Source organism: Bradyrhizobium canariense (genome assembly GCF_900105125.1).
GTDB lineage: Bacteria > Pseudomonadota > Alphaproteobacteria > Rhizobiales > Xanthobacteraceae > Bradyrhizobium > Bradyrhizobium canariense_A.
This window is the reverse complement of the sequence record NZ_LT629750.1, coordinates 4,649,766-4,705,148: the sequence shown is the minus strand read 5'-3', so window position 1 is coordinate 4,705,148 and position 55,383 is coordinate 4,649,766. Positions and strand designations below refer to the sequence as shown.

At 60.0% G+C, this 55,383-nt stretch carries 59 protein-coding genes and 1 pseudogene (2 of these 60 running past the window's edge); 35 read left to right on the top strand and 25 right to left on the bottom strand.

Annotated elements, in window-relative coordinates:
- Nucleotides 1–1,129: the 3' portion of an FAD-dependent oxidoreductase gene (locus tag BLV09_RS22415; protein ID WP_146688934.1), read on the top strand. 1,088 nt of this gene lie to the left of the window's left edge; 1,129 of the gene's 2,217 nt are visible here — the last part of the coding sequence; its start codon lies off the left edge, out of view; the stop codon is at nt 1,127–1,129.
- A gap of 151 nt (nt 1,130–1,280) precedes the next feature.
- Here the strand turns inward: BLV09_RS22415 and gstA are convergent, their stop codons facing one another.
- Complete coding sequence (gene gstA, locus BLV09_RS22410; protein ID WP_146688933.1) at nt 1,281–1,895, bottom strand: glutathione transferase GstA; 615 nt, start codon at nt 1,893–1,895, stop codon at nt 1,281–1,283.
- A 146-nt stretch (nt 1,896–2,041) separates the two neighbouring features.
- Here gstA and BLV09_RS22405 point away from each other — a divergent pair, with 146 nt between their 5' ends.
- The 3 genes from BLV09_RS22405 to BLV09_RS22395 all read left to right on the top strand — a co-directional run bounded on the left by BLV09_RS22405 (nt 2,042) and on the right by BLV09_RS22395 (nt 4,753).
- On the top strand, nt 2,042–2,530 hold the full coding sequence (locus tag BLV09_RS22405; protein WP_146688932.1) for a MarR family winged helix-turn-helix transcriptional regulator: 489 nt from the start codon (nt 2,042–2,044) through the stop codon (nt 2,528–2,530).
- A gap of 96 nt (nt 2,531–2,626) precedes the next feature.
- Complete coding sequence (locus BLV09_RS22400) at nt 2,627–3,997, top strand: glutamate--cysteine ligase (RefSeq protein WP_146688931.1); 1,371 nt, start codon at nt 2,627–2,629, stop codon at nt 3,995–3,997.
- A 201-nt stretch (nt 3,998–4,198) separates the two neighbouring features.
- A complete protein-coding gene (locus tag BLV09_RS22395) occupies nt 4,199–4,753 on the top strand; it encodes a PAN domain-containing protein (protein WP_146688930.1) in 555 nt (184 codons plus the stop codon).
- A gap of 13 nt (nt 4,754–4,766) precedes the next feature.
- On the opposite strand, the pseudogene BLV09_RS22390 reads toward BLV09_RS22395, so the two are convergent.
- From BLV09_RS22390 to BLV09_RS22365, 6 genes and pseudogenes are all read right to left on the bottom strand, one after another.
- Nucleotides 4,767–5,482 (bottom strand): annotated as a pseudogene (locus BLV09_RS22390) (IS5 family transposase).
- 235 nt (nt 5,483–5,717) lie between these two features.
- Nucleotides 5,718–6,290, bottom strand: coding sequence for a nucleotidyltransferase family protein (locus BLV09_RS22385; RefSeq protein ID WP_146691241.1), 573 nt, complete (start codon nt 6,288–6,290; stop codon nt 5,718–5,720).
- A 15-nt stretch (nt 6,291–6,305) separates the two neighbouring features.
- Nucleotides 6,306–6,653, bottom strand: a complete 348-nt coding sequence (locus BLV09_RS22380) for an MmcQ/YjbR family DNA-binding protein (protein WP_146688929.1) — start codon at nt 6,651–6,653, stop codon at nt 6,306–6,308.
- Between the two features lie 13 nt (nt 6,654–6,666).
- Nucleotides 6,667–7,437 carry a signal peptidase I gene (gene lepB / locus BLV09_RS22375; RefSeq protein ID WP_146688928.1) on the bottom strand — a complete coding sequence of 257 codons (771 nt, stop codon included), beginning with the start codon at nt 7,435–7,437 and terminating at the stop codon, nt 6,667–6,669.
- Nucleotides 7,434–8,861, bottom strand: coding sequence for a metalloprotease TldD (gene tldD, locus BLV09_RS22370; RefSeq protein ID WP_100384500.1), 1,428 nt, complete (start codon nt 8,859–8,861; stop codon nt 7,434–7,436). The genes lepB and tldD overlap by 4 nt, the downstream gene beginning before the upstream one ends.
- Before the next feature lie 203 nt (nt 8,862–9,064).
- A complete protein-coding gene (locus BLV09_RS22365) occupies nt 9,065–9,637 on the bottom strand; it encodes an invasion associated locus B family protein (protein WP_433994437.1) in 573 nt (190 codons plus the stop codon).
- A gap of 478 nt (nt 9,638–10,115) precedes the next feature.
- On the opposite strand from BLV09_RS22365, the gene coxB reads away from it, so the two are divergent.
- The 8 genes from coxB (at nt 10,116) to BLV09_RS22325 (ending at nt 16,713) form a co-directional block, all read left to right on the top strand.
- Nucleotides 10,116–10,955: a cytochrome c oxidase subunit II gene (gene coxB, locus BLV09_RS22360; protein WP_100384499.1), complete on the top strand. Its 840-nt coding sequence runs from the start codon at nt 10,116–10,118 to the stop codon at nt 10,953–10,955.
- Between the two features lie 82 nt (nt 10,956–11,037).
- Nucleotides 11,038–12,663: a cytochrome c oxidase subunit I gene (ctaD, locus tag BLV09_RS22355; RefSeq protein ID WP_146688927.1), complete on the top strand. Its 1,626-nt coding sequence runs from the start codon at nt 11,038–11,040 to the stop codon at nt 12,661–12,663.
- Nucleotides 12,664–12,719: 56 nt separating this feature from the next.
- Nucleotides 12,720–13,658, top strand: coding sequence for a heme o synthase (locus BLV09_RS22350; protein WP_146688926.1), 939 nt, complete (start codon nt 12,720–12,722; stop codon nt 13,656–13,658).
- A gap of 19 nt (nt 13,659–13,677) precedes the next feature.
- Nucleotides 13,678–13,842, top strand: coding sequence for a CoxF protein (locus tag BLV09_RS22345; protein ID WP_100384496.1), 165 nt, complete (start codon nt 13,678–13,680; stop codon nt 13,840–13,842).
- A gap of 31 nt (nt 13,843–13,873) precedes the next feature.
- On the top strand, nt 13,874–14,518 hold the full coding sequence (locus tag BLV09_RS22340; protein WP_146688925.1) for a cytochrome c oxidase assembly protein: 645 nt from the start codon (nt 13,874–13,876) through the stop codon (nt 14,516–14,518).
- A gap of 91 nt (nt 14,519–14,609) precedes the next feature.
- The gene (locus BLV09_RS22335) at nt 14,610–15,467 is read left to right on the top strand and encodes a cytochrome c oxidase subunit 3 (protein WP_146688924.1); all 858 of its coding nucleotides are present in this window, start codon (nt 14,610–14,612) and stop codon (nt 15,465–15,467) included.
- Between the two features lie 77 nt (nt 15,468–15,544).
- Nucleotides 15,545–15,934, top strand: coding sequence for a DUF983 domain-containing protein (locus BLV09_RS22330; protein ID WP_146688923.1), 390 nt, complete (start codon nt 15,545–15,547; stop codon nt 15,932–15,934).
- Nucleotides 15,931–16,713 (top strand): SURF1 family protein, encoded by a 783-nt coding sequence (locus BLV09_RS22325; protein ID WP_146688922.1) that lies wholly within the window; start codon nt 15,931–15,933, stop codon nt 16,711–16,713. Before BLV09_RS22330 ends, BLV09_RS22325 begins: the two co-directional genes overlap by 4 nt.
- A 61-nt stretch (nt 16,714–16,774) precedes the next feature.
- On the opposite strand, the gene BLV09_RS22320 is transcribed toward BLV09_RS22325, so the two are convergent.
- Nucleotides 16,775–17,050, bottom strand: a complete 276-nt coding sequence (locus BLV09_RS22320; protein WP_349536591.1) for a hypothetical protein — start codon at nt 17,048–17,050, stop codon at nt 16,775–16,777.
- Between the two features lie 1,466 nt (nt 17,051–18,516).
- Here BLV09_RS22320 and BLV09_RS22310 point away from each other — a divergent pair.
- A complete protein-coding gene (locus tag BLV09_RS22310; protein WP_146688921.1) occupies nt 18,517–20,118 on the top strand; it encodes an OprO/OprP family phosphate-selective porin in 1,602 nt (533 codons plus the stop codon).
- Nucleotides 20,119–20,301: 183 nt separating this feature from the next.
- Here BLV09_RS22310 and BLV09_RS22305 read toward each other — a convergent pair whose 3' ends face one another.
- The 5 genes from BLV09_RS22305 to BLV09_RS37425 all read right to left on the bottom strand — a co-directional run bounded on the left by BLV09_RS22305 (nt 20,302) and on the right by BLV09_RS37425 (nt 24,172).
- Complete coding sequence (locus tag BLV09_RS22305; RefSeq protein WP_146688920.1) at nt 20,302–21,075, bottom strand: methyltransferase family protein; 774 nt, start codon at nt 21,073–21,075, stop codon at nt 20,302–20,304.
- 164 nt (nt 21,076–21,239) lie between these two features.
- Complete coding sequence (locus BLV09_RS22300) at nt 21,240–21,947, bottom strand: hypothetical protein (protein ID WP_146688919.1); 708 nt, start codon at nt 21,945–21,947, stop codon at nt 21,240–21,242.
- Nucleotides 21,948–22,006: 59 nt separating this feature from the next.
- Nucleotides 22,007–22,189: a hypothetical protein gene (locus tag BLV09_RS22295; protein WP_100384486.1), complete on the bottom strand. Its 183-nt coding sequence runs from the start codon at nt 22,187–22,189 to the stop codon at nt 22,007–22,009.
- 856 nt (nt 22,190–23,045) lie between these two features.
- Nucleotides 23,046–23,726 (bottom strand): hypothetical protein, encoded by a 681-nt coding sequence (locus tag BLV09_RS22290; protein WP_244548788.1) that lies wholly within the window; start codon nt 23,724–23,726, stop codon nt 23,046–23,048.
- Between the two features lie 287 nt (nt 23,727–24,013).
- Nucleotides 24,014–24,172 carry a hypothetical protein gene (locus BLV09_RS37425; RefSeq protein ID WP_157810128.1) on the bottom strand — a complete coding sequence of 53 codons (159 nt, stop codon included), beginning with the start codon at nt 24,170–24,172 and terminating at the stop codon, nt 24,014–24,016.
- Between the two features lie 62 nt (nt 24,173–24,234).
- Here BLV09_RS37425 and BLV09_RS22285 point away from each other — a divergent pair, with 62 nt between their 5' ends.
- The 5 genes from BLV09_RS22285 to BLV09_RS22265 all read left to right on the top strand — a co-directional run bounded on the left by BLV09_RS22285 (nt 24,235) and on the right by BLV09_RS22265 (nt 31,481).
- Nucleotides 24,235–24,987, top strand: coding sequence for an AraC family transcriptional regulator (locus tag BLV09_RS22285; RefSeq protein ID WP_349536590.1), 753 nt, complete (start codon nt 24,235–24,237; stop codon nt 24,985–24,987).
- Between the two features lie 542 nt (nt 24,988–25,529).
- Entirely contained in the window at nt 25,530–27,653 is a 2,124-nt protein-coding gene (locus BLV09_RS22280) for a TonB-dependent siderophore receptor (protein WP_146688917.1), read from the top strand.
- A gap of 92 nt (nt 27,654–27,745) precedes the next feature.
- Complete coding sequence (locus BLV09_RS22275) at nt 27,746–28,918, top strand: PepSY-associated TM helix domain-containing protein (protein WP_146688916.1); 1,173 nt, start codon at nt 27,746–27,748, stop codon at nt 28,916–28,918.
- Nucleotides 28,919–29,456: 538 nt separating this feature from the next.
- Entirely contained in the window at nt 29,457–29,708 is a 252-nt protein-coding gene (locus BLV09_RS22270; RefSeq protein ID WP_146688915.1) for a hypothetical protein, read from the top strand.
- A gap of 639 nt (nt 29,709–30,347) precedes the next feature.
- A complete protein-coding gene (locus BLV09_RS22265) occupies nt 30,348–31,481 on the top strand; it encodes a BA14K family protein (RefSeq protein ID WP_146688914.1) in 1,134 nt (377 codons plus the stop codon).
- Between the two features lie 44 nt (nt 31,482–31,525).
- Here the strand turns inward: BLV09_RS22265 and BLV09_RS22260 are convergent, their stop codons facing one another.
- Nucleotides 31,526–31,879, bottom strand: a complete 354-nt coding sequence (locus tag BLV09_RS22260) for a hypothetical protein (RefSeq protein ID WP_146688913.1) — start codon at nt 31,877–31,879, stop codon at nt 31,526–31,528.
- Nucleotides 31,880–32,090: 211 nt separating this feature from the next.
- Here BLV09_RS22260 and BLV09_RS38245 point away from each other — a divergent pair, with 211 nt between their 5' ends.
- On the top strand, nt 32,091–32,930 hold the full coding sequence (locus BLV09_RS38245; protein ID WP_244548786.1) for a hypothetical protein: 840 nt from the start codon (nt 32,091–32,093) through the stop codon (nt 32,928–32,930).
- A gap of 304 nt (nt 32,931–33,234) precedes the next feature.
- On the opposite strand, the gene BLV09_RS22250 is transcribed toward BLV09_RS38245, so the two are convergent.
- Nucleotides 33,235–33,756 carry a GNAT family N-acetyltransferase gene (locus BLV09_RS22250; protein WP_146688912.1) on the bottom strand — a complete coding sequence of 174 codons (522 nt, stop codon included), beginning with the start codon at nt 33,754–33,756 and terminating at the stop codon, nt 33,235–33,237.
- A 540-nt stretch (nt 33,757–34,296) separates the two neighbouring features.
- Here BLV09_RS22250 and BLV09_RS22245 point away from each other — a divergent pair.
- Nucleotides 34,297–34,767, top strand: a complete 471-nt coding sequence (locus BLV09_RS22245; protein ID WP_244548785.1) for a hypothetical protein — start codon at nt 34,297–34,299, stop codon at nt 34,765–34,767.
- A 363-nt stretch (nt 34,768–35,130) separates the two neighbouring features.
- Here BLV09_RS22245 and BLV09_RS22240 read toward each other — a convergent pair whose 3' ends face one another.
- Nucleotides 35,131–35,562, bottom strand: a complete 432-nt coding sequence (locus BLV09_RS22240; RefSeq protein ID WP_100384479.1) for a CBS domain-containing protein — start codon at nt 35,560–35,562, stop codon at nt 35,131–35,133.
- Between the two features lie 492 nt (nt 35,563–36,054).
- Between BLV09_RS22240 and BLV09_RS22235 the strand changes: the two genes are divergently transcribed.
- From BLV09_RS22235 to ppk2, 3 genes are all read left to right on the top strand, one after another.
- Nucleotides 36,055–37,752, top strand: a complete 1,698-nt coding sequence (locus tag BLV09_RS22235) for a SulP family inorganic anion transporter (protein ID WP_146688911.1) — start codon at nt 36,055–36,057, stop codon at nt 37,750–37,752.
- 69 nt (nt 37,753–37,821) lie between these two features.
- The gene (locus BLV09_RS22230; RefSeq protein WP_146688910.1) at nt 37,822–38,334 is read left to right on the top strand and encodes a hypothetical protein; all 513 of its coding nucleotides are present in this window, start codon (nt 37,822–37,824) and stop codon (nt 38,332–38,334) included.
- A 23-nt stretch (nt 38,335–38,357) separates the two neighbouring features.
- Entirely contained in the window at nt 38,358–39,179 is an 822-nt protein-coding gene (gene ppk2 / locus BLV09_RS22225) for a polyphosphate kinase 2 (protein WP_146688909.1), read from the top strand.
- Between the two features lie 238 nt (nt 39,180–39,417).
- Here ppk2 and BLV09_RS22220 read toward each other — a convergent pair whose 3' ends face one another.
- Nucleotides 39,418–39,867: a hypothetical protein gene (locus tag BLV09_RS22220; RefSeq protein WP_146688908.1), complete on the bottom strand. Its 450-nt coding sequence runs from the start codon at nt 39,865–39,867 to the stop codon at nt 39,418–39,420.
- Between the two features lie 552 nt (nt 39,868–40,419).
- On the bottom strand, nt 40,420–40,878 hold the full coding sequence (locus tag BLV09_RS22215) for a hypothetical protein (RefSeq protein ID WP_146688907.1): 459 nt from the start codon (nt 40,876–40,878) through the stop codon (nt 40,420–40,422).
- On the opposite strand from BLV09_RS22215, the gene BLV09_RS22210 reads away from it, so the two are divergent.
- From BLV09_RS22210 to BLV09_RS22190, 5 genes are all read left to right on the top strand, one after another.
- Nucleotides 40,877–41,455 (top strand): cysteine hydrolase family protein, encoded by a 579-nt coding sequence (locus tag BLV09_RS22210; protein WP_146688906.1) that lies wholly within the window; start codon nt 40,877–40,879, stop codon nt 41,453–41,455. The two genes, BLV09_RS22215 and BLV09_RS22210, sit on opposite strands and share 2 nt — an antisense overlap.
- Before the next feature lie 170 nt (nt 41,456–41,625).
- Nucleotides 41,626–43,044 (top strand): threonine synthase, encoded by a 1,419-nt coding sequence (gene thrC, locus BLV09_RS22205; protein WP_167558853.1) that lies wholly within the window; start codon nt 41,626–41,628, stop codon nt 43,042–43,044.
- Entirely contained in the window at nt 43,041–44,330 is a 1,290-nt protein-coding gene (locus tag BLV09_RS22200; protein WP_146688905.1) for a M16 family metallopeptidase, read from the top strand. The genes thrC and BLV09_RS22200 overlap by 4 nt, the downstream gene beginning before the upstream one ends.
- A 46-nt stretch (nt 44,331–44,376) precedes the next feature.
- Nucleotides 44,377–44,964, top strand: coding sequence for a GNAT family N-acetyltransferase (locus tag BLV09_RS22195; protein WP_100384473.1), 588 nt, complete (start codon nt 44,377–44,379; stop codon nt 44,962–44,964).
- A 197-nt stretch (nt 44,965–45,161) separates the two neighbouring features.
- Nucleotides 45,162–45,776: a hypothetical protein gene (locus BLV09_RS22190; RefSeq protein WP_146691237.1), complete on the top strand. Its 615-nt coding sequence runs from the start codon at nt 45,162–45,164 to the stop codon at nt 45,774–45,776.
- 202 nt (nt 45,777–45,978) lie between these two features.
- On the opposite strand, the gene BLV09_RS22185 is transcribed toward BLV09_RS22190, so the two are convergent.
- From BLV09_RS22185 to BLV09_RS22165, 5 genes are all read right to left on the bottom strand, one after another.
- Entirely contained in the window at nt 45,979–46,464 is a 486-nt protein-coding gene (locus tag BLV09_RS22185; RefSeq protein WP_146688904.1) for an ATP F0F1 synthase subunit B, read from the bottom strand.
- Between the two features lie 5 nt (nt 46,465–46,469).
- Nucleotides 46,470–47,018, bottom strand: a complete 549-nt coding sequence (locus BLV09_RS22180; RefSeq protein WP_146688903.1) for a F0F1 ATP synthase subunit B' — start codon at nt 47,016–47,018, stop codon at nt 46,470–46,472.
- 57 nt (nt 47,019–47,075) lie between these two features.
- Nucleotides 47,076–47,303, bottom strand: a complete 228-nt coding sequence (locus BLV09_RS22175) for a F0F1 ATP synthase subunit C (protein ID WP_009796340.1) — start codon at nt 47,301–47,303, stop codon at nt 47,076–47,078.
- A gap of 40 nt (nt 47,304–47,343) precedes the next feature.
- Nucleotides 47,344–48,093, bottom strand: coding sequence for a F0F1 ATP synthase subunit A (locus tag BLV09_RS22170; RefSeq protein WP_100384470.1), 750 nt, complete (start codon nt 48,091–48,093; stop codon nt 47,344–47,346).
- A 69-nt stretch (nt 48,094–48,162) separates the two neighbouring features.
- Nucleotides 48,163–48,540, bottom strand: a complete 378-nt coding sequence (locus BLV09_RS22165; protein WP_100384469.1) for an AtpZ/AtpI family protein — start codon at nt 48,538–48,540, stop codon at nt 48,163–48,165.
- A gap of 270 nt (nt 48,541–48,810) precedes the next feature.
- Between BLV09_RS22165 and BLV09_RS22160 the strand changes: the two genes are divergently transcribed.
- The 6 genes from BLV09_RS22160 (at nt 48,811) to BLV09_RS22135 (ending at nt 52,059) form a co-directional block, all read left to right on the top strand.
- Complete coding sequence (locus BLV09_RS22160; RefSeq protein WP_100384468.1) at nt 48,811–49,134, top strand: ArsR/SmtB family transcription factor; 324 nt, start codon at nt 48,811–48,813, stop codon at nt 49,132–49,134.
- Nucleotides 49,131–49,568 (top strand): SRPBCC family protein, encoded by a 438-nt coding sequence (locus BLV09_RS22155; RefSeq protein ID WP_100384467.1) that lies wholly within the window; start codon nt 49,131–49,133, stop codon nt 49,566–49,568. Before BLV09_RS22160 ends, BLV09_RS22155 begins: the two co-directional genes overlap by 4 nt.
- Nucleotides 49,565–50,134: a cytochrome b gene (locus BLV09_RS22150; RefSeq protein ID WP_197684975.1), complete on the top strand. Its 570-nt coding sequence runs from the start codon at nt 49,565–49,567 to the stop codon at nt 50,132–50,134. The genes BLV09_RS22155 and BLV09_RS22150 overlap by 4 nt, the downstream gene beginning before the upstream one ends.
- A 98-nt stretch (nt 50,135–50,232) precedes the next feature.
- Nucleotides 50,233–50,856: a 2-hydroxychromene-2-carboxylate isomerase gene (locus BLV09_RS22145; RefSeq protein WP_100384466.1), complete on the top strand. Its 624-nt coding sequence runs from the start codon at nt 50,233–50,235 to the stop codon at nt 50,854–50,856.
- 93 nt (nt 50,857–50,949) lie between these two features.
- Complete coding sequence (locus BLV09_RS22140) at nt 50,950–51,471, top strand: hypothetical protein (RefSeq protein ID WP_167558852.1); 522 nt, start codon at nt 50,950–50,952, stop codon at nt 51,469–51,471.
- Nucleotides 51,472–51,594: 123 nt separating this feature from the next.
- Complete coding sequence (locus BLV09_RS22135) at nt 51,595–52,059, top strand: secondary thiamine-phosphate synthase enzyme YjbQ (protein ID WP_146688902.1); 465 nt, start codon at nt 51,595–51,597, stop codon at nt 52,057–52,059.
- Between the two features lie 69 nt (nt 52,060–52,128).
- On the opposite strand, the gene BLV09_RS22130 is transcribed toward BLV09_RS22135, so the two are convergent.
- Nucleotides 52,129–53,757 (bottom strand): MFS transporter, encoded by a 1,629-nt coding sequence (locus tag BLV09_RS22130; protein WP_349537051.1) that lies wholly within the window; start codon nt 53,755–53,757, stop codon nt 52,129–52,131.
- 358 nt (nt 53,758–54,115) lie between these two features.
- Here BLV09_RS22130 and BLV09_RS22125 point away from each other — a divergent pair, with 358 nt between their 5' ends.
- Complete coding sequence (locus tag BLV09_RS22125; protein WP_100384464.1) at nt 54,116–54,787, top strand: response regulator; 672 nt, start codon at nt 54,116–54,118, stop codon at nt 54,785–54,787.
- 63 nt (nt 54,788–54,850) lie between these two features.
- Here the strand turns inward: BLV09_RS22125 and BLV09_RS22120 are convergent, their stop codons facing one another.
- A protein-coding gene (locus tag BLV09_RS22120; RefSeq protein ID WP_146688901.1) for a PAS domain-containing hybrid sensor histidine kinase/response regulator crosses the window boundary here: on the bottom strand, nt 54,851–55,383 show its 3' end. The gene runs 2,971 nt beyond the window's last position; only the last 533 of its 3,504 coding nucleotides appear in the window; the start codon falls outside the window, past its right edge; its stop codon occupies nt 54,851–54,853.

The following is a 55,383-nucleotide window of genomic DNA, read 5'->3' as shown; positions in this document are numbered from 1 at the left end:
CGACAAGGGCAAGGGCCACGCCAGCGCCGTGATCGACGATCTGATCAAGAAGGGCCGCGCCAAGGAGGGCGATCGCGAGAAGATCCTGTCGCGCATCAGTGCGACCGCCGATTACAACGTGCTCAAGGATTGCGACCTCATCATCGAGGCGGTGTTCGAGGATCGCAAGGTCAAGGCGGAAACCTACGCCAAGGCGCAGCCGCTGTTGAAATCAGATGCAATCTTTGCCTCCAACACCTCGACGCTGCCGATCAATTCGCTGGCGGAGGAATTCAAGGACCAGGGCAAGTTCATCGGCATTCATTTCTTCTCGCCGGTCGAGAAGATGATGCTGGTGGAGATCATCGTCGGCAAGAACACCGGCGACGTCGCGCTCGCCACCGCGCTGGATTATGTGCGCACCATCGGCAAGACGCCGATCGTGGTCAATGATAGCAGAGGCTTCTTCGCCAATCGCTGCGTGCTGCGTTTCACCGCCGAAGGCCTGGAAATGCTGATGGAAGGCGTTCCGCCGGCGATGATCGAGAACACCGCGAAGATGGCGGGTATGCCGGTCGGACCGCTGTCGCTGTCGGACGAGGTCGCGCTCGATCTCGTGCTCAAGATCATGAAGGCAACCGAGGCCGATCTCGGCGCCAATGCCATCGATCAGGCCCAGAAGAAGCTGCTGGTCGAGATGGTCGAGAAACAAGGCCGCTTCGGCCGCAAGAACAGCAAGGGCTTTTACGACTATCCGGAGAAGGGCAAGGGCCAGAAGAGCCTGTGGTCGGCGCTCGGCGGCTTGCAGCCGAAACACCTCGACCCGGATACGCTCGACATCGAAGAGATGAAGCAGCGCTTTCTCGTTGTCCAAGCGGTGGAAGCCGCGCGCACCGTCGAGGATCACGTCATCACCGATATGCGCGAGGCTGATGTCGGCTCGATCCTGGGCTTCGGCTTCGCCCCGTTCACCGGCGGCACGCTGTCCTATATCGACTTCTTGGGCACCAAGAAGTTTGTCGAGCTTTGCCACAAGCTCGAGGCCAAATACGGCTCGCGCTTCTCGCCGCCCAAACTGCTGGTCGACATGGCGGCGAAGGGCGAGACCTTCTACGGACGCTTTCCGCCGAAGAAGCAGGCGGCGGCCTAAGTCGTCAACGCCGGAGCCTCGAATAAACTCTCGACGTCATGGCCGGGCTCGTCCCGGCCATCCACGCCTTGTTTTACGGCGCGAATCAAAGACGTGGATGCCCGGCACAAGGCCGGGCATGACGAAACTTTGATGCGCGATTGCTAAAGGATCACGCCGCCTTCAACAGGCCTTCCATCTTCAGCGCCGCCTGCACGTTGGGCCGTGCCGCGACGCGATCCTTGAAGGCCATCAGGTTCTTCATCCCGGAGAGGTCGATCTTCATGCGGTCCGCCCAGGCCAGCATCACGAACAGATAGCCGTCGGCGACCGTGAACTGCTTGCCCATCAGATAATCGCGGCCGGCAAGCTGGGAGTCGGCATATTTGAACTTGCCGACGATGCGATCGACGAAAAACTTCTTCACTTCATCCGGGATTGCCGGATTGAACAACGGACTGAAATTCTTGTGCAGCTCGCTGGTGGTAAAGTTCAGCCATTCCTGCATCTTGTAGCGTTCGTCGGTGCCGTTGGCCGGCGCGAGATGCTTGCCGGGGGCCTTGTCGGCGATGACCTGGACGATCACCGGGCCTTCGGTCACCAGTTCGCCGCTGTCCAGCATCAGCGCCGGCACCTGGCCCTTCGGATTGATGGCGGCGAAGTCCTCGCCGGTTTCGGTCTTTTTCGCCTTGAGGTCGACCTTCACGAGTTCGTGGGCGAGACCGGCTTCATGCAGCGCGATGTGGGGCGAGAGTGAGCAGGCGCCGGGCGCGTAATAGAGCTTCATGGGATATTTCCTCCTGTGAATTATTGGCTGTCCGAGGCCGGGGGCTCGAATGCAGGTGCGTTTAAATGCATTTGCATGGAATAGTCAAGATTGATGCAGCTGCATTTAGTGCGGTACACTGCCGCGTCTCATCTATGGACCGAACCATGAAACGCAAACCATCAACCGAGGCGACCGCCGCCTGGATACGCCTGATGCGCATCCAGAGCCGGGTGCTCGACGCGGTCGAGCAGGAGCTGAAGAAGGCCGGCTTCCCGCCGCTGGCCTGGTATGACGCGTTGCTCGAATTGTCGCGCGCGCCGACAGGCGAAATGCGGCCGGTTGAGCTGGAAAAGCAGATGCTGATCCCGCAATACTCGACCTCGCGGCTGATCGACCGGCTGGTGGACGAGGGATTGGCGGCGCGCCGCGAATGCAAGGTCGACAAGCGCGGCCAGTTCGTCGAGATCACCGAGGCCGGACGCGAGTTGCAGAAGAAGATGTGGAGCGCGTATTCGGCCGCGATCGAAAAGCATGTCGGCTCGAAATTGTCCGACGCGGATGCCGTCAAGCTCTGCGGCCTGCTTGACCGCCTGGGCTGCTCGTGTGACGAGGCGCCGGTACTTGCCGTCCGAGACGGCGTGGCCGCCCGATGATATTGTTCTCCTATCCCGCATTCCCGGACCCGTTGGTTCGGGGATATCCCCGACACCGTGCGCGTTCGGTCGAAGCGCTTTTTATCCGGAATTTGTATGGCGCGTGACCAGATCGATATGACGCCGCTGCAATCGCGCGACGAATTAGTCGCGTGGCTGGAAGCCGGCGCGAAGCCGGTTTCCGAATTCCGGATCGGCACCGAGCACGAGAAGACGCCGTTCACGCTCGAGGGCCACCATCCCGTGGCTTACGAAGGCGCGCGCGGCATCGGTGCGCTGCTCGACGGCATGAAACTCCTGCTCGGCTGGGAGCCGATCATGGAGCGCGGCAACATCATCGGCTTGTACGACGTCACCGGCGGTGGTGCGATTTCGCTGGAACCGGGCGGACAGTTCGAATTGTCCGGCGCGCCGGTCGAGACCGTGCATCAGACCCAGTCCGAACTGATGGCGCATCTGGCGCAGGTGCGCGAGATCGCTGCGCCGCTGGGCATCGGATTTCTCGGGCTCGGCATGACGCCATCATGGTCGCGCGCACAGATTCCGGTGATGCCGAAGGGCCGCTACAAGATCATGACCAACTACATGCCGAAGGTCGGTCGGTACGGCCTCGACATGATGTACCGGACCTGCACGGTGCAGACCAATCTCGACTTCTCCTCGGAAGCCGACATGGTCAAGAAGCTGCGTGTGTCGGTGGCGCTGCAGCCGGTGGCCACCGCTCTGTTCGCCAATTCGCCGTTTACCGAGGGCAAGCCGAACGGCTTCCAGTCGTTCCGCTCCGAGATCTGGCGCGACACCGACAATGCCCGCTCCGGCATGATCCCGTGGGCGTTCGAGGACGGCATGGGGTTTGAACGCTGGGTCGATTATGCGCTGGATGTGCCGATGTATTTCGTCAAGCGCGGCGATGCCTATATCGATGTCGCGGGCTCGTCGTTCCGCGATTTCTTTAACGGCAAGAATCCCGCTTTCCCCGGTGAGCGTCCGACGCTGTCGGATTGGGCCAATCATCTGTCGACGATTTTCCCCGAGGTGCGTTTGAAGCGCTATCTGGAAATGCGCGGCGCCGACGGCGTGCCGTGGGGACGGCTGCCGGCGCTGCCGGCGTTCTGGGTCGGCTTGCTCTATGACGACACCAGCCTCGATGCAGCGTGGGACATCGTCAAGCACTGGAATGCACATGAGCGTCAGGCGTTGCGCGATGATGTGCCGCGCTTCGGCTTCAAGGCCAGGATCAGGGACCGCTATCTGTTCGAAATCGCCAAGGAATGCGTGACGCTGGCGCATTCAGGCCTGCGGCGGCGCGGCCGGGTCGATCAGTTGGGCCGTGACGAAAGCCGTCATCTGGAGCCGCTGGAGCGAACCATCGACTGCGGGCACTCCCCGGCCGAGGAGATGCTGGAGAAATTTCACGGCTCCTGGCAAGGTTCTGTGGAACCGGCCTATGAGGAATACGCTTTCTAAAGCGGTTTCCGAGCGAAAGCTTGGCCAAGAAAGCCTAGTAGCTCGGACGCGGCCCGGGCGGAGCGCTTTCGTCCAGAAAGGGCGTCACACTCCGGGCCTTCCCGGCGGCCTTTTGTGCCGTTCATCTGCCGTACAGGTTGATGGCGATCAAATGGCAGCCCGCAAACTGCGGTCCAGTCCAGATAATTGAAAGCATCGCGAATGTGGGGAGGCCGCCTGCTCAGGGCGTGTTTGGTGACATCAGTTTTATTGGTGGCGATCGCGGCGGCGCGCCCGGCGCTGGCGCAGGCCAATTTCGATCGTCCGGGCGGCGATTATCAGAACTCGCCGGTGGCTTCAGGCGATCCGGTGGATTGTGCGCTGTTATGCGAACGCGACCGGCGCTGCCGGGCATGGAGTTTCAACTATCCGACGGATATCGGGGGCAGCGCGGTATGCTGGCTGAAGAACAGCGTGCCCGCGCGCGTGCCGGATGATTGCTGCGTTTCCGGCGTGCGCGGCGCCGGCGTGGTCGAGCCGCGCAATGGCGCGATCGAAACCTCGATCGATCGGGCCGGTGGCGATTACCGGAGTTTCGACCTCAAGAGCGGCGAGGGCGATGAAGCCTGCAAGATGGCCTGTACCGCCGACAATAAATGCCGGGCCTGGACTTACGCGCGGCCGGCCTATGTCGGACGGGAAGCGCATTGCTTCCTGAAAAAGGAAATAAAGCCGCCACGGCGCAGGCCCGGGTTCATCTCGGGCGTGGTGCGCTAGGTGGTGTGGACACTTATCGCATCCATAAGATGATGGCTGCGAGAGTGATGACGGCAAGGTAATTTCGAGCGGTCTTTTCGAAGCGGGTGGCGACGCGGCGGAATTGCTTGAGCTTGGAGAAGCAGCATTCGACAAGATGGCGCTGGGCATAGAGATGTTTGTCGAGCGGATATTTGAGCGCGCGTGACGGGTTGTTGGGGATGACGGCGAGCGCTCCCTTGGCGGCGATGGCTTCGCGCAAATGATCGGCGTCATAGGCTGTATCGGCCATAACGATCTCGGCGGGCAATCCCTCGATCAATGCGGCGGCTTGCGGTGCATCGCCCTTCTGACCTGCGGTAAGCGTGAAGCGCACCGGACATCCCAGGCCGCGAACGGCCAGATGTATCTTGGTGCTCAGGCCGCCGCGCGAGCGGCCAAGCGCCTGATCTTCAGACCCCCTTTTTTCGCCCCGGCAGCGTGCTGATGCGCCCGGACGACGGTGGAATCGACGATCAGATATTCGAAATCCGGGTCGTCGGACATCGCCTCGAAGATCCGCCACCAAACACCCTTGATGCTCCATCGACTGAAGCGCCGGAACACGCTGTTCCAATCCCCGAACGCTTCCGGAAGATCACGCCAGGGAGAGCCCGTCCGCACGATCCACAGCACACCTTCCACGAACATCCGGTTGTCGCGCCCGGTGGAGCCTTTCTGGTCAGGCCGACCTATAATCAGAGGCGCCATCCGCTCCCAAGCCGCATCGCTCAAAACCAACCGATCCATCACACCCAAGGCCGCCTCCCAAAAAGAAGCCTTGAATCTGATTTGCTCCTAAAAGGGAATCCTTAGAGTCCACACCACCTAGAGCATGATTCAACCGAGTTGAATCGTGCTCGTCGTTCATCTTTTTGTTTGAGCATGATCTTTTCGGAAAACCGGTGTCCACTTTTCCGGATCATGCTCTAGGATTGTTCCATCGTCATTCGGCTTCGGCCGGTAAAACCGTGATCTCCGGCCACAGTGCTTTCCAGCGCGCGGCCTTCGCCTCGTAATTGGCCGTGGAGAAATTGGCAGCTCGATTGGGCCGTACGATCATGTTGGCGACATCGTCAAAGCCGTTTGGCGCATAGACTTCGTAGGCGTTAGGCGTGCGTCGGATTCCGACTTGCGTGTTTTTGGTCAGGAAGCGGTCGATGCCTTCCGTCGAGCAATATAGCGGCGGATAGGGAAGCCGATGCTTTTGCGGATACCAGAGATGGACGCGCGCCTGATTGCGCGCCTCGATCTTGACCCCGAGCTTTGCGAGGCGGCTTTGCAATCGGCGGATCTCGGCGTCTTCGGCCTCCCACGAAATGTCAGGGTCGAAATAGAAAATATCGTAATCAGCAATACCGTAATCGACGGCGCGTCCGGTCAATACATTCCACACGGTCTGCACCAGACATCCGGAGACGATCCATGCATCCGGCAGCTCCAGGTCAGACAATTCATTGGCGATGGCTTCATGGACGGGATTGCGAAGCGCGGCGGCGAGAAACCCGTCTTTATCCATGGTGGCGCGACGCAATCATGATTTCTGGCTGTGATCGAATGCCCTGACCGCCGCTTTTGATGCCAGCGCGCGCCATTGGCGGCGCAGCAGCGGTTCGACCGTTGCGCGCTTCGTCTTCGACAGCCGGATCAGCACCATCGGATAATCTTTATAGTGGTCGGTGAAGTAGAATACCTTCGGCTGGCTCGCCACCAGCATGTCGCGCTCGTCAGCAGGAATACCCGGCATGACCAGGCTGTCGCCGTCTTCCTTCAGCCGGGCCAGCATCTTCTTGCGGACCTTGAGCGCGGACGTGCCGTACGAAGTGCCGTCTTCGACCTCGGGCCAGGCCAACGTCAGTTTTCTGACGTCGTCGAAAGTCACGGCGCGGACGCCCTCAATGCACCGCGGTGAAGAACCGCGCCAGGCGGAAACCGGACAGCCATGTCCACACCGGCTGGCCGCGGATGCCGAGATCCCACGATCCGACCACGGCGTCGGCGCGGCCGACCAGATCGTCCATCGGCAATAACCCGACGCCGCCGTCCCGGACGGAAACGCGGCTATCGGCGGAGTTGTCACGGTTGTCGCCCATGACGAACAGCCGACCCTGCGGCACCATCACTTCAGGCGTGTTGTCGAGGCGGCCATTCTCGTAAAGCTTGAAAATCTGATGACTGACGCCGCCCGGCAGCGTCTCGATATAGCGATGCGCCGGCTCGGTGCTACCGTTGTCGTCCTCGGCCTCGCCGATGCCGTCCGGCTTCAGTTCAGCCGCGCGGTCGTTGATAAAGAGCTGTCCCTGACGCATCTGAATGCGGTCGCCGGGCAGGCCGACAACCCGCTTGACCCATGCCTGCGAGCGGTCGCCGGGCCAGCGGAACACCACCACGTCGCCGCGCTTCGGCTCGGCGCCGAACACGCGCCCGGTTTCGGGCAGGGTGATCTGGATCGGCAGCGAGGCGTCGCTGTAGCCGTAAGGATATTTCGACGCCAGCAGCGCGTCGCCGATCAGGAGTGTCGGCTCCATGGAGCCTGACGGCACGTAGAACGGCTCCGCAATAGCGCCCTTGGCGAGGAAAACGATCAGGACGATCGCCACCAGTTGGACCGCCTGGTCGAACCAGCTGCTGGTCTTGGTCGGGGTCGATAACTTCTCGACGCTCATCCGCCGGTTCCTCCAACGGTAATGCGTTCCATCCGCAGTGTCGGCTGGCCGACACCGACCGGCACGCCCTGACCGTGCTTGCCGCAGGTGCCGATGCCGGAATCCAGCGCGAGGTCATTGCCGATCATGGTGATGCGGTGCAGGTCGGTCGGTCCGTTGCCGATCAGCATGGCGCCTTTCAGCGGCGCGCCGAGCTTGCCGTTTTCGATTTTGTAGGCCTCGGTGCACTGGAACACATATTTGCCCGAGGTGATGTCGACTTGGCCGCCGCCAAAATTCGCGGCGTAGACACCTTTCTTGACGGAGGCGAGAATCTCGGCCGGATCGCGCTCGCCCGCCAGCATATAGGTGTTGGTCATGCGCGGCATCGGCACATGGGCATAGCCTTGCCGGCGGCCATTGCCGGTGGGCTTCATGTTCATCAGGCGGGCGTTCTGCCGGTCCTGCATGTAGCCGACCAGGATGCCGTCCTCGATCAGCACGGTGCGGTTGGTTGGCGTGCCCTCATCGTCGATCGACAATGAGCCGCGCCGTGACGCGATGGTGCCGTCGTCGATGACAGTCACGCCCTTGGCTGCCACCTGCTGACCCATCAGGCCGGCAAAGGCGGAGGTCTGCTTGCGGTTGAAGTCGCCCTCCAGGCCGTGACCGACGGCCTCGTGCAGCATCACGCCGGGCCAGCCGGCGCCGAGCACGACGTCCATTTCGCCGGCGGGGGCCGGCACCGATTCAAGATTGACCATCGCTTCGCGGATCGCGCCGTCGGCGGCCTCACGCCATGCCTTGGTTTCGATGAAGCGCGCATAGCCCTCGCGGCCGCCATAGCCCTTGCTGCCGCTTTCCTGGCGGTCGCCCTGGCCGGCGACCACGGAAATATTGACGCGCACCAGCGGGCGGATGTCCCGGTAGCTCTCGCCGTCGGGGCGGAGGATTTCCACCACCTGCCAGGTCGCGCCCAGGCTGACGGTGACCTGCCGGACCCGCGGGTCCTTGTCCCGGACATAGGCATCGATCTCGGCGAGCAGTTTTACCTTGCTCTCGAAGCCCGGCGCGTCCAGCGGATTGTCGTCGCCATAAAGCCGAACATTGGTGTGCGCGGGAGGCGCGGCGAACGTTCCCGAATAGCCGCCGCGCACCGCCGCGACGGCGTCGGCGGCGCGGATCAGTGCCGGCAGCGAGACGTCGGATGAATGGGCGTAGCCGACCGCGTCGTCCTTGACTGCCCGCAAGCCAAAACCCTGCGAGGTGTCGTAGGTCGCCTGCTTCAGCCGGCCATTGTCGAACATCAGCGCCTCGGTCTGGCTGTATTCCAGAAACAATTCGCCGTCGTCAGCGCCGGACAGGCCCCGCGCCAGTTCAGTGCGCACGGAATCGCGATCGAGGTTGGCGCGGTCGAGGAGCGAGGTTGTGGCAGGATTGGTCATGCGAGGCTCCGATGCAGTGCAGGCATTCCGGTCGTCCCCGCGAAGGCGGGGTCCTGTAACCACAAGTCCAGGTGTTCTGGGAAAGACTTGCGGAAAGGTCGTCTTACAACAAGGTAACCTGTGGCTATGGGGCCCGGTTCGTTGGCCGGGACGACAATAGGGCCAAGATAGTCATGCCTGCGCGAAAAAGGGAGGGGCTCCCTTCACGGCAGCTTGTCAAATCCCTCAGCGAGGCCGTTGAGGCTGAGCGGGAAGCCGATACCTTCTTCGGGGGTCTCGAAGATGATGAAAGTCGCGGTCTTCGCGCTGCGCAACTGACCCAGCAGCTTGTCGTCCATCACGACTTCGGCAACACAGCCATTGGGCAGGCAGCGCACGAAGCCGGCGCGGCCGACGTCGACATTGTCGAGCTTGAGGCCGAGGCCCGAGGGCAGCAGCACGCCGAGCGGCGCCACCACGCGCATCAGCCGGTTCTTCTGGTCGGCGGTTTTGAGCACGATAACGGTCAGCCCGGCGTTGGAGCGGTCCTCCGCCACCACGCTCTGGATCAGCGCGCATTGCTCGGCCTGGGCGCCGGGCGGCGTGTCGCAGCGGATCTGCCAGTCACCATGGACCGAACGGACGGCGCCCTGCGCGCGAGCGACAACCGTCAGACCAAGAAGGCTGGCGATCGTGACGCTCACGCAAAGCAATTGGCGCATGGTTGACGACAAAGCAGCGGACAATTGGTAGGCCCTGTTTGTGTTGTGCCAGTTCAGGTCTTTTGAAGGCCCCATCGGGGTCGATCCTTCCAGCATGCCCTTGGCCAGCGTTCCTTCGCCAATTTCCTTGGGCAATTCGGTGCGAGGTATTGGACTGATACGGTAATGACGGCACCTTGAAGGCAGCCCGACGCTGGACGAGCCATTCCGCAACTCGCGAATCAGGTTCCTGTGGAGCACCGCCGTTGTGCCTACATCGGGTAATCCGGCTGTCAAGCGAAGCCGGACGCCGAATCAGGCGCTTTGGCCTGATTTCTCGGGAAAATGTCACATCAGCAGACCAAGCTGTAATGCATCGGTACACGACATACTACTGCATTGCGAGAGGCTAAGAATTATGGTTTGAGAGGCGTGATTTCGACGCGTTCTAGCGATCTGGCCGATGTACTCCTGGAGTCCATCCCACGGCCGTTTGTCAGGGGGCGGATCGTGCAGGCATTTCCAGCCATCCGGCCGGGATGCTCAGGGGTACTATCAAGGGAGCGCGAACGGCATGAAGATGTCGAAGGGCCAAGTGGGCCGGCGGATGCTGGGATTAGCGGTGGCTGGCGTTGCGCTGGCGGCCGGCGGAACGGCTTTCGCTGAATTGGGGCAGCCAGCGCCATGGGAATACAAGCTTCAGGGGGCGGCTTCTCCGGTGATGGAAAACATCACCTGGTTTCACAACTTCTTGTTTGTGCTGATCACCCTGATCACGCTGTTCGTTCTGGCGCTGCTGATCATCGTCGTTGTGAAATTCAACGCCAAAGCCAATCCGGTCCCCTCCAGGACCACCCATAATACCTTGGTCGAAGTGGCCTGGACGCTGATTCCGGTGCTGATTCTGGTCGGCATCGCGGTGCCGTCGTTCCGCCTGCTGTTCGAGGAGCTCGACGTTCCCAAAGCCGACCTCACGATCAAGGCGACCGGCAAGCAGTGGTACTGGAGCTACGCCTATCCCGATAATGGCAAGTTCGAATTCGACTCGTTGTTGGCCCAGGACAAGCAGCCCCGGCTGCTTGGCGTCGACAATGAGGTGGTCGTGCCGGTCAACAAGGTGATCCGGGTTCAGGTCACCGGGGCGGATGTGATCCATTCCTTCGCGGTGCCGGCCTTCGGCATCAAGATCGACGCGATCCCGGGCCGTCTTAACGAAACTTGGTTCAAGGCCACCACGACCGGGATGTTCTACGGCCAGTGTTCGGAATTGTGCGGCAAGGATCACGCCTTCATGCCGATTGCGGTACGGGTCGTGAGCGATCAGGATTTCGCGGCCTGGGTCGAGGAAGCGAAGAAGAAGTTTGCCAGCGCGGCGACGAGTACGTTCGCCTCGGCGGCTGGAGCAGCGCAATAGGCCGAAAGCCTGCAAGCGCATCGACGGGACAAGGGCGACGGGACCGCAAGGTCCGAATAGGACTGCAAGGCAGGATTTGAAAATGGCAACCACCGCAGCAACACCGGCTCACGACGATCACGCCCATGACGATCACGCGCACGACCATCCGACCGGATGGCGGCGCTACGTCTATTCGACGAACCACAAGGACATCGGCACGATGTACCTGGTGTTCGCGATCGTCGCGGGCGTCATCGGTGCGGCACTGTCGATCGCGATCCGCGCCGAGCTGATGTATCCGGGCGTCCAGTTTTTCACCAACACCCATACCTACAACGTGTTCGTGACCTCGCACGGCCTGATCATGATCTTCTTCATGGTGATGCCGGCGATGATCGGCGGTTTCGGCAACTGGATGGTGCCGCTGATGATCGGCGCGCCTGACATGGCGTTCCCGCGCATGAACAACATTTCGTTCTGGCTGCTGCCGGCCTCGTTCGCGCTGCTCATTATATCCACCTTCGTTGAGGGTGAACCGGGCGCCAATGGTGTCGGGACCGGCTGGACCATGTACGCGCCGCTATCGACGTCAGGCCATCCCGGACCGGCGGTCGATTTCGCCATTCTGTCGCTGCATCTGGCCGGCGCCTCGTCGATTCTCGGCGCCATCAACTTCATCACCACGATCTTCAACATGCGCGCGCCGGGCATGACGCTGCACAAGATGCCGCTGTTCGTGTGGTCGATCCTGGTGACGGTGTTTTTGCTGTTGCTGTCGCTGCCGGTGCTCGCCGGCGCCATCACCATGCTGCTCACCGACCGTAATTTCGGCACCACGTTCTTCTCCGCCGAGGGCGGTGGCGACCCCGTGCTGTTCCAGCATCTGTTCTGGTTCTTCGGCCACCCCGAAGTCTACATCCTGATCCTTCCGGGCTTCGGCATGGTCAGCCAGATCGTCTCGACCTTCTCGAAGAAGCCGGTGTTCGGTTATCTCGGCATGGCCTATGCGATGGTTGCGATCGGCGGCATCGGTTTCGTGGTCTGGGCGCACCACATGTACACGGTCGGTATGTCCAGCGCGACGCAGGCTTATTTCGTCGCCGCCACCATGGTGATCGCGGTGCCGACCGGCGTAAAGATCTTCTCCTGGATCGCCACGATGTGGGGCGGCTCGATCGAGTTCAAGACGCCGATGCTGTGGGCGATCGGCTTCATCTTCCTGTTTACGCTGGGCGGCGTCACCGGCGTGGTGCTCGCCAACGCCGGCGTCGACCGCGTGCTGCAGGACACCTACTACGTCGTCGCGCACTTCCACTACGTGCTGTCGCTCGGCGCGGTGTTCGCGATCTTTGCCGGCTGGTACTACTGGTTCCCGAAAATGTTCGGCTACATGTATTCCGAGCGGATCGGCAAGCTGCACTTCTGGTTCACCTTCATCGGCGTCAACCTGGTGTTCTTCCCGCAGCACTTCCTCGGCCTTTCCGGCATGCCGCGGCGTTATGTTGACTATCCCGACGCGTTCGCGGGCTGGAATTTCGTGTCCTCGATCGGTTCCTACATCTCGGGTTTCGGCGTGCTGATCTTCATCTACGGCGTGATCGATGCCTTCGTGCGCAAGGAGAAAGCCGCCGACAATCCGTGGGGCGTCGGCGCCACCACGCTGGAATGGACGCTGTCGTCGCCGCCGCCGTTCCACCAGTTCGAAGTGCTGCCGCGGGTGCAGTGATGCGGATGCGCGGCGCATCGATAGCGCCGCGCGCCTAACCAGAAGCGAGACCTGTCTTGTCGGTTGTCGATCATAACGCCATTGAGCTGTCGCCCCGGATTTCCGAGGCCGATGTCGGCGACTACATCGCGCTGCTGAAACCGCGGGTGATGTCGCTGGTGATCTTCACCGCGTTGGTTGGTCTCGTGATCGCGCCGGGGCATGTTCACCCGGTGCTGGCGATCACCTCGATCCTTTGCATCGCGGTTGGCGCCGGCGCTTCCGGCGCGCTGAACATGGCGCTGGAGGGCGACATCGACGCGCTGATGTCGCGCACCGCGAACCGGCCGATTCCGCGCGGCCGCATTACGCAGCCGGAAGCCATGGCGTTCGGGATGACGCTGGCGTTCTTCTCGGTGATGACGCTCGGCATCCTTGTCAACTGGCTTGCCGGCGGGCTGCTCGCCTTCACGATCTTCTTCTATGTCGTGATCTATACGATGATGCTGAAGCGCTGGACCGCGCAGAACATCGTGATCGGCGGCGCCGCTGGCGCGCTGCCGCCTGTCGTGGCTTGGGCTGCGGCAACCGGCTCGCTGTCGATGGAGCCGGTGCTGCTGTTTCTGATCATCTTCTTTTGGACCCCGCCGCATTTCTGGGCGCTGGCGCTGTTTCGCAGTGACGACTATGCGCGCGCAGGCGTGCCGATGCTGCCGGTTGTGGCCGGCCCGGACGCGACCCGGCTGCAGATCCTGCTCTATACGATCGTGCTGGTTGCGGTCGCATTCGCGCCCTGGCCGCTGGGCTATTTCGACGCGGTCTATGGCGTGACGTCGCTGGTTCTCGGTGCCGGCATGCTGGCGCTAGCGGTCAACGTCTATCGCCGGCGCGGGCGCAGCGAATCGCTGCGCGCGAATCGAAAGCTGTTTGCATTCTCCATCCTTTATCTGTTTGCGCTGTTCGCGACCCTGCTGCTTGAGGTCGTCGTCCATGCCCTTGCACCGTCAATCTGGTAAGGGGGCGCATGGCGAGGGAATGGACAACAATCGCAAGCCAGATGGAATCGTCCTCACCGAGGCACAGCAGAAAAGCCGCCGCCGGCGTTCAATCGCCATCGCGTGGGCGCTCGGCGTCCTCGTCGTGTTGTTTTTCGCGGTCACCATGGTCAAGGGGCCGGGCGTTCTCGTGCGGCCCATGTGATTGCTGATGTAACCGGAATGATGTGAACGATATGGAGAACAAGCCCACGATACCGCAGCAATCGACCCCAAATCGCAACGCAGGTCTCCGTCGCGGCCTGACGCGCGATGCGGTGGTGGCTGCGATTTGCGGTTTCGTCGTGGTGCTGATGGTGGGCGCGTCCTATGCCGCCGTGCCGTTTTACAACTGGTTCTGCCGCTCGACCGGTTTCAACGGCACCACCCAGGTCGCGGAAGCGGCGCCGACATCAGCGCCACTGGCGCGCAAGATCGCGGTACGGTTCGATTCCAATGTCGCCGGCGGACTGCCGTGGAAGTTCGAGCCGGAAAAAACCCAGATCGAAGTCAATATCGGCGAAGTCGTCACCGTCTATTACACCGTGACCAATCAGGCGGCGCGGACCACGACCGGGCAGGCGGCCTATAATGTGGCGCCGCTGACGGTCGGCGCGTATTTCCAGAAGATCAACTGCTTCTGTTTCACCGAGCAGACCATGAAGCCCGGCGAAACCCGTCAGATGGCGGTGGTGTTCTACGTCGATCCTGCTTTGGTCAAGGACAGCGACAATGACGGCCTCAACACCATCACGCTGTCCTACACCTTCTATCCCGTGCGCGATCCGGCGCCGCAGCCGGTAGCGGCGAGCGAGCCGGATCAACGCAAGGGAGACCTCTGACCGCCGGAATCATGGATTTCGAGATCTAGGGAATTTGATTTTTGAGACGAGACGTGCCGAATACCACCGGCACTGCTAACGGAGAGACCGAATGGCGACCGCGCAAGTCAAGCATCACGATTACCACCTCGTCGATCCGAGCCCGTGGCCGATCGTCGGTTCCATTTCGGCGTTCATCATGGCGGTCGGCGCGATCACCTGGATGCACCATCTGCTCTCGGCGGCTCCGATCATCTTTGGAATCGGCCTCATCGGCGTGCTCTACACGATGGCGAGCTGGTGGACGGACGTGATCCGCGAGGCGCAGTACAAGGGCGATCACACCCGCGTGGTGCAGATCAGCCACCGCTACGGCATGATCCTGTTCATCGCCTCCGAGGTGATGTTCTTTGTCGCCTGGTTCTGGGCCTTCTTCAATTCGGCGCTGTTCCCTGGCGATCCCGTGCATGCCACGCGCGACGCGCTGTTCGGCGGCGTGTGGCCGCCCAAGGGCATCGAGACGTTCGATCCCTGGCATCTGCCGCTGCTCAACACGCTGTTGCTGCTGACCTCCGGCACCACGGTCACCTGGGCGCACCACGCGCTGCTCGAGAACGATCGCAAGGGCCTGAAATACGGGCTGATCCTCACGATCCTGTTAGGGGCGACCTTCACCTGCGTGCAGGCGTTTGAATACAGCCACGCGGCGTTCTCCTTCGCCGGCAACATCTATGGCGCCACCTTCTTCATGGCGACCGGTTTCCACGGCTTCCATGTGCTGGTCGGCACCATCTTCCTGATCGTGTGCCTGGCGCGGACCTATGCCGGGCATTTCACGCCGACGCAGCATCTCGGCTTCGAATTCGCCGCCTGGTACTGGCATTTCGTCGACGTCGTCTGGCTGTTCCTGTTCATCTGTATCTACGTCTGGGGCCACGGCGCGGAAACCATGGCGCACGGCGCTCATTGATCGCGATCGACTGTGCTACAAGGGGCGGCCGCAGGGCCGCCCTTTTTGTTTTGCGGCAAAGCGCGAAAGACCAGTTCATGCCAGACGAGATATTGCCCACGGTAACCCAGAGTGCGCTGCGCGGCCTCGCCTGCAAATGCCCGCGTTGCGGCAAGGGCAAACTGTATTCGGGATTCCTGACGCTGCGGCCGAATTGTGAATCGTGCGGACTCGACTATGCCTTCATCGACGCCGGCGACGGCCCGGCGATCTTCATCATCATGATTGCCGGCGCGATCGTCGTCGCCTGCGCGCTGATCGTCGAGGTCAAGTATCAGCCGCCGTTCTGGGTGCATGCGGTGCTGTGGCTGCCACTGATTCTGGTGACCACGCTGTTGCCGCTGCGCTCGATGAAGTCGCTTCTGATCGCGTTGCAGTTTCACCACAAGGCGTCGGAAGGGCGCCTGATCGACCGCGAGCCGAAATGACCGGAGTACACGCGAGCCCGCGCCATCTCACCGGCTTCGGCATCTTCACCCTCCTGATGGTGGTGCTATTTACTGGGCTCGGCGTGTGGCAGTTGCAGCGCCGGGTCGAGAAGCACGCATTGATCGCAGCGCTGACCGAGCGACTCGCGGCAACGCCGGATTCGCTGCCGCCGGCGCCGCTATGGCCGACGCTCACGCAGGCGAGGGACGAATTCCGCCGGGTCCAGTTTTCAGCGACCTACGAGGCGCAGCCGGACGCGATGGTCTACAGCTCCGGCTCTGCTGTACGCGAGGACATTTCCGGTCCCGGTACCTGGGCGTTCATACCGGCGCGCCTGCCGGGTGGTGAAACCGTCGTGATCAACGCCGGCTTCGTGCAGAACACGATGCAGGATCGCGGCCAGCAGGATCGTGCGGTCAAGCCGCTCATCACCGGCGAACCGGCGATGCTCACCGGCTACATTCGTTTTCCCGAAAGCGCGGGCATGTTGACGCCGCAGGAAAACGTGGCCAGGCGGCTGTGGTTCACCAGGGACCATCTGGCCATGGCCCGCGCGCTCGGATGGGGCGGAGATGGCCGGCCGGTCGCGCCATTTTACATCGACCTGGAATCGCCGGTGCCTGCGAGCGGCGTCCCGAAGCCCGGCCCGCTGGACGTCCATCTGAAGGACGATCACATGCAATACGCCATCACCTGGTTCACCCTCGCGGGTGCCGTGGTGATCGCATTCGCCGTGTGGCTGTTCGGGCAGCGGCGGGCTTCCGCACTCCGAAAGTAAGACGCGCGCGGTTCAAAACTGGAAAGAAGCCGTCAACTAGGGTGTGTACTCTGCGTCCTGGTCAGTTCCAGTTCCAGTTCCACGCCGGAACATATACCTCTTGATTTCCAAAGCGTATCACCGGCGCGACGGGCGGGCCGTATGGATCGACCCGGTCGTCCTCAGGGCGATAACGATATCGTGGAACAAGATAATAATCCCAGTAAGGAATTGTCCTTACCACGGGTACCCTGATGATCTCCCGTTCACGAACGACTTTGGCCTTCTGCGCATGCGCTGCGCCACTGAAGGTCCCCAGGTTACACAGCACCAGGGCCGTTCCGAGAGCTACGGTCATTATCCTCATGCCTCGGCCTCCTTGCCACAGAGGCAAATTAACACACCGCTCATGATCGTTCCAGACTGCGCGGGGGCTTTGAAGGCGACGATGCGCCCTGACTGCGCCGCGGGTTTATGAGCGCACGCCCTAAGACGGCTTCCTTCATTTCAACTGATATCTACTCTCGCCTTAAGTGCACTTATCAGTAGCACCGCGTGATATTGACGGTCTGTTCTTTGCCGTCATGCCCAGGGACCGTTACCGTCTCCGCGGGGCAGCTCGGCACATAGGGGTGTTCAGAAGGTGTGACGGCCGGCGGAAATCGATGTGCCCAATCCCAGGGAACATCATATGTATAGGTGTAATGGTTGTCGCCTGATGTTGGTGGCGTAGCATCTATCGGGGGTTCGCCATCCGACGGCTCGTAGTAGAAGCCTCCGTCTCCCGGCCAGAAGGTCCCTCGATTGTTTCTCCGGCCATGCCGGAACGATTGGGCAACTGACCCGCGGGCCATCGCATGCGCCGAAGTAAACCCTCCACGATGCACGGCTCCCGATCCGGCGGCGAATGTCTCGTTCGCGGTAAGCACAAGCGCTACTACGCTGAGAGACGCGATAAACGCCCCATACATTCTATACGTCATGGCACGCACCAATTCGTTGGTTGCAGAGCAGCACCCCAACGAACGCTAGGCCGGCCCTTTCGTGCCTGCAAACGCATAATTAATTATTAGTTAAGATGTAACATTAATAGAGCCATTTTTCGTCAAAGATCACCACCGAATTGGCCAAGGGCTTCATGGGTGTAGACGGCTAAGGCCGTACTCAGCCGCCGAATGGACCAGGTGGTTGGGCCTGCCCGCACGAACGCTTTAGCGCAAAGGGCCGACGTCCTTGGCTCCACTTTAATTCGAACAGTGCCACATCCGGTCTCGTGCGGTGATGCAATCCTCTCTTGGTCGGTCACCTCGTCGGCTGGGCCAAGGAGTGTCAGCGGCACGATGACGCCAGGCGCCTTCACGGCTTTTTGGTTGACCAGCAACGCGATGTTGATCGCTGGCCGAACTGGCAGGTCCGTTGACTTTTTGCCTTTGGGAATCCGGCCCACATCACCGCCGGTGAGGCGGTAGGCGCCGACGATGTTGTCGCGATCGTAATCTGGCCTGAGCCTGAAGGCTCGCCCAACAAAGTCAGCGCAAAATTAGTTTATCGATCACGGCAGTTCGCATGGCGGTAACGCCGGCATTGCTGTCGCAGAGCGTTTCAAAGCGGAATGACAGCTCACGCAATCAGTCGTTGCGAGGGAGCAACATGCGGAACTGGCCGCGTGTCGCGCTCGCGTCACGGAATGTTTCTACTTTTTTCTGGCACTCCCCCGGCGTCTACTACGCTCGAGATTTTTTCAGGCGGTGAGTCGTCCGAACCTGAAAAGAAACGGTCTGGAGAGCCTGGCGACGAATGAGCAAACGAAGCTGGAGGCATGCAATGAGCACGGCAAGATTGACGACCGCTGCAGCAATCAGTCTGATCCCGGTACTAATAACGTCGCAAGCGCAGGCCGGCGACAATGACGCCGAGATTGCGCTGCTCAAGCAGCAACTAAAATTGATGGAGCAAAAGCTCGATAAGCTGCAGAAACAGACCGCGGCGAATACAGCGGAGGCAGCCAAAACCAATGCAAAAGTTGACGCCAAGGTCGTCGCCGTTGCCAACCCCAACGCAGCCTATCCGATCAAGGGACCGATTGCCCCGTCTGACGCGGTCGTCCATATGCCGAACAACCGGCCCACGATCTGCACCGCGGATGAGCAAAATTGCGTTTCAATCACCAGCCGCGTGCATTTCGACGTCGGCGGTTACGACTACCGTCCCAATACCGCAGCGACCAGTCCGCAGAAGCTCGATGACGGCGTTAACCTGCGCCGCGCGCGCATCGGCGTGCTCGGCAAGTTCCTGGGCGATTGGAATTATGCGCTGATCTACGATTTCGGCGGCAGTTCGGACGGCTTTGCTTCTACCGCTAGCATCGGCGCTGCCCCGGGTGTCGCGGGTACATCCGTCGGATTTCTTCCCGGCGGAGCCTTGGCTGGAATCGAACAAGCCTATCTCAGTTATACCGGCTTCAAGCCTTTCGGCGGCAAACTTGCGATCGAAGGCGGCTATATGGACACGCTCTATACTCTGGACGAAGCGACGAGTTCGAACGACATCATGTTCATGGAGCGCGCCTCGTCAGGAATTATCGCCCAAAATATTGCAGCTGGCGACTTCCGCTCGGCAGGAGGTGCGCGATGGTACACTGACACGTTCTGGATCGGAGCCTATGCAACGGGTCCGACCGCGGGCGCGATTCACTCTGCCTCGAGCCTCAATCCCAACGGAGCAACGGAACAGCTCGGCTCGTTTGCCCGCGCTGCCGGGCAAGTCATCAGCGGCAAGGATTATTCCCTGCACATCGGCGCTGACGCCGAGTTCCTGATCGACCCGTCGCGCAACCAGGTGACCGGAGCGCAAACGCTCACATTGAGCGACCGCCCGGAATTGCGGCTCGACCCGACCTCGCTGATCTCGACGGGCGCACTCGCGGGCGTGTCCGGTGCCCAAGTCTACAGCGCCGAAGCGGCAGGCACCTACGGACCTCTGTTCTTTCAGGGCGAATATTTCTGGTACAACGTCGATCGCAGCGCTCTGCCTGGCCTGTCCAGCGTCAAATTCGATGGCGGCTATGCAGAGGCCAGCTATGTGTTGACCGGCGAAACCCATACCTACAATTCGAGCCTCGCGGCGTACAATGGTATCGTACCGGCGAACCCGTTCTCGCTGGAGGCTGGCGGCTGGGGCGCCTGGGAAATCGCCGGCCGTGTCAGTACGGTCGATCTGAACGATCAGCTCGCTTCCGCGAACGGCGTGGCCGGTGGACGGCAAACCGTTTATACGGCGGGCTTGAACTGGTACGCCAATCGCAACGTCCGCTTCATGCTCAACTATCTCCATGGTGACATCACCAAACAGGTGAGCGCTACCAACTTCGGTGACACTGGCGCCAAATTCGATGCGGTTGCGATGCGGACCCAGGTTGCGTTCTAGATCAACTCTGTAACGAGCGCGGCTTTCGCAGTTTTGAGACATGGGACTTGGCAGTCCTGGGATCGTTCGCTGCGTTCGAATCTGGTCGACGACATCTCTATTCGCTCGTGGCGTTGCAGCCACTCGCGGCGATCGGTTGACTTGCGATGCAAGTTGATTCGATTCCGCAGTGGCCTGTCTAATTCAATAGACGCCCGGTAACAGCCGTGCGGTACGCGCTATGTAGTCTGCGTAATCTGGAAAGGCTCGAGCCAACACGCGTTCCTCGTTTTTCATACGCTCGAATTGGCATACGCATTGGACTGCGAGTAGCAGCAGCGCCCAAGGCATGACGTGCTGCACAGCAATCCCAACCAGTACGAAAAATTCGCCAAGATAAAGCGGGTGACGGATAAAGGCATAAGGTCCCGAGGTTACCAATCCCCGCGCCTCCGGCATAATACTGATCGAACGAGCGAGCGCGAGGATACCCCAGACTGCAAACACGGTGCCGCCGATAATCGAAAGCAACGATATCAGGTATAGCCCGGAGGAAAGCTGTTCGGTCGGCAGCATCACAATGCCCATACCAAGAAACGTGCCGGCACCCGCGGCTAAACGCGGGAAGAATGCAATGGGGTAGTGCAGGGGTACGCGGCGCACCACAAACATCACAACCAGGAGCGCAAAGAAAACCAGGGTGCATATCTTGGACACGATGCCAAGCACCAGAACCGGAGGAAGCACGGACGGGTCAGTCTGGATGAACAGCTTGGCCAGTGAAATTTGCAGAGCCAAAGGCGACAGCATTTGGGTCAGGCTAAATAAATACAATGCAATGAGAGGCGCCGCAGCGAATAGATCGTAAAGCTTGCGCCGCAATGGTGGAATGTTGGTTGGGACCAGTTGGTTCATTTCCCCTTCGTCTTCAGCCCGGCTTTTGCAGTCAGGTTCCTTCAGCTTCCAAGGCAGCATCATGGATGCCACTTAGACCGGACCTAAAAGTCTACTTAGCAGAGTTGGGCTGTAATCCCACAATTAAGATCGTCAGCGCTCGTGGCAGCGGCGCGGCACGTAATGGATGCTGATCTCGGATCGGTGATGCGAAAGCCCCTTCCTTAGAGGCTAACGACGAGCGCGAGCTATTGTGCTGACGACAGGTGGACGATCTGGCGCCCGCCATTCATCGCCTTGAGATCGTTGACGTAGTTCTCTGGACGCTCCCAGCGCAACGGAACTTTCAATCCCATAAAATTTGCGATGTCGCCGATAAACGAAGTGCAATTGGATATTTCGGCGCTCCAGACCGGTGAGCTCGCCTGCAATTTCTTGATGTATGCAAAGACCCTCTTTGCATCCGGCTCGTTCAAGTAAACCCGGTAACTGGCGGTCAGGTACTCCGGATCAAGATCGCCATAGCTTGCCCCGGTCTCGGACGGCACCCACGTCACATAACCGAGCATATAAGTCAGGGTGTCTCCCGCAGGGGTAAGGCCCGCGACTTCCACTTCTCGCTCGCTTGTCTTCCCGAACCAGACGAAAGCGTGTCCCCAACTCGCTGCCGTTCTGGCTCTGAAATCGACGTAGTACGGGCCCTTTGCTGATCCCGACTCCGGCTTTCGGGTCGACCGCGGCGCCGGTTTCGATTCAGCGGCAGCTTCACTGGAAACAAGCGCATTCGCGTCGGCGGTGCGGTTGTGCACCTCCCGTTTCTGGGAAATGACACGTTCCGAACCGGCGCGCGTATCAACTTCGTTTGCAGCAGCTGACTGGATTCTGCACTGGAGCAAAACAGCAAGTGCGAATCCCGCAAGCGAGCATAGTCCTGGCCTCGTCAGCCTATTTGCCACGCTTCGCCCCTCGGCTGTCGACGATGAAGGTCAGATTCAAACGAGACCACTACCGCGTATCAGTAGGTTCGGGCTCCGATGGGCGCCTTGCCGATCGGGGCTTTCCCAACGGGGGACTTGCCAATCGGCATCTTGCCGACCGGAGCCTGCTGATAGACGGGCTGCGGGTGCGGGAGGTCGGCCGCGCCGGCAGCGGTCACCAAGGCGAGCGTTGCACCCGCAATAATCAAAATCTTCATCAAGGTAGTTCTCCGTTAGGTTAGAAGAAACAAGGCAGTAACCTGTTGAACTTTCCCCTCAGCACGCCATAAGCATGAACGGCGGAATGCGTCTACAGTGCGGCAGGTAGGACACCCTTCGAGGAATAGGTCCACAGTGCGGCAGATATGACACATGCGGGAACCTGCACCCCTATTGGGTCAATGGAGCGATATCTGAACGCCGTTGTCCCGCCAATTCATCCGAAGGCGTGCCAAGGCGATATTGACGCCCAGCCTGCGTTGGTCTGCCAAGGGACCATAATCGGATCGCGCGCATGCGCAGTTCTAAGGTCGCCTTAGCCCGAAGAGCCAACGTTCCCGGCTCCATCGCTTTGGTCCGAGGGAGGCTCTTGGTGGAGTGACGGCGAATCGGCGGAGCGCTCCGAAAATACGGAAAAAATTCCGCTAAGAATTAGAAGGTTTACGTCGCCGGTGAATAACGGGTTCACTTTTCAATGGAGCACAGGAGCTTTTTTCCGCGTCTTCTCTGGTGGATTCGGAGCTTGTCCAAACCTGTTGGACCCCTGTGAAGAACAGGTACCGACAATGTTTCTTGTAGAACGGCACCGGATACTCGTCGCTGAGCCGGGCAGTTTCGATCCTGGATCCGACCAAAACCCCGCGATTTAGACCGTAGCCAGCCAACAGAACGATCGCCAAGCCGAGCAAGGCCCGACGAGCTGACGGTAATCGCATGGCTCTACCCCAATACGTGCGCCGAAGAGGCGCTCCTCTAGCTAGGCGGTGGAAGACGTTGTCGAGAATTGGTCCCGGGTCCTCGGAGTCAAACTGGTATAGAAGGTCATGGCCAAATTGCCCAACCGCTTGTCTTTGCCCATCATTCGTCCATGCATCGAAGAATGAAGGCCGTGCGGTCCCTGGGCAGGACACCCTGAACATCAGCCATTTGTCGGCATTTGATCTGCTCGATATGCTCGGCGAGTATCTCGGTGCGGCGCTCGTCCGTAGCTGGATCGGCACGGCGCTCTTCGGTCGCTGGATCAGCTGCCCTGATCATCATCACCTTGATAGGCGAGCCGTCCGACTCGAACTGGAGTTCATACTTCCTCCCCGTTCCATCGGTGGCACTACAAGAGACGCTGGACACTTGTTGTGTCGCGAAATTTCCAATCTGCTTACACGTGCCAGTCGATGGCTCGACGGACGGTGTCGGCAGCCCATCGACCTTGGGCCTGTCCTTGGATTTTAACAGCATCCGGTCGATCGATAGCACGTACAGATTATCCTGCTCTCTCCTGCCATTTTCACCCGAAAACGTGATGATGTGACTGTCATCGTCTGCATCGTTGAGAGGGACGGTGAAACCAGATCGGCCCCCGGGGCTGTGAGAGAACGCCACAGATGTGCACGCGAAATCGCGTTCTGCGACTTTCAGCGTGCTGCACTTGCCGGCCATCAACGCGAACATGTCGATCTCAGGTTCATCGGCAAAGAGTTCGACTGATGCAAATAAAAAGGAAATAAACGCAACAGCGATCACTCGCCAGCAGATGCGCATGAAAAGTACCCCCAGCCAAAAGCAGCTTAAACTCTGCGGCTGCAAAGATAAAGACGGGAATGGACGACACTCGCGAACTGTCAAATGAAATAGCTTTGGCGGTCGCGGATGTCCGGGTTGGAAATTGGCGAGCGCCTGACTAGTCCGCTTTTCCCTCGCTAGAGTAGACGACCCGTGTCGCAGTGTGTGGGTCAGCCAAGGGCCAACAGCGGAAGTTACGAGCGGGCGCTTGCTGGCATTTCATCGCTCAGTGGTCATATTCGCCTCGCCCTCATCGACGCTGATTCTCACCCAATCAAAGCGCCAAACATCTCCCAAACCGCTTCAAAAGTGAGCCAGAGCCGAATCTGAACGCCGACTGACACTTGTGTTGAAAGTCGCAATCGCGGACTGATATGTCTGATCTGGTCAATCGCATTCGGATCGATCGTCACCAGCCATGCCATTCTATCATCCCTCGGAAAACGAGATCGGCTCCCCTGGTCGTGGCACGTTTTCCCTTGAGGATGTGCCCCGCGCCGTCGTCGCTGGCGGCGCCGCTATCGTCACCAAGGGCATAGAACTCGCCGTCCATAGCCATCGTAAGGCGCAGCTTCTCCTGACCGTACGCGGTATCATCACTTGCGAAGCCGACAAAGGCGTCTGGATCGTGCCGCCACGCTGCGCGGTCTGGATTCCCGGCAATCTTCCCCACAGTATGACCGCCGCCGGAGAGGTCGAGGTGTATTGGCTGTTCGTCGAACCGGATGCGGCGTCAGCGCTGCCGAGGCAGTGCTGTACCCTATCGATCTCGCCGTTGCTGGAGCATTTGCTGCTGCACGTCACCGAGATGCCTGTCCTGTACGATATCGACGGCGCCGATGGCCGGATCGCCACGGTGCTGCTCGACCAACTGTCGCGGGCACCTGTCGACAAGCTGAACTTCCCGATGCCGGCCGACACCAAGCTGCGTAAGATCGCGGCTGCATTGATGGCCGATCCTTCGGATCGCGCGACGATGGATGAGTGGAGCCAGCGCACATCCATCGCCCCGCGGACCTTGGCTCGTATCCTGCAACGCGAGACCGGCATGAGCTTCGGCCGCTGGCGCCAGCAGCTCCACATCCTCTTCGCGCTGCGGCGCCTGACCCAAGGAGCGTCAGTCCAGGCCGTGGCGGTCGAGCTCGGCTATGAGGGCGCTAGCGCCTTTGTCACCATGTTCCGCAAGGCCATGGGCAAGCCGCCTGCCCGTTATCTGGCAGAGCGCCAGATCGATTCGTGATCTCATTACGCTTTGCGCTTCTCGCGCGCGTAATTTGCGGAATGTGCGCCATGCATCCTTTCGCGTGACTTGGCAGGATTGAGCAACGTGCTGGCAGTTTTTCATAACTGCGCGCGTTCTATCCGCAACACTTCCGCATTCCAAAAGCAGTCTAGAGCGATTCAATCGACCGATTGGATGTACGACGCGCGTTGGCGCGCTACACGAGCTTTGGGCTGATGCTTTTTCGCGGCGGAGCGAGTGCGCAAAGTCGGCGAGAGCAAATTCAATCGGCTCTAAATCCGTGATGGTCGTGAAGTGACGCCATCCCACGAGTGACAGAGGCAGAACGAATTTGTTTGGGGGTGTTTGTGTTCTGGGGAAAGAAATCGTTTCGTTGCGTAAATCTGAGCCTGGTAAGTTATCTCGCTCTTTCGTGTAATCCGTGCCTTCACGCGAATGCACAGTCGGCTCTCCCGCCGGTTAACGTCGAGGCGCCTTCTGCGCAGAAAAAGCGAACACCGGCACCAGGCGCGCAATCGCAGTCACGACGCGCCGCCAGTATGAATCGACAGCGAGAGCAGCAGCATAGTCTTCCCGTCGCTCCAGCTCCCGCTCCATCGCCGTCTTCTGCCCAACGGGCTAACAGCGCGGTTTCGGGGTACGTTGCGACGAGAAGCGTCGCGGGAACGAAGACAGATACACCACTGCTCGAAACTCCGCAGGCCATCTCAGTCGTAACACGCCAGCAGCTTGATGATCAGCAGCCGCAGACCGTGAATGAGGCATTTCGTTATTCGTCTGGCGTCGTGCCCGAGCCGTTTGGCACGGCTGCCCACTATACCGATCAATATATGAAGATACGGGGCTTCGCGCCGGACATTTATCTTGATGGATTAAAGCTACCGCCGTTTAGCTCAACCGATCCTTATTTTCTGGAGCGTGCCGAAATCGTTCATGGCCCCGCTTCAGTACTCTATGGCCAATCTAGTCCCGGAGGCCTTGTTGACCTTGCCAGTAAGTTGCCGACCGACAGGCCGACTAACGAAATAAACTTCGGTGGCGGAACATTTGATCGCCTGCAGACCTCGTTCGATTTGGGAGGCGTACTCGACAAGGACGGACAGCTACTTTACCGCCTCACCGGCATCGGCCTTACCGACAACACGCAGGTGGATTACACCAAAGATCAACGCTTCGGCATAGCTCCTGCCATTACCTGGCGACCGGATGCGTCGACGAGTTTCACCATTCTGGCGAACTACATTAATGATCCAGGATTGGGAATTTATGCCGGATTGCCTTCGCTCGGCGCGGTGTTACCGAACCCCCACGGTCAAATACCGACCAATTTCTTCGTTGGCGACCCCAACTATAATACGTGGAAGCGTGAGCAGACTTCGGTCGGCTATTCCTTCGAGCATAAATTTGATCAGGTGCTGACCATCCGGCAGAACGTGCGGTATTCAGAGAATACCATGGAAGAGCAACACCTGTATATTCCGGGCAGCAATCTTGCTCTATCGGCAGACCAGAGCACGGTCCTTCGCTATGCATATCTGGACAATATTAGTCGGAAGGCCTTCCAGACCGACAATCAGGCTCAGTTGGATTTTGGGATCGGTCCGATCCAGCACAAGGTCGTCGCGGGAATTGATTATCTCAACCTGGACATCCACGAAACCACAGGTAACAGCCTTGCACTTGGGTTGGGCGCCGAACCCTCTATCAATATGTTCAGCCCAGTATATGGGCGGGCCATCACTGTCCCACCGATACAGAGTGCTCCGGTGACAAGATCTGATCAGGTTGGGAGTTACGTTCAGGATCAGATGAAATGGAATCAGACGACCTTCGTTATCGGAGGCCGTTACGATGCGCTGAGCAGCGCTTCGAACGATATGGTCGCAAAGACCAATAGCAGCCAGGACGATTACGCTTTCACTTGGCGCACCGGCTTAATACATAACTTTGACAACGGAATCGCTCCCTACGTAAGTTATTCGACATCGTTTCAACCGCAGATCGGCTTGTCGCATGCTGCGACACAGTTTGCTCCAACCACAGGACAGCAGTACGAAGCTGGCGTGAAGTTTCAGCCGGTTGGCTTCGACAGTTTCGTCACGACTTCAATTTTCAATTTGACCCAACAAAACGTGCTGACTCCTGATCCGAACTTTGCCGGATACAGCGTTCAGACTGGCGAGATCCGTTCGCGCGGCGCCGAGATCGAACTCCATGCCAATATCACGAGAAGTTTGAGCATGATTGCTGCTTACACTCATCTTGAAAACGTCGTGACAGCGGCAAACCCCACGACCGACACGGTTGGAAAAGTTCCGGTCGGCGTACCGGCCGACAGCGCTTCACTATGGGTTAATTATGCCTTCAAGGAAGGGAAGCTGACCGGCCTTGGATTGAGCGGCGGCGTGCGGTATGTCGGCGAAACTTATGGCACTGCCACGAACGTCTGGGGCGTTCCGGGTTTCCTCAACACGCCGTCGATCGTGCCGTCGGCCACGCTGTTCGATGCAGCCGTGCGGTATGATTTCGACAAGCACTGGCGGGTTTCGCTCAATGCGACAAATCTGTTCGACAAAATTTACGTCTCATCATGCACCAGCGGCATCAATTGCTATTACGGGTTCAGGAGAACCATCCTTGCAAACCTGCGATACGCTTGGTGAAATAGCGGCAATACAGGTGAAAATGAATTCATGAATCGGGGCCGATACTGTCGGTCTTAATCTACTCGGCTCTCGAGGCGTAGGATAATCGCGTGGTATTGGCTAGGCTGAGAATTTGGGTATGGATACACAAATGGTCGAGCTTGGCTTGCACGCTTTTCTTGCTCGTCACGTGTCTTACCGGGCTGCCGCTCATTTTCCATGATGAACTGGATGAGTGGCTGTCGAGCGATCCTGCCTATGTATCACCTCCGAAAGATACTCCGTACGCCAGTTTAGACGTCATTGCCGCGAAAAGCCTGGCGCGCTATCCCAATCAAGTAATCCTGTCTATTGTTATCGATGACGACGAACCAAACACTGTTGTCTTCATGGCGCCCTCCTGGGCCGCTGTCCTTGCCAGCAGGGAAGCCGCGCACTGGATCAAATTTGATGCGCGCACCGCGGCTGTCATCAAGGAGTCCCCGGGGCTTCAGGATTCCGGCTCTTTGATCGCTGCGATCCTTCAGATGCATAAAAACTTATTAGCCGGCGATGGCGGCAAGTGGATCCTCGCCGTTGTAGCAGCATTGTTTGTAGCCGCGACGGTCTCTGGCGTTGTCGTATATGGGCCGTTCATGCGAGATCTCAAATTCGGAACCGTCCGAAAATCCGGGTCGTCACGCCTGAGGTGGCTTGATGTGCATAATCTCCTCGGGGGTGTCTTGGCTCTGTGGATGTTGGTGGTAGCCGCGACGGGTTTAATGAACGAGCTATCTGGTTCGTTGTTTGATGTCTGGCGCAACACTGAGGTCAAAGAAACGCTTAAAAAATGGAGTGGGCCGCCAATTGCCGTCTCAGAATATTATTCGTTCCAGGGCGCAGTCGATCATGTCAGAGCCGTCATTCCCGACACGACGGTGGTCAATGTGATTCCTCCTGGGTCGATCTTCAGCACACCATACCATTATCTGGTCTGGGCCAAAGGACAGCAACCCTTAACTTCCCGGTTGTTCTCGCCGGTGCTGGTCAATGCTAGAACTGGCGAAGTGGAGGCCATTCTTTCGATGCCCTGGTATCTCCGAGCGCTCGAAGTATCGCGCCCCTTACATTTCGGCGACTATGGTGGGACGCCACTCAAATTCATCTGGGCAATGTTCGATATCGCGACGATAGCTGTTCTCGCCAGCGGGTTTTATCTCTGGGTGGCGAAAGGCCGCAGAAGACGATTGGCACTTTCGACCAGCCGCGCAGCGGCTACTCCATCCCATGGCGTCGCTTCTTGACGCGGTCGCGTGGCAAGATGTCCGCCTATTCGGTAGGCCGAACTTACTGGCAGCTTGTGCTGCTTGGTTCGGTTATCATTTCGGGATTGGCTTCGGCCCTGCTCGGCGATGGTCCATGGGATTGGATGTCGTGGCTGATGTTATCTATTCCTCTTGCGCTGGTCGGCTATTTTTGCGTGAAAGCACGATAAAAGGCGAGTGCGAGCCGTTTACCGCTAATGGTCAAGATGACTGCTCTGGGTCAATCGCGTCGGTTTGACGGTGTGCCGATCATTTCCGGTCTTCCGCTATGAATAGACGCCGGCAACACCGGTCGGCCTGTCTCACAGGTGCCAGAAGGCGACATCGCGGCCTCCATTGTGGAGCGTCATGCTCGCTCAACCCGGCAGCTGCTCTTCGATTGGCTTGATGCCGCGATCTCGAAACTCCTTGCCGCATCGCAGCAAGGATCGACCAAAAATAAACTTACGTTGACATTGGTGTCGAAAAGGGCGGGGGTAGATAAACGGTTCAAGGTCGCTTGTTCAGGAGGCCAGCCATGAACGCAATAGGAGCAGTCTACCCGCCCGACCTAATCGAATTGATGAAGGCAGTCCTAGACGATGCAGCCGCAACAGTTCCGGAAGCGAAGCTCACGTCGGCCACAAAAGCAGAAATAGCATCGCGCATCCTTGCAAGTGCGGCGAAAGGGGAACGTGACCCGATCGTGCTCAAAAGGGCCGCTCTGCTGGCGGTCGTGGAGTGTTCGCACTATTCGCACGATATCTCACCGGAACGCCGAGTTGTCTGAGAGCGCGACCGGCCTGCGGGCCTTGGTCTGGACCGACCCGAAGCGTTTCAGAATTTCGGCGTCCTCATATCATCCAGTGGCAGGCCGACCGCTGCGGTGATGCCACCGCGTCGATGAACCACGGCAGAGGCGCGATCTGCCGGGCGCATTCGGTCGCAGCCTCCGGGATTGAGCATCGAATGGCGTCATCGGTCAGGATCGCGCCGCGCGATCGGCATCGCATTGCGGACTTACGCAGGACATCGTGGCAGGTCCGTAAAGTTGCTAGAAGCGGAACTCGAAGCGCCTCAACACCGCGCAACGCCAGAGCAGATCTCCGCGCCCACGATCCGGGCTGGGCCTCCCAACCCAATTGGCGCCTTCCGGCTCGTCCTTTTCCGGCCATCTGTTTGCCGCGTCGCTACCTTCAGCCGGTCCTCATCATGCCACGAGCACGCCAAGAAGTCGTGATGAAGCGGTGGGATTGTATGTCGATTGAATGATTATATGAAGTGTACATTAGCTGTTCAAATCGTCCGGGCCGGCGCGCTGTGTCTTGTCCTTCTCGGGGTGATGAGCGGCGCAGCGCTTCCTCAGGCCATTGGCTCAGAGAAGCCGAGGGCCGCTCCCGCAAAATCTCCCGCGCCAGCCGGGGACTGCGTGCCGATCGGGTTGACCGCTTCCGGAGAAGTCGTTTTCCCGTTTCATTGCAAGGAATTCCTCGAACGACAGAAGGCCGCCAATCAGAAAAACGCGGAAGAGAATCAGAAGCCGACTGCCGCAGATAAGAAGCCCGCTGCCGGGGAGCAGAAGACCGTCGCAAAGCCATCGGCCGCGACTGAGAAACCCGCCACTGCAGAAGTGAAGCCCGCGACCGCGGAAAGGAAACCCGCTGCCGTGGAAGAGAAACCGGCGGCTGTGGAAGAGAAGACCGTCGCAAAGCAACCGGAAAGCGTGCTGCCGGAGAACAGCAAACCGGCAACTGAAACGGTTGGTACGATTTCATTGCCCAAGCGGGTTGAGCGCGAGGCGCGAGAACGCATGGGGCCGTGGCCTGGCTGCACACACTTTCAGAGCTACAATCCGGTATCCCGCACCTACACCACTTATGATGGACAGCGCCGTCAGTGCCGAGAGGTGACGTCCACCACGACCGCGACGAGAGCCGGGCCTCCGGCATCCGGTATCCCGCTCCCGCCTGGCTCCTCGAAAGCGCCGCCGCAGTCCGCGGGTGGTGCTGCCGCCGTGGACTCCAATACGACGCCTGCAAACATCGCGGGTTCGCGTTCCACCGTCGGCGCTGCGAGTTCCAATGCCAGAACGATCGAGGCGCAGGTGGCGGCCGCCACGATACTTGCGGAGCATTTGACGGTTGCTGCCGCAGCCCCGCCGCCGGACATGAAAGGGAACAACACGGACACGCCCCGTCACGCGGAAACGTCGACGCGTGGCAGTGCCGAAAAGACCGCATCCGCATCGGCCAATAACACGGACCTTCTGGTTGCCGTTCTCATGGCTCGTCCGGAGATCACGTCGGTCGCCGGTCTGACCGGCAAGACGATTGCGATCGACGATAGGTATTCTGCGTCCAACGGCAGTATCAGGAACGCGATCGTTGCAGCGGGGGCACCGGCAATCGAACTCAGCGAGGGTCAAACGAGGGCGATCTCTCGGCTGGTCAACGGAGAGGTGCCGGCCGCAATTCTGACTTTGGTATCCGCGGACGCGGCGGAGCGGTTTCCCGAAATCGCGGGCTTCAAGATTCTTCGCATCCCTCTCTCGCCTCGTTCCTGAAGGCACGACCTCAGGCGCTGCGAAGATCGTCGATGCTTTCCCGACTACTTCGCCGGTTGCACCGTCTCAAAACCAGGCGTAGGCAAGCCCGCATCCTTGTAGAGTTCGGCCATCTTCCCCTTATCAATGGCCGCAGTCAGCGCCTTCATTCCAGCTTGTGTTTTCGGATGGCTCATCAGCTCCCGGGCTGCGACCGCGCCGATTGTCTGAAACCCGGAAGTCATGGCAACCGGCCCTTCGTATTTAAGTGCGTCAATCGTTTGCTGTCGACAATCGGTGAAGAGTAGCCGCCGATAGTATTCGACCGATTGTCGCGTCAACGCGTCGCGTTGCTCATCCGTGATAGAGGACAGCGGTTGAACCGAAGGATTCAGTGAAAGCTCGTCGCCCGCAAGCATCGCGGGCTGCTTCGGCCCCGCCTTGGCAAAGCCATTCGTCTACCGCGAAACCGCGTTGTGCCGACGTTAACCATGCAAGAGCTTCTCGCGGTGAAGGGTCGCACCGTTAATGAGGTCTCAACAACCTTACACAATAAATGGTCGATCAGCGCCATCGACATGACTCAGCGGAACTGCGAGCGGAATTCAGCCTCTAAGGAGGAGGAAATACGTGAGGACGCTTCTCATCGGCGCGCTGGCCGCGGCCTTGGTCGGCTGTAGCTGTCCTTTAAAACAGCAAGCCAGCCTTAACTCATGCTTGGATGTGAACGAGTCCTTCTGTTTCGACTGGGCGGCTGCCCGCGAGCCGATTGAACCAAGGCCAGCGTTATTCGCGACCGATTCCGCGCCACTGGGAATCAAGCCTGCGATCGCGGCGAAGGTCGAACCTCCAGCATCTCGCATTCCTCTCTCGACGCCGACACCTGCCAAAATCGAACCTCCTGAAATTGAGCCTGGCAAAGCTCGTTCATTGGATAATACCGCTGCCGATCCTTATGCGACGCCAGCAAACACTGCGGAGTCGCCTCGCGTAGACGATGCTGTTGCGAATTCCGATACCCGAGCGATACGGGAGCAAGTGGAGTCCGCTATCACGGCCGCGGAGCTGTTGACGGCTGCCACTTTGGAGCACTCGGAAACCCAGCTCCGTAGTGATGCCGAAAAGACCGCTTCCCAGCGTCCAAACAAAACGGACCTTCTGGTTGCCGTTCTATTGGCTCGTCCGGAAATTAAGTTGGTGCCCGATCTAACCGGCAAAATCATCGCGATAGACGACGTGTATTCTGCATCCAACGCTAATGTCAGGACCGCGATCGCGGCAGCGGGTGCGACCGAAGTCCAACTGAGCGAGGATCAAGCAAAGGCGTCCGATCGGCTGGTCAGCGGAGAGGTGCCGGCTGCGGTTCTGACTTTGGTATCTCCGGAAGCGGCCGAAGGGTTTCCCGACATCGCCGGCTTCAAGACATTTCGAATCCCGCTCTCGCCTCGTTCATTGAAGGCACGACCCTAGCAGGTGGAAAAGATCGCACGCGATCGAATCCGGTCGAGCGCGCCGCACCGAGAGATGGCTACGCCGATCTTGAAGACCGTGATGTCCTCACCGATGCAGGTGGCCCTTTATACGTCGCGCGCGTCCGCACCACGGGTCGTCACTCGCCAACGTTCGGCACCGTCGATATGCCGAGCACCGAGAGATGGGTGTAGGCCGCGAGTCCTTGTAGACCCAAGGTCTTGTAGACCTAAGACCTTGTAGACCTAAGAGGTGGAATGATTAGCCGAGCGCCGGCAGCGCGCGGTGGGTTGAATTCCCGCACCTAAATGAGCTGGAGCGTCACATGCGTAATGCCGGCTTCTCGTCTGGTGGTCGAATGCAATCTGCTTTTCCTGAAGACCTTCAACATCGCGGTGTTTTCCGGCAAGACCTCCGCGATCAATTCCTTCAGCCCGGCGTCCCGAGCGATCGCGGCAAGATGGCGCATCAGTGCGGCACCGATCCCCTGTCCCTGGTATTCGTCGATCACGGCGAAAGCTATCTCAGCTCGTCCGGGATCAAGGACGACATAGCGTCCACCCCCCACGATGTGCGGTTCCCCGTTTTCTTGTGCGACGACTACCAAGGCAACATGGTCGACAAAGTCGATGTTCGAGAAGAACTCAATTTCCTGTTCGGAAAAATGGCGCTTTATTAGGAAAAAACGTCGGCGGAGGGACTCGACGCTGGCGCGGCCAACGGCTTCTTCAAGGCCGTCTCGGTCCTCGTGCCGGAGCGCGCGGATTTCAACGCGGCGTCCATCGCGCAGTGGTTCAGTCGCTGAAAACTGAGCTGCTTTTGGCATCAACCGAAATTCCCAAGCCATCTCGCAAACCATCTCGGATGACTTGCGAGCATGAGACGATTTCGATGCGAACGCCGATCGCCGGACCGGCAATGATCATTGTAGTCTTTGATCATCCAATCCAAGCAGCAATAAAGCATGGGCGGACGATCAGAACGAAAGCTCGCGTCAATTCGTCACACTTAGGCGCGCGAAAGTGTCGATTTTGCAAATGCAACGAGATTATGGGGAGCCTAACGTAGGCTTCTCCTTCGTTCTCTTGATTGTAACGGGGTAGCTATGTCGGCTGAAAGCGTAAGCAAAGCTGTCTTGGCTGGGACTTCCTCTCCGACGGCTCATCGTACTGGAGAGAAATATGACAGCCTGATCGCCAAGGCGAAGAAGGTATCGGCGTCGATGGCGCAGCAGCGGACAGACTGCAGCAAGTTGTCCGGTTATTTAACGTCGAGGCGGGACAGATCGCTGGTGTTGCATCGAACAGCGGCGTCGAAAGGATCACGATCGCAAAGGCGTCCTCCTTCGCAAAATCGGAGATCAAACTTGGGCGTTGAAAAAAAATTTAAGGAGGCTGCGGCGATGACTGGGTATTCGGCAAGAGTTGCCGCCTTAGTTCTGGTTATCTGCATTGGATTGGCGCCCCCATCGCATGCGCAAGCCATGGGGAATATTCGCGTGGTATTTGTGAAGGCGGGCTTGATCGCGGGAGCTGGTGCGGGACGCGGGGTCCTGACGTACCGCGGTCGCGACTATCCGTTTCGCGTTTATGGCTTGAGCCTTGGCGTCACGGCCGGGGCCTCCGTGATACGTTTGACAGGGCGCGTTACGGGGATGCATGACGTGAAGGAGTTTTCTGGCACATACGATACAGTTGGCGGCGGCGGCGCTTGGATCGGTGGCCTAGGAGGTGTGCAATTGAGCAATGGAAAAGGTGTGATCATCACGCTCCAGGGGATTGAGGCCGGTATGGAATTTGCGGCCAATCGCAGCGCCATCAAGATTTCGCTGCGGTAAGCGCCGGTGCGGGCGAGAATGAAGACCGGGCATTGTTCAAGGTCACTATGCTGCTGATCGATCAGGAAGCGACGCTGAGGCGTCATTAGCGGGCAAGTGAGAGGCAATCGCTTTCTGGCCCAGGTTGCGTGAAAGCTCCGTCGCCCGGACATCCTCGGCAATGCCCGAATAGTGCCGGGAGTAGACATGATCATGCCGTAATGGATCTCGCGATCGTGCGCTCGTAGACCGTCAAGCTCGCAGCCACGGAGCCTACTCAAGGTACGCGCGAGCGTGCAGGGCAAACCCAAGCGAGCTGGCCGTCGTTCAAATTGGAACAAGATCGGGGAACACGGACACGTCTATGAGCCGACGCCCGAGCCGTCAACGCGCGGCGTTGTAGACATCACGCAGGACGTTCGTCTCAAGCTCCAGATCCTCGAGCCGATGCTTGACCACATCGCCGATGCTGATGATACCAACAAGGTTGCCGTCGCGCAGAACGGGCATGTGGCGCACGCGATGGCGGGTCATCAGACTCATCACGTGAGAGACAGTGTCGGTCGGTGTGACGGTGATCACGCCGCGTCGCATGATTTCGCTCACAGGCATCGAAGTAGCAGTCTCACCATAACGAGCAATTGCGTGAACGATTTCACGTTCGGAAATGAGGCCAACAACTGCGTTGCCACTCGTCACCACGAGAGCGCCGATATTTTTTGCATGCAGCCAGCTCGTCGCCCTCTTGACGCTGGCTTCCGGCGCTATTGTTGCGACGTCGGCTCCCTTCTGCCTCAGAATGCTGTCGATGGACATAGACATAGCATCCTCCAATCATATGGCCTTACTGCCTATCGCATCTCGCCCCCGCAATTGGGGGGCATGCCATGGAATCCGCTCTCCTCTACGGTGAACATCAGCATATCATATCGGCAGGAGGCCGTCAGCGAGCATCGGGGACCGCGCAACCGATCAGTCGTTGGCAAACTGGTGCATAACCGGTTCGGGTGATTAGCGCCGTTCTGACCGTCCGCCGACCACTTCCGGTCTACCCCGACAAACGGATATCGTCAGACCGGCCCGGCATGTCCGTTTCGCGCCGCCAGCTACGGACATGATGCCGCACTTGTGGCCACTAAACCGGGTCATTTTTACATAGCCGCGGCTCGGTCGGCACGCCTAGACTGGTTCCCGCGGGTCAAGCGCGGCTGGACCTCAGTCCACTTGCTGCCGCAGCGAGACCCAAAGCAGCGGCCTCGAAAGCCTACGCGGCACCCTCCTGGACGACCTGATATCGGGGAGGACGTCATGAGCGACAAACCGTTCCTGGGACTGGTTGTGCCCTTCGTTCCGGCGGTCGGGTGGATTCGTGCTTACAATGCAAAGGAATTCCCCAGGGACCTTGTCGCCGGCCTGTCGCTTGCGGCGTTTGTAATTCCGGAATCGCTGGCCTATGCGTCACTTGCCCAGCTGCCGCCAGTCACCGGCCTCTACTGCTATCTCGTTGCTGGGATCGTCTATGCCGTGTTCGGGACCAGCCGCCAGCTTGCGGTCGGCCCTACGTCCGCGTTGGCGATTACCGTTGCGACGAGTGTCGTCGCGATGGGCGATGGCGATCTTTCCCGAGCCGTTACTCTCGCTTCAGCCTTGGCGCTGATTGTCGGAGTGGTCTGCATCGCCGGCCGATTTGTCGGCCTCGCCAACGTAGCATACTTCATCTCGGATGCGATCTTGGTCGGCTTCAAAACGGGAGCTGCTCTCTATATCGCATCGACACAACTACCCAAGCTGTTCGGCATTGAAGGTATCACCGGCAACGTATTTGAGCGCTTTGGCCATGTCGTGCTGTCGCTCCACGAGACCCACGTTTTTTCGCTTATTGTCGGCCTCGCAGCAATCGCTCTCTTCGTGACGTTCGGACACTTTTTTCCAGGCCGCCCGACGACGTTATTTGTCGTTGTCGTGGCCATTGCAGTGATGAGCGTGTTTGGGCTGGCCGAGACCGGCATCAAGATCGTCGGCGAAATCCCCACTGGCCTGCCGGCAATCAGCGTGCCGGATGTCCATCTATCCGATATTTCAGCCTTGGTGCCGATAGCACTTGCCTGCGTCCTGCTTGCCTACGGCGAAACGATTTCAGTCGCCCGCAGTTTTGCACAAAAGCATGGCTACGACATCAGCCCCGAGCAAGAGCTCACGGCTCTCGGCGCTGCAAATGTTGCGACGGGATTGGCTCAAGGATTTCCTGTCGCAGGCGGGATGTCGCAGACCGCCGTCAATGATATGGGAGGGGCATCCTCTCCATTTTCCCTGCTCGTGACCTCGGGCGCCATTGCTCTGACGCTGGTGTTTTTTGCGAAATTCTTTCACAACCTGCCTGAGCCAGTTCTAGCAGCCGTCGTGCTGATGGCAGCATCGCACATGGTGCGATTGGACGATCTCCGCCAGTTACGTATTTCATCTCGTGCCGAGTTTCGCATTTCGTTGGTCGCACTCTTCGGCGTGCTATTTTTGGGGTTGCTCGACGGCCTTCTGTTGGCTGCGGTCGGGTCGCTGATGATGGTCGTTGCGCACGCATCGCGCCCGCCCGTCGTCGTCCTTGGGCGTGAGCCGATTGCGGGACATTTTGTGAACCGAGCCAGGTATCCTGAAGCCGCCCAAGCACCGGGCGCGCTCTTAGTGCGTAGCGCGGGAGCGTGGTTCTACTTCAATGCGGACCATATCCGCCGCCAAATCTTCGATCTGTTGAATCAAGCACCCTCGGGGATCAAAACCGTTGTCATTGATTTTTCACTCGTGCCGGCCATCGACGTCACGGCGGGGGGAGTGTTGCGCGGGATGGCGCGGTCCCTCAAATCTCGCGACATCGCGATTGTGCTTGCGGGGCTGCGTGATGACGTTCGAGAAAATCTGACCGCTGTTGGGGCCGAACAGGATCTTGGTTCAATTCCCGCTCACCGCACGATTGAGGATTGCCTGCGCCATGGGGCTGGGTCGTCGTACTGATGAAGAGCCTGGGATAGCGAATGTACATGCAGGACACCCATCCTGCTCCTCAAACAAAAGGAGTTAGACATGTCACAGTCAAGGATCGAACACGGTAGCTCGGATTCCGCACGAGAGCTTGGAGACGAGACCTTCATGTCGGCGGCTGAGTTGCGCAACTACGTGAAGCAGACCGAGATGGCCAGGGCGTTGAAAGACGTGGATTCCTCAGGTGGAACCAACAAGGCGCGCGAGGAGCTTATCAGGTCGTTGTTGCAACCAGTCGCAGTCACGCCCGAAAAGATTGCCGAGGTAAAGAGGCGGGTGTTCGGCCAACTTAGGACCGCTGCAGGAAAAGGCGACAAAGAAGTTTTGGTCATGCGTTTCCCGAATGCGTTGTGCACGGATAAAGGGCGCGCGCTCAATAATTCTGAAAAAGAATGGCCGAGCACCTTGATTGGGAGGCCTCTTCAGGCCTTCGAGTTCTGGCGCGACCACCTCAAGCCCCAGGGGTACGGCCTGAAAGCAATGATCGTGGATTGGCCGCAGGGCCTTCCGGGAGATATCGGGTTTTTCCTTACTTGGGACGAGGCGAAGCGCTGACAGCTGGTGAGGGAGACTGAGGTATGGACCAGATAGCTAACAAGAATCGAAAGGGCGACAAGACCAACGTTCCGAGGCTCAAGCGCAAGGAATACGAACAGAAGTTGCGCGAGCTGCATGTTGAGCTCGTCAAGCTTCAGGAATGGGTGAAGCGTGAGGGCAAGAAGGTGTGCGTGGTCTTTGAGGGACGAGATGGCGCCGGCAAAGGTGGTGTCATCAAGGCCATCACTGAACGAGTCAGCCCGCGCGTTTTCCGCGTCGTTGCCATGACCGCCCCGACGGAGCGCGAGAAGTCGCAAATGTATGTTCAGCGATACTTGCCGCATCTTCCTTCCGGGGGCGAGATCGTGATCTTCGACCGCAGTTGGTACAATCGCGCCGGGGTCGAACGGGTCATGGGCTTTTGCACGGAGGATCAGGCCAAGAATTTTCTGAGCGGAGTCCCTTCGGTCGAAAAGACCATGGTCGAATCGGGAATTATACTTCTCAAGTACTGGCTCGAGGTGAGTCCGGAGGAGCAAACTAACCGGCTCACCGCGCGGATCGACGACAAGCGAAAGATCTGGAAGCTGTCCCAGATGGACCTGGATTCGTATGCGCGATGGAATGATTACACGCGAGCACGTGATGACATGTTCCAGGCGACCGACACCGCGTGGGGGCCATGGTTTATCGCTCGATCCGACAACAAGAGGCGGGCGCGCCTCAATATCATCGCGCACCTGCTCGCAAGTATTCCCTACAAGAAAGTGCCCCGAGGGGATGTCAAGTTGCCGAAACGCAACGTTGCTCGCAGCAAGCCGCTTCCCGATTCTCTGAGAATCGTTCCGGAGGCAGACCTATGAACGCGCGTCCGCGCTGTGGAGGACAGGATAGAGAATCCGGGCGGATGCCTTCACCAAAGTCGCGGCGTGCTCGTCGCCGGCGGTCTTAGTTCAAGCCCTGAGACATTGGACGGCCAGCGACCGCTATCGTCGCGCGCGTCCGCACCACGGGTCATCACGTCGCTGACGTTCGGCACCGTCGATATGCCGAACACCGAGCGATGGGTGTAGGCCGCAAGTCCTTGTCTCGCCGTCGGTTCTAATAGGGCAGGCGGACGGGCGGCAGTTCTACATACGGCACGCGAACAACCGGCGGGTCCACATAAGGCAGGCGGACAGGGGGCAGTTCTGCATAGGGCAGGCGAACGACTGGCAGTTCTGCATATGGCACGCGAACTGGCAGTTCTTCATACGGCAGGCGAGCAACCGGCCCTTCGACATAAGGCAGGCGGACAACTGGCGGTTCTACATAGGGCAGGCCGAAGGTTTGTGGTCCTGCATATGTAACGCCATTGGGTACGCAGCCGCCCCTGGAGCGGCTGCGGTGAAAGCCAGCCTCACAAAAACCACCAACCAGCGTGACTTCAGATGCCGCGACTTCAGATACCAAGACTCGGGTTCGCGCGGGCGAACCAGGAACAGCCTGAGCATCCAGCGAAAACATCGAGGCCACCACGCAGCCAGCCAAAATCGAAGCTATTTTCGACATTCGATTTATTTCCCCCTCATGACGCCCTGATCAATACACGCGACCCCGACTGATGTTGCAAATATAATTGGCCCGTTACCGGCCGACAATCGACTTCTCAGCCCGACGCCTTCAGGCGCTGGGGAGGACGGGGGATCAGGGATTTCCGGCGTCACCCCCCGAGGTGGCTCCGTCAGGTGATTTGCCCCCTGTCCAGTCTCGTTTTCAGAAAAATTCCGCTTCGCCGCTTCCCCAAATCAAATCTACAACTCCCGCCATCCCACCCCACTGGAGGGGCGTATCGCGATCGTCACGGACGCGGGGCGGGATGCGGTGGACGCGGCAGCGACGGGCATCAAACGCAATCGCAGGGCGGGCCGAAAGCGGCCTGTGAGCGGTCAGGGGATGCTGACGAACGGCGCTTGCGCGGACGGCGAAGTCGTGTGGTCCTGACGCCTCGACGCCGGCGTCAAGTCGTGCGGAGGTGGTCGGCCCGACCGGGTCCCGGCCACGATATCCGCGCGATGACGGTGACAACAAGCCCGATCACCGGGGAGAGCACGAAGGAAACCGTTAAAACCATTGCGCAGGGAAGGCCGGGTGTTCCGGTGGACCTGTGGTGACGATGCTCGTGTGCTTTCTACACTTTGCACGCGAGGCTGCGGGTGCAGCGGGCACCCGGCTTTCCCTGCGCCCTCCCTTGAGGGTCGCCCTGCGCCCTCCCTTGAGGGTCGCACCTGCGCCCTTCCTTAAGGGGCGCCCTGCGCCCTCTGATTTCCTGAGGCGACGGGTCCATGCACAGCTCGGGCGCATCGCGCCGCGAGATCGCGGACGCGCACCTGTCAGGTGGCGGATCCGGCAGCACGAAAGCATCAGGCGTTCGATCTTTTTGCCGACGGTATTTTCCATTGCCGCGAAAACCACGCGCTCGGTGGTTGAACAAGTCTGGAAACGAGGGAAAAACGGCATTTCCAGCCGCGCGCCGTCATGGCACATCTGCACCGAAAGCTGATACCCGGAAGTCAAATCCATGAGCCATCATCCGCCATCCCGCGCCGCCTTGATCGTCGTCGACGTGCAGCGTGCATTTGACGAATGGGAAGCTGCGGGAAAGCGGCGAAATAATCCCGAGGCCGTGGCGCGCATCGTCGATCTCTTGAGCGCATTCAGGAGTCACGAAGCACCGATCTTTCACATTCGTCACGAGGGCAGCCGTCCGAATTCCGCCTTTCTGCCGGGTGGGACCGGCTATCCCGTCAAGGACGAAGCGCGCGAGTTGGCGGGAGAGCCCGTCATCGTGAAGCGGGTCAACAGTGCTTTCATCGGTACCGATCTGGAGCGGCAGCTGCGGGCGGCTGATATCAAGACATTGGTGATCTGTGGTGCGACGACAAATCATTGCGTTGAAACCACCACCCGGATGGCCGGCAATCTCGGATTTGACGCCCGCCTGGTCCGCGATGCGACGTGGACATTCGACCGGATCGGCCCTGACGGTGACGCGCACTCGGCTGAGGACATTCACGCGATGACCCTGGCAAACCTCGATGGCGAGTTCGCCCGCATCGTGACGACCGCCGGGGTCATCGCGGCGTTCAAGCCCGCGTGACAGCGCCGCAGGTACCCCGGGGAAGGCCGCGACCGGTCGTCTTACCTGTCTTACGGGCTACCCTTTGACGCCTTGATCTTCTATGGTGCCGCTCGATTTCGCCGATGAGCGGCGAAGATCATCTATCAATATCAAAGGCTTGGCTGGAATCCGGGCCTTTGGAGGGCGGTTTGACGCGGTACATTTCGACCCGGGGGGAAGCTCCGGTCCTAGGTTTCTGTGACGTGATGCTGACCGGGCTTGCCCGCGACGGCGGCCTCTACGTGCCTGAAGTGTGGCCGCAGCTTTCGCCGGCAACCATCGCCGGATTTTTCGGCCGGCCCTATTGGGAGGTTGCGGTCGACGTTATCAGGCCGTTCGTCGGCGAAGAGATCTCCGACGCCGACCTCGGCCGCATGGCCAACGAGGCCTACGCCACGTTCCGCCATCCCGCCGTCGTCCCGATCGATCAGACCGGTCCGAATCAATTCGTGCTTGAGCTGTTTCACGGCCCGACGCTGGCGTTCAAGGACGTGGCGATGCAGCTGATTTCGCGGCTGATGGATCACGTGCTCGCCAAGCGTGCGCAGCGCACCACCATCGTGGTCGCAACCTCAGGCGATACCGGTGGCGCCGCGGTCGAAGCATTTGCGAATCTCGACAATGTCGATCTGATCGTGCTGTTCCCGCATGGCCGGATCTCCGACGTGCAGCGGCGCATGATGACGACGACAGGCGCCGGCAACGTCCACGCATTGGCGATCGAAGGCACTTTCGATGATTGCCAGGCGATCGTGAAGGGATTGTTCAATCATCATGCGTTCCGCGACGCGGTTTCGCTGTCCGGCGTCAATTCGATCAACTGGGCGCGGATCGTTGCCCAGGTGGTGTATTATTTCACCTCGGCGGTCGCGCTTGGGGCGCCGACGCGGACGGTGGATTTCACGGTACCGACGGGAAATTTCGGCGATATCTTTGCGGGCTACGTCGCCAAGCGGATGGGCTTGCCGGTGCGCTGGCTGCGCATTGCCGCCAACGTCAACGACATCCTGCCGCGCACGCTCAAGACCGGCATCTATGAGGTGCGCGAGGTGCACGCCTCAGCCTCGCCGTCGATGGATATTCAGGTCTCCTCCAATTTCGAGCGGCTGCTGTTCGAGGCAAGTGGCCGCGATGCGGCCAGCGTCCGCCGGTTGATGGCTTCGCTGAAACAGTCCGGACGTTTCGTGCTGCCTGATGCGACGCTGGCGGCGATCCGCAGCGAGTTCGACGCCGGGCGCGCGGATGAGACCGAAACCAGTGCTGCGATCCGCGCCGCATGGCGCGAGGCGGGCGACCTGGTCGATCCGCATACCGCCGTGGCGCTGGCGGTGGCGGATCGCGACACGCCGGATTCGACGATTCCCAATATCGTGCTGTCGACCGCGCATGCGGCGAAATTTCCCGATGCGGTGGAAGCCGCCTGCGGCGTGCGTCCGGAATTGCCGGGCTGGCTCGAAGGTCTGATGACAAAGCCGGAGCACATTAAGGTCATGAAGAACGACCAGGTAGAGGTCGAGCGGTTCGTGCTGTCGGTCAGCCGCGCCGCGAAGCAAGGAGTTGCCGGATGAGCGTTGACGTCACCAAGCTTCCCTCCGGCCTCACTGTCATCACCGACACCATGCCGCATCTCGAAACCGCGGCGCTCGGGGTGTGGGCCGGCGTCGGCGGCCGTGACGAAAAGCCCAACGAGCACGGCATCTCGCATCTGCTCGAACATATGGCTTTCAAGGGCACCTCGCGGCGCTCGTCGCGCGAGATCGTCGAGGAAATCGAGGCGGTCGGCGGCGATCTCAATGCCGGCACTTCGACCGAGACCACGGCCTATTACGCACGGGTGATGAAGGCGGACGTGGCGCTGGCGCTGGACGTGCTTTCCGACATTCTTACCAATCCGTCCTTCGTGCCGGACGAGCTGGAACGCGAGAAGAACGTCATCGTGCAGGAGATCGGCGCAGCTCAGGATACCCCTGACGACGTGGTGTTCGAGCATCTCAATGAACTTTGCTACCCGGATCAGCCGATGGGACGCTCCTTGCTGGGGACGGCAAAAACCCTGAAGGGCTTCGACCGCGACACGCTGCGCGGCTACCTTTCGACGCACTATCGCGGTCCCGACATGGTCGTGGCGGCGGCCGGCGCCGTCGATCACAAGCGGGTGGTCGAGGAAGTGACGAACCGGTTTGCGAGCTTCGACGCCGTGGCCGCACCAAAGCCGCAACCCGCGATGTTCGGCAAGGGCGGCTCCCGCGTGGTGCATCGCGAGCTCGAGCAGGCGCATCTGACGCTGGCGCTGGAAGGCGTGCCGCAAAACGACCTGTCGCTGTTCTCCCTGCAGGTGTTCACCAACACGCTCGGCGGCGGGATGTCGTCACGGCTGTTCCAGGAAGTGCGCGAGAAACGCGGGCTTTGCTATTCGATCTATACGTTCCACGCGCCCTACACCGACACCGGCTTTTTCGGGCTCTATACCGGGACCGACCCTGCCGATGCGCCGGAAATGATGGAGGTGATCGTCGACGTCATCAACGATGCCGTCGAGACCTTGACCGAAGCGGAAATCGCGCGCGCCAAGGCGCAGATGAAGGCCGGGTTGTTGATGGCGCTGGAAAGCTGCAGCTCCCGCGCCGAACAGCTGGCGCGCCACGTTCTGGCCTATGGCCGCCCTCTGACCGTGGAAGAGCTGGTGGCCCGGATCGACGCGGTGAGCGTGGAATCGACGCGGAACGCCGCGCGCGGCCTGTTGTCGCGCAGCCGTCCGGCTGTTGTTGCACTTGGCAGCGGCAGGGGTCTGGACACGGCGGTGTCTTTCGCGGAAGGATTGACCAAGTCGAAGGCCAAGGAGCGCCTGCATTGAAGGCTGGTGCACGGCGGCCGAAGTCGGATACCCGGGAGTAACGCCCATGGCGTTGTTTCGTTTGCCATCCAGCGGAACGGCCACGCTCGCGCCACGCGGCCACGGCCTGCTGCTGCGCGCGCCGCAGATGTCCGATTTTCTGCAATGGGCGCATTTGCGCGAATCGAGCCGGAATTACCTGACGCCGTGGGAGCCGATCTGGCCGTCCGACGATCTGACCCGCTCAGGTTTCCGGCGGCGGTTGCGCCGCTATGCCGAGGACGTCGCTGCTGACCGGTCCTACCCCTTTATCGTATTCCGCGAATCCGACGGTGCGATGATCGGCGGCGTCACGCTGGCGAATGTCCGCCGCGGCATCGTGCAGGCCGGCACCATCGGATACTGGGTCGGGCAGCCCCACGCGCATCGCGGCTACATGACGGCGGCGCTGCGCGTGCTGCTGCCGTCGCTGTTCGGCGAACTCAACCTTCACCGCATCGAGGCGGCCTGCATTCCCTCCAATGCACCGTCGATCCGGGTGCTGGAGAAATGCGGCTTCAGCCGCGAGGGCCTGGCGCGGCGCTATCTTTGCATCAACGGCGTCTGGCAGGACCACCTGCTGTTCGGCCTGCTGCACGAGGATTTCCGGGGCTAAGCCCGGTTTGAACCGATGATATGCGCCTCAATATGCGGCTCAAGATGTGCCTTGATATGCGCCTTGGGATCGCCGCCATTGCTTTGTTATAAGGCGGCGATGCGGGTAAAGATGGCATGACAATCCGGGGATGTTGGATGGGTAACAAGCCTGTGCTCGTAACGGCGGTCCGGCCGGGCCGGACGCGCGGCGTCGCGATGCTTTCCGTGATCATGATTGGCCTGACATGCGGCATGCTGAGCTCGCCCGCGTCGGCGCAGTCGCTGACGGATCGCTTCAAGAGCCTGTTTGGCGGCAAGTCCGATCAGCCGGCCCAGGATGCACCGCCGGCTGTGCCACCCGTGGATCAGCCCGACCTGAACTGCCCGCCGGTCAGCATCCGTGCCGGAGCATCCACCTATGCGGTGGGGTTACCGGGCAAGGAGGCCACCGGAGCTGATTTGCGCTTTCAGGCGTCGATCACCCGCACCGCGCGCGATTGTACGCGAACCGGCGGCGATATCACGGCGCGGATCGGTATTCAGGGCCGCGTCATCGCAGGTCCCGCTGGAGCGCCGGCGACCGTCGAAATCCCGATGCGCGTCGCCGTGGTCCAGGGCGGCGTGAACGAGAGGACGATTGCCACCAAGGCCTATCGGACGACGGTGGAAATGTCGGAAGACGGCTCGGTGCCGTTTACGCTGGTCGCGGAGGATCTGGTGTATCCGGCGCCGGTGGGAGCTGTCGGTGATTCCTACATCTTCTATATCGGCTTCGATCCGCAGGCGTTGGCGCCGGAGCCGAAGGCGCGGGCACCGAAAAAGAAGAAATAGGCTGCGCCCTCTGTTTGGCGCGTGTCGCCGGACACGTGCAAAGCCGTGACGCGCGAAGCCGGTATCCGGCGCGCCCGCGGCTTTTCGGTTCAATCGCGAGCGCTTTGGAAGATCGGACACGGGCCGCTTTTGCGGAGCGTGACGCCAAAACAAAAGCCGGCGCGAGGTGATCGCACCGGCTTTTCTATCGGTATCGGTGTTTTCAGTTCAGCTTTTGGCGAACTTCGGCAATGCCCTTGGCCAGCAGGTCGTCGGCGACCTGGCCTTTTACCGATTGCGACAGGATGCTGGAGGCCGCGGCAACCGCGGCGCTGGCTGCCGCCGAGCGGACGTCGGCGATCGCCTGCGCTTCGGCCAGCGCGATCTTGCCCTCGGCGGTCTTGGTGCGCCGGGCAACGAAATCTTCCATTTTGATCTTGGCCTCGGCCGCGATCCGTTCAGCCTCGGCTTTTGCCGACGTGATGATGTCCTGCGCCTCGCGCTCGGCGCTGACATGGCGTGCCTTGTAGTCGGCGAGCAGCTTGGCAGCCTCGTCCTTGAGGCGGCGGGCGTCGTCGAGCTCGGCCTTGATGCGGTCGCGGCGATGATCCAGTGCCGTCAGCACCGTGCGGTGGACGCCGACATAAACGAACACGATCATCAGGATGACGAAAGCGACGGCGACCCAAAATTCCGGTTCAGCGAACATCTAACTTATCCCTTCAAGGACGCGTCGACAGCGCTGTTCACGGACCGGGCGTCGGGCTGCACGCCGGCGAGCCGCTGCACAATGGCCGAAGCCGCATCCGCGGCGATGCCGCGGACATTGCTCATCGCGGCCTCACGCGTCGAGGCAATGGTTTTCTCTGCCTCGGCCAACTTGAGCGACAGCTTTTCTTCCAGAGACTTGCGCTCGGCCTCGGATGCCGCGTTGAGTTTTTCGCGGGTCTCCGCGCCGATCGCCTGCGCCCGGGAACGCGCGGAGGCGAGCTCGCTCTCATAGGCTTTCAGCGCAGCATCGGACTGGTCCCTCAGCTTTTGCGCATCGGCCAGATCGCCGTCGATCCTGCTCTGACGTTCGTCGATTACGCTGCCGACACGTGGCAGCGCGATCCGCGACACGATCAGATAAAGTGCGACGAACGCAATCGCCAGCGACACCAGTTGCGAAGCAAAGGTGTCCTTCTGGAACGGCGGAAACGCACGCTCGTGGGCTTCGGTATGGGCGGTCGTGCCCTTGGCGTCGCCATGACTCTCAGCCACCGGCTTCTCCTGTTCGGCTTAGCGCGTATTCCGTAAGAGAATACGCGCAGGCAAGTCTCAGAGCGCGAACAAGAGCAGGAGCGCGATCAGTAGCGAGAAGATGCCGAGCGCTTCGGTCACGGCGAAGCCGAAAATCAGGTTGCCGAACTGGCCCTGGGCTGCCGAAGGATTGCGCACCGCAGCGGCGAGATAGTTGCCGAAGATGATGCCCACGCCTGCGCCTGCGCCACCCATGCCAATGCAGGCAATACCAGCGCCAATGTACTTTGCGGCAATCGGATCCATGAAACGAACTCCTTGTTGAGGTTTGGTGAGACGGGCCGGATCAGTGGCCCGGATGGATAGCATCGTTGATATAGATGCAGGTGAGGATGGTGAAGACGTAGGCCTGAAGGAACGCGACCAGCAACTCGAGCGCGGTCAGCGCGATCACCATGCCGAGCGGCAGCACGGCGCCGAAGTAGCCGGCGATGCCGAGGCCCGCCAGCAGCGGAATGAAGCTCGCGAAGACCGCGAGCGCGATGTGGCCCGCGAGCATGTTCGCGAATAGACGCACCGAGTGCGAGATCGGCCGCAGGAAAAACGAGAACACCTCGATGAATACGACCAGCGGCAGGATGAAGATCGGAATGCCGCTCGGCACGAACAGCTTGAAAAATTTCAGGCCGTTCTTGTAGAAGCCGTAGACCAGCACGGTGAGGAACACCAGGACGGCCAGCGCCGCCGTGACGATGAGGTGGCTCGAAATCGTAAACGAATAGGGAATAACGCCGACCATGTTGGAAACGGTCAGCAGCATGAAGATCGAAAACACGAACGGAAAGAATTTCATCCCTTCCTTGCCGGCCGTCGATCTGATGGTGTTGGCCACGAATTCGTAGCTCAGCTCTGCCATCGATTGGATGCGCCCCGGCACCATCTGCCGTCCGGCGACGCCGCCGATCATCAGCAGTGAAATCAACGCCACGGAACCGAACATGTAGGCGGATGAATTGGTGAAGGCGATCTCCTGATGGCCGATGTGGCCGATCGTGAAGATCTTTTCGATGTTGAACTGTTCGATCGGATCGATCATCCGCGTGGCATCTCTAAGGTACCGCCGGCCACGCCGACGCTCTGCAATCAATCGGTCCGGCTTTCCGTCTTAACGGCCGGTGCGGTCCGGAACCGCGCCTGCCGATCTCACCACGTTGACCACGCCGGCGGTAAAGCCGAGCAGAACAAACACGATAAGCCCCCAAGGTGAGGTCGACAGCAAGTGGTCGAGACCCCAGCCAAGCAACGCCCCGACAATAACGCCGGCAATCAACTCCGAAGAAAGCCGGAAACCAAGCGCCATTGCCGAGGCTCTGGCAGCTCCGCCTCCGCCTTCTGATCCGGGTTGGTCAGTCCTGGTTTTGCGGCTGCCTCGAATTTCGGACAACCGATGATCCAGACTTCCGAGCCTTGCGGAAAGCGCAGCTTCATCGGACGACGATGTGTCGCGATTTCCGTTTCCGCTCTCGTCCGTGCCTTCAGCCATGCTGTAGAGACCCGAAACGATGCCGCGTTGATGGAAATGACGCCCCGTCACCCTCAAAAGCCGCGCGGACCATACTTACCGCCTCCAACCAAGTCAAGATTGCGTCGTAACCAGTTAGCTCTTTGATTTAGCTCGATTTATCGTGCCTGTCACGAACCGTCTGTGGAGCAATCGCCGCGCTGCAGCAGCCACAGACATGATTGCCGAAGGGTGTGCGCGATTCCGCAAATTCGTCTTGACCAATCCATAACCATTGGGTTATGGGAATTTATGCACAGCGCCCCGGACCTGATCTTTCGAACCCTTGCCGATCCGACCCGGCGGTCGCTTTTCGAGCGGCTCGCGCGCGACGGCGAACAGACGGTGCGCGTGTTGACGGAGTATTCCGGCGTCTCGCAACCCGCGGTGTCGAAACATCTGGCGGTGTTGAAGCTCGCGGGACTGGTGCGCGACCGCCATGAGGGACGACAGACCCATTACAGCGCGGAGCTTCAAGGCCTCGCGCCCCTGATCGACTGGATGAGCCTGTATGGCGTCTTCTGGCGCGACAGGTTCGATCGTCTTGAAACGCTACTGAACAGGATGGATCAATGACCGACGCCGCCACATGTACTTTGCTTGTCGAACGCGTGATGCCGCATCCGCCGGAAAAGATCTGGCGCGCACTCACGCAAGGTCCGCTGATCGAAGAGTGGTTGATGCAGAACGATTTTGAGCCGGTGGTCGGCCATCGGTTCAACCTGCGCAGCAGCCCGATGCCGCATTGGAACGGCGTGGTCGACTGCGAAGTCCTTGTCGTCGAGCCCAATCAGCGGCTGTCCTACAGCTGGAATGCCTCGGGCGATGAGGCGGCGACGGGAATCAAGACGGTTGTGACCTGGACACTGACGCGCACTGAAGCTGGTACCCATGTGCGCATGGAACAGTCGGGCTTCCGTCCGCAAGATACCAGGAACTATCAGGGCGCTACTTACGGCTGGCAGAAATACGTTGCCGGTCTGGAGCGGGTGGCAGCGGGCCTGCCATGAAGATCATGCTGGTATCGCGATTTCACCCGTTGCTGGTGGCGCTGCACTGGCTGCTCGCCATTCTGATCATTGCGATGTTGGGCATCGGCTTCTTCGTGCTTGCGGCGATGCCCAACGTTGATCCGCAGAAGATCGGCATTCTCCTGGTCCATATGTCCGTGGGAATGCTGATCCTCGCACTGATGGCCGTTCGCCTCGTTGTCCGGGCATGGACATCGAAACCGGCCGATGCGACGACGGGCAATCGCCTGCTCGACCGTCTCGCGCCGGCTGCCCATTACGGATTCTATGGTGTGATCTTCCTGATGGTCGCGTCCGGCTATGCGACCGGGATCCTGGCGGGCCTCAACAGGATCGTGTTTCAGCGATCGGGCGAGCCGCTGCCGCCGAGTTTTGCGATTTATCCCACCTTCGTGGCGCACTTCTATCTCGCACTGATCCTCGCTGGCCTTAGCTCGCTGCACGTCGCTGCTGCGCTCTATTACCAGTTTGTCAGGAAGGACCGGTTGTTGCGGCGGATGTGGTTCGGACGGCGCGTCTCAGACGCCTCAATGCGGCTGGAATAAGACAGCCGATCAGGCTTCCGGCGTCGCAATGATCGATCTTGCATCGCCGTGGCGGGTCTGTTGGGATGGTCGCCAGTGTACCTATGCCGGGGAGCCGCATGCCGCGTCGGGTCGACTACTATTTTTCACTTCAATCTCCGTGGGCCTATATCGGACACAAATTTTTCCGGGATGTCGTCGCGGCACACGATCTCGAGGTGAATCACAAGCCGGTGGTGCTGGTCGACCTGTTTTCCGAAACCGGCGGGCTGCCGTTGCTCAAGCGCCATCCGGTGCGGCAGCGCTACCGAATGGTCGAATTGCAACGCTGGCGTGACAAGCGCGGCTTGAAATTTCATCTTCAGCCGGCGAATTGGCCATTCAATGCACGGCTGGCCGATGGCGTCGTGATTGCGGCGATCGAGGCTGGTCACGATCCCGATCGGTTCCTGCGGCGGGCTTTCGCGGCCGTTTGGGAAGACCAGCTCAGTCTGGCCGATCCGGCGACGCTGACCAAGCTGGCCGATGATTGCGGACTTCCCGGCAAGCAATTGGTCGAGCGTTCCGGTTCGGAAGAGATCAGCGCGGCCTATGAGCAGAACCGTCAGGATGCCCTTGCGGCCGACGTGTTTGGTTCGCCGGTCTATGTGCTCGATGGCGAGGTATTCTGGGGTCAGGATCGGATCGAACTGCTCGCGGATGCGTTGAAATCAGGGCGAGCGCCCTATCGTTCGCAGGTGTAGTGTTGTGTTCTGACGCGTCCCTCCGCGCTACCCACTTAGCCCGGAAACGCCAGGTATAAGGAAGCAGTTGCAGTCTTGAGGCGGAGCAATCCCATGCTGACAGCAGCGTCACCTCCGAAATTTTTCATATTCGCCGTCGCCGCGGTGACGATTTTTGGCGTCGGCGGCAGCGTGGCAGGGCAGGCGATACCCGATGCCGAGAATGGCCGCTATGTTCTGTCACCGGTCGCCGATGGCGTGATCAGGCTCGATACCCGGACCGGCGCGGTGTCAAATTGCGCCGACAACGGCACCGGCTGGGCCTGCTACACCGTGCCTGACGAACGCGCGGCGCTCGACGACGAAATCGGCCGGCTGCAGGCCGAAAATGAAAAACTCAAAACACAATTGGCGGAGCGTGAGCCGACGGTTCCCGGCAAGATCGATGAACCGCTGCCGAAATCGGACTCGCTGAAAAAGCCTGAACCTGATGTGGCCGACGGCGCGCGCAAAATCGAAATTCCGTTGCCGAGCGACCGCGACATGGACCGGATGATGTCGGTTCTGGAACAAGCCTGGCGACGTTTGGTCGACATGGCCAATCGCATGCAGAAAGATGTCAGCGGCGGGATTTGACGCAGGCTCGCGCGATGACTCCATGAGTGGGGGAAGCGAAGCGTTCCCATCAACAGCCCGTCGCTTGTATTGGGGTGAGCGGGGCGCGAAGAGCGGCTTTGCCGACCCTACAAAGGTTATTCCATGAACCTGATATCCCACAGCGCCCCATCGAGCGTCACTGCGGCCACCATCGCGACCTCGCTGCTGACGATTCAAACGTCCGGGGCCGGCTTCGTCGATCTTACCGCCGAGGTCGCGAAATTTGTGAAGGAGGCGAAGGCGAGGGAAGGGGCGGTGACGCTGTTTATTCGCCACACCTCGGCGTCGCTCACCATTCAGGAAAACGCCGATCCGTCAGTGCTCGACGACCTGATGACGGCGCTTGACCGGCACGCGCCCGAGGACGCCGGATGGAGCCACGATACCGAAGGCCCTGATGACATGCCGGCGCACGTCAAGACCATGCTGACGGCAACCTCGCTGCACATCCCGGTCCTGAAAGGCGAGCTTGCATTGGGCACCTGGCAGGCGATTTACCTGATTGAGCATCGCGTGCGCCCACATCGGCGCGAGGTCGTGCTCCAGTTCATGGGAAGCGTTAGCTAAGAAAAACCGGCCGCGGATCGCGCCGCGGCCGGGAGGGATAGAGGGCGGCTCGTCGCCGCCGAATCAATCTCAGGTCTTGGTGATGTCGACGTCCTTGGTTTCCGGCAGGAACAGGAAGCCAACGATCAGGCTCATGATCGCGATTCCGACCGGATACCACAGGCCGGAATAGATGTTTCCGGTCGCTGCCGCGATCGCGAACACAGTCGCCGGCAGGAAGCCGCCAAACCAGCCGTTGCCGATGTGGTAGGGCAACGACACCCCACTGTAGCGAATGCGGCTCGGGAACAGTTCGACCAGCCATGCGGCGATCGGCGCATAGACCAGCGTCACGTAGATCACCAGAATCCAAAGCATCACTGTCGTCATGACGTAGTTTATCTCGGCTTGATCCGCAGAAGCAGGGTAGCCGTGGGCCTTGATGGCCGCGGGCAGTGCCTTGGCGAAATCCGCGCTGTCGGCGGCCAGCGTCTGGTCGCCGATCTTCACCTTGGCTTTGGTCCCGGCCGGCGCCGTTTCATTGTTGTAGTTCACTGAAAGATTGACGAGTCCGGATTTGGCCACGTCGCAGCTCGTGGTGAATTTTTCCGTGCCCGTCGCCTTGAACTGGAACGAGCATTCAGCGGGGTCGGCGATCACGGTAACCGGTGAAGCTGACAACGCCGTCTCGAGCTTCGGGTTGGCGAAGTGAGTAATTGCCTTGAAAATAGGGAAGTACGTCAACGCGGCCAGCAGGAAGCCGGTGAGGATGATTGGCTTGCGACCGATCTTGTCCGAGAGCCAGCCGAAGATGACGAAGCCTGGCGTGCCGAGCGCCAGCGCGATCACGATCATGATCTGCGCATCGATGGCTGGCACCTTGATGGTTTGGGTCAGGAAGAACAGTGCATAGAACTGTCCGCCGTACCACACCACGGCTTCGCCCGCGGTCGCGCCGAGCAATGCCAGGATCGCGATCTTGGCGTTGTCCCATTGGCCGAACGCCTCGCTCAGTGGACGCTTCGAAGTGGTGCCTTCTTCCTTCATTTTCTGGAAGACGGGCGATTCATTCAGGCTCAAGCGAATCCAGATCGACACCGCAAGCAGGATACCCGACAGCAGGAACGGGATGCGCCATCCCCAATCGCCGAACGCGGCTTCGCCCATCCAGCTGCGAATGCCCAGGACGAGGAGCAGTGCCATGAACAGGCCCAGCGTCGCAGTGGTCTGAATCCATGACGTGTAGTAGCCGCGCTTGTTGGCCGGCGCATGCTCGGCGACGTAAATCGCGGCGCCGCCATACTCACCGCCGAGCGCAAGGCCCTGCACCAATCGCAGCGCGATCAAGACAACCGGCGCGGCAATTCCCCAGCTGCCATAACCAGGCAACAGACCGATGAAGAAGGTGCCGATGCCCATCAGGGTCATTGTGACCAGGAAGGTGTATTTGCGTCCGACGAGATCGCCGAGGCGGCCGAAGATCAGCGCGCCGAACGGTCGGACGGCGAAGCCCGCGGCGAAGGCGAGCAGCGCAAAAATGAAGCCGACATTCGGCGGCACATTGGCAAAAAAGTACTTCGCCAGGAACACGCCGAGCGTTCCGTAGATGTAGAAGTCGTACCATTCGAACACGGTACCCAGCGATGAGGCGAAAATGACTTTTCGCTCTTCACCTGTCATTCCTCCGGAGCGGACGCCACGGTCCGCCGTTGCTGCCATTGTCATTGTCCACTCCCCGAAATTATTGATGCCCCCTCGTCCGTTCGCCGGTCTTCGCCGGATTAACCTGGGGCGTTTTGCCACGGTAACATCGCTGTGAAACCTGACCAAATAAGACTTTCGGCGCTTTGCACGACATTCTTGGGAAGCGATACGCATTTCCGCGCATCAACGGTTCTCCCGGACCCCGTGTATTGCAGCGCACAAACAGCGGTGGATTAACCGCTTTGCCGCGAGGCAACATTGTGCGCTTGCATGCGACCGCCCGTCAGAGGACAATTGCACCAAGGCGATCCGCGCGGCAAAACGTCAGGGAGCGGTTGCGGATTTACCCCAACCGTGTTGCAAGAAATAATAAATGACTGCCAGCACCCGCCTCATTATTGCCGATGACCATCCCTTGTTCCGCGATGCGTTGCGGCAGGCGGTCGCAAGTGTCGTGAGCACGGCAAAGATCGACGAAGCGGGATCGTTTGAGGAACTGACCTCGCTGCTGGAGCAGGACTCCGACGTCGATATGGTTTTGCTGGATCTGTCGATGCCGGGAATCAGTGGCTTTTCGGGGCTGATTTACCTGCGCGCGCAATATCCGGCGATCCCCGTGGTGATCGTATCGGCCAGCGACGACGGCAGCACGATCCGCAGGTCACTGGATTTCGGCGCCTCGGGATTCATTCCCAAGCGGTTCGGCGTCGAGACATTGCGCGACGCCATCGTAAAGGTGATGGACGGCGATGTCTGGGTGCCGCCGGACACGGACCTGTCTGCCGCCGCGGACCCGGATATGACCCGGCTGCGCGACCGGCTGGTGACGCTCACCCCGCAGCAGGTGCGCGTGCTGATGATGCTGTCGGAAGGACTGCTCAACAAGCAGATCGCCTATGAGCTTGGCGTGTCGGAGGCGACAATCAAGGCGCATGTCTCCGCGATCCTGCAAAAGCTCGGTGTCGAAAGCCGCACCCAGGCCGTGATCGCCGCGGCCAAGATCGCCGGCGGCCAGTGGCGGCAGGATACGCCGTCACCGCAATAGCGCGTATTCCGCAAAAGCGGATACCGGTTTTGCGATCAGAATATGCGCGAACTGAAATAGATCTTATTCCGCCGCCGCCACCGTCTGTTGGGCGCGCCACTGACCGATCAGGGCTCGCAGTGATGCCGGCTTGACCGGCTTGTTCAACACCGCGATCTGTTCTTCCCGCGCAGCCGCCCTGACATGCGGACTGCGATCCGCCGTGATCAGGATCGCCGGGAGGCCATCGCCGAAGCGGCGGCGAATGTCACGGATCGCAGCGAGGCCGTTGCCGCGGTCCAGGTGATAATCCACCAGAAGACCGGTGACCTGTCCGCCCGCGGTCTCGATCGCATCGATCGCGGCATCGGGATCGGCCACGGCAATGACTTTGGCGTTCCAGGCCGTCAGCAGCGTTCGCATGCCGTCCAGGATCGCCGCATCATTTTCGATGCAAACGATGAGGGCGCCGCTCATCGGGGTTCTGGACAGCGGCGTGGCGCTGGTGACTGCCGCGGTGTGGTTGATGGCGTTGGCGGTGGGTACCATCACCGAGAAAAACGAGCCGCCACTGATATTGGAGTCGAGCGCGATGCCGTGGTTGAGGACGCGGGCGA

What these genes read in the sequence shown, in the direction of transcription:
- gstA (WP_146688933.1), bottom strand. Translation starts at nt 1,895, where the DNA reads ATGAAGCTCTATTACGCGCCCGGCGCCTGCTCACTCTCGCCCCACATC.
- BLV09_RS22405 (WP_146688932.1), top strand. Translation starts at nt 2,042, where the DNA reads ATGAAACGCAAACCATCAACCGAGGCGACCGCCGCCTGGATACGCCTG.
- BLV09_RS22400 (WP_146688931.1), top strand. Translation starts at nt 2,627, where the DNA reads ATGGCGCGTGACCAGATCGATATGACGCCGCTGCAATCGCGCGACGAA.
- BLV09_RS22395 (WP_146688930.1), top strand. Translation starts at nt 4,199, where the DNA reads ATGTGGGGAGGCCGCCTGCTCAGGGCGTGTTTGGTGACATCAGTTTTA.
- BLV09_RS22385 (WP_146691241.1), bottom strand. Translation starts at nt 6,290, where the DNA reads ATGGATAAAGACGGGTTTCTCGCCGCCGCGCTTCGCAATCCCGTCCAT.
- lepB (WP_146688928.1), bottom strand. Translation starts at nt 7,437, where the DNA reads ATGAGCGTCGAGAAGTTATCGACCCCGACCAAGACCAGCAGCTGGTTC.
- tldD (WP_100384500.1), bottom strand. Translation starts at nt 8,861, where the DNA reads ATGACCAATCCTGCCACAACCTCGCTCCTCGACCGCGCCAACCTCGAT.
- BLV09_RS22365 (WP_433994437.1), bottom strand. Translation starts at nt 9,637, where the DNA reads ATGGGGCCTTCAAAAGACCTGAACTGGCACAACACAAACAGGGCCTAC.
- coxB (WP_100384499.1), top strand. Translation starts at nt 10,116, where the DNA reads ATGAAGATGTCGAAGGGCCAAGTGGGCCGGCGGATGCTGGGATTAGCG.
- ctaD (WP_146688927.1), top strand. Translation starts at nt 11,038, where the DNA reads ATGGCAACCACCGCAGCAACACCGGCTCACGACGATCACGCCCATGAC.
- BLV09_RS22345 (WP_100384496.1), top strand. Translation starts at nt 13,678, where the DNA reads ATGGACAACAATCGCAAGCCAGATGGAATCGTCCTCACCGAGGCACAG.
- BLV09_RS22340 (WP_146688925.1), top strand. Translation starts at nt 13,874, where the DNA reads ATGGAGAACAAGCCCACGATACCGCAGCAATCGACCCCAAATCGCAAC.
- BLV09_RS22335 (WP_146688924.1), top strand. Translation starts at nt 14,610, where the DNA reads ATGGCGACCGCGCAAGTCAAGCATCACGATTACCACCTCGTCGATCCG.
- BLV09_RS22330 (WP_146688923.1), top strand. Translation starts at nt 15,545, where the DNA reads ATGCCAGACGAGATATTGCCCACGGTAACCCAGAGTGCGCTGCGCGGC.
- BLV09_RS22325 (WP_146688922.1), top strand. Translation starts at nt 15,931, where the DNA reads ATGACCGGAGTACACGCGAGCCCGCGCCATCTCACCGGCTTCGGCATC.
- BLV09_RS22320 (WP_349536591.1), bottom strand. Translation starts at nt 17,050, where the DNA reads ATGACCGTAGCTCTCGGAACGGCCCTGGTGCTGTGTAACCTGGGGACC.
- BLV09_RS22310 (WP_146688921.1), top strand. Translation starts at nt 18,517, where the DNA reads ATGAGCACGGCAAGATTGACGACCGCTGCAGCAATCAGTCTGATCCCG.
- BLV09_RS22305 (WP_146688920.1), bottom strand. Translation starts at nt 21,075, where the DNA reads ATGATGCTGCCTTGGAAGCTGAAGGAACCTGACTGCAAAAGCCGGGCT.
- BLV09_RS22290 (WP_244548788.1), bottom strand. Translation starts at nt 23,726, where the DNA reads ATGCGCATCTGCTGGCGAGTGATCGCTGTTGCGTTTATTTCCTTTTTA.
- BLV09_RS37425 (WP_157810128.1), bottom strand. Translation starts at nt 24,172, where the DNA reads ATGGCATGGCTGGTGACGATCGATCCGAATGCGATTGACCAGATCAGA.
- BLV09_RS22280 (WP_146688917.1), top strand. Translation starts at nt 25,530, where the DNA reads ATGAATCGACAGCGAGAGCAGCAGCATAGTCTTCCCGTCGCTCCAGCT.
- BLV09_RS22270 (WP_146688915.1), top strand. Translation starts at nt 29,457, where the DNA reads ATGAACGCAATAGGAGCAGTCTACCCGCCCGACCTAATCGAATTGATG.
- BLV09_RS22260 (WP_146688913.1), bottom strand. Translation starts at nt 31,879, where the DNA reads ATGCTTGCGGGCGACGAGCTTTCACTGAATCCTTCGGTTCAACCGCTG.
- BLV09_RS22250 (WP_146688912.1), bottom strand. Translation starts at nt 33,756, where the DNA reads ATGCCAAAAGCAGCTCAGTTTTCAGCGACTGAACCACTGCGCGATGGA.
- BLV09_RS22240 (WP_100384479.1), bottom strand. Translation starts at nt 35,562, where the DNA reads ATGTCCATCGACAGCATTCTGAGGCAGAAGGGAGCCGACGTCGCAACA.
- BLV09_RS22235 (WP_146688911.1), top strand. Translation starts at nt 36,055, where the DNA reads ATGAGCGACAAACCGTTCCTGGGACTGGTTGTGCCCTTCGTTCCGGCG.
- BLV09_RS22230 (WP_146688910.1), top strand. Translation starts at nt 37,822, where the DNA reads ATGTCACAGTCAAGGATCGAACACGGTAGCTCGGATTCCGCACGAGAG.
- ppk2 (WP_146688909.1), top strand. Translation starts at nt 38,358, where the DNA reads ATGGACCAGATAGCTAACAAGAATCGAAAGGGCGACAAGACCAACGTT.
- BLV09_RS22220 (WP_146688908.1), bottom strand. Translation starts at nt 39,867, where the DNA reads ATGTCGAAAATAGCTTCGATTTTGGCTGGCTGCGTGGTGGCCTCGATG.
- BLV09_RS22210 (WP_146688906.1), top strand. Translation starts at nt 40,877, where the DNA reads ATGAGCCATCATCCGCCATCCCGCGCCGCCTTGATCGTCGTCGACGTG.
- BLV09_RS22215 (WP_146688907.1), bottom strand. Translation starts at nt 40,878, where the DNA reads ATGGATTTGACTTCCGGGTATCAGCTTTCGGTGCAGATGTGCCATGAC.
- BLV09_RS22200 (WP_146688905.1), top strand. Translation starts at nt 43,041, where the DNA reads ATGAGCGTTGACGTCACCAAGCTTCCCTCCGGCCTCACTGTCATCACC.
- BLV09_RS22195 (WP_100384473.1), top strand. Translation starts at nt 44,377, where the DNA reads ATGGCGTTGTTTCGTTTGCCATCCAGCGGAACGGCCACGCTCGCGCCA.
- BLV09_RS22190 (WP_146691237.1), top strand. Translation starts at nt 45,162, where the DNA reads ATGCTTTCCGTGATCATGATTGGCCTGACATGCGGCATGCTGAGCTCG.
- BLV09_RS22185 (WP_146688904.1), bottom strand. Translation starts at nt 46,464, where the DNA reads ATGTTCGCTGAACCGGAATTTTGGGTCGCCGTCGCTTTCGTCATCCTG.
- BLV09_RS22175 (WP_009796340.1), bottom strand. Translation starts at nt 47,303, where the DNA reads ATGGATCCGATTGCCGCAAAGTACATTGGCGCTGGTATTGCCTGCATT.
- BLV09_RS22170 (WP_100384470.1), bottom strand. Translation starts at nt 48,093, where the DNA reads ATGATCGATCCGATCGAACAGTTCAACATCGAAAAGATCTTCACGATC.
- BLV09_RS22165 (WP_100384469.1), bottom strand. Translation starts at nt 48,540, where the DNA reads ATGGCTGAAGGCACGGACGAGAGCGGAAACGGAAATCGCGACACATCG.
- BLV09_RS22160 (WP_100384468.1), top strand. Translation starts at nt 48,811, where the DNA reads ATGCACAGCGCCCCGGACCTGATCTTTCGAACCCTTGCCGATCCGACC.
- BLV09_RS22155 (WP_100384467.1), top strand. Translation starts at nt 49,131, where the DNA reads ATGACCGACGCCGCCACATGTACTTTGCTTGTCGAACGCGTGATGCCG.
- BLV09_RS22150 (WP_197684975.1), top strand. Translation starts at nt 49,565, where the DNA reads ATGAAGATCATGCTGGTATCGCGATTTCACCCGTTGCTGGTGGCGCTG.
- BLV09_RS22145 (WP_100384466.1), top strand. Translation starts at nt 50,233, where the DNA reads ATGCCGCGTCGGGTCGACTACTATTTTTCACTTCAATCTCCGTGGGCC.
- BLV09_RS22140 (WP_167558852.1), top strand. Translation starts at nt 50,950, where the DNA reads ATGCTGACAGCAGCGTCACCTCCGAAATTTTTCATATTCGCCGTCGCC.
- BLV09_RS22135 (WP_146688902.1), top strand. Translation starts at nt 51,595, where the DNA reads ATGAACCTGATATCCCACAGCGCCCCATCGAGCGTCACTGCGGCCACC.
- BLV09_RS22130 (WP_349537051.1), bottom strand. Translation starts at nt 53,757, where the DNA reads ATGGCAGCAACGGCGGACCGTGGCGTCCGCTCCGGAGGAATGACAGGT.
- BLV09_RS22125 (WP_100384464.1), top strand. Translation starts at nt 54,116, where the DNA reads ATGACTGCCAGCACCCGCCTCATTATTGCCGATGACCATCCCTTGTTC.